Source organism: Plantibacter cousiniae (nom. nud.) (genome assembly GCF_977070315.1).
The window spans coordinates 1-57,671 of the sequence record NZ_CDRVEU010000013.1 but is presented as its reverse complement, the minus strand read 5'-3'; the positions used below and the strand labels follow the sequence as shown (position 1 = coordinate 57,671).

At 59.4% G+C, this 57,671-nt stretch carries 46 protein-coding genes (1 of these 46 running past the window's edge); 27 read left to right on the top strand and 19 right to left on the bottom strand.

Annotated features, from left to right (window positions below; all coding sequences use genetic code 11):
• The 3 genes from ACW55A_RS22400 to ACW55A_RS22390 form a co-directional block, all read right to left on the bottom strand.
• Positions 1 to 308, bottom strand: partial view of a nickel/cobalt efflux protein RcnA gene (locus ACW55A_RS22400; RefSeq protein ID WP_498811170.1) — the 5' end (the start) only. Its footprint begins 574 nt before the window's first position; 308 of the gene's 882 nt are visible here — the first part of the coding sequence; it begins with the start codon at positions 306 to 308; its stop codon lies off the left edge, out of view.
• 7 nt (positions 309 to 315) lie between these two features.
• Positions 316 to 609, bottom strand: coding sequence for a metal-sensing transcriptional repressor (locus ACW55A_RS22395; RefSeq protein WP_046719317.1), 294 nt, complete (start codon positions 607 to 609; stop codon positions 316 to 318).
• A gap of 113 nt (positions 610 to 722) precedes the next feature.
• Positions 723 to 1,835, bottom strand: coding sequence for an NADH:flavin oxidoreductase (locus ACW55A_RS22390; protein ID WP_455808998.1), 1,113 nt, complete (start codon positions 1,833 to 1,835; stop codon positions 723 to 725).
• A 139-nt stretch (positions 1,836 to 1,974) separates the two neighbouring features.
• Here ACW55A_RS22390 and ACW55A_RS22385 point away from each other — a divergent pair, with 139 nt between their 5' ends.
• The gene (locus ACW55A_RS22385; protein ID WP_248680770.1) at positions 1,975 to 2,859 is read left to right on the top strand and encodes a LysR family transcriptional regulator; all 885 of its coding nucleotides are present in this window, start codon (positions 1,975 to 1,977) and stop codon (positions 2,857 to 2,859) included.
• A 9-nt stretch (positions 2,860 to 2,868) separates the two neighbouring features.
• On the opposite strand, the gene ACW55A_RS22380 is transcribed toward ACW55A_RS22385, so the two are convergent.
• Together ACW55A_RS22380 and ACW55A_RS22375 are read right to left on the bottom strand one after the other, a co-directional pair.
• Positions 2,869 to 3,831: a GGDEF domain-containing response regulator gene (locus ACW55A_RS22380; protein WP_455808997.1), complete on the bottom strand. Its 963-nt coding sequence runs from the start codon at positions 3,829 to 3,831 to the stop codon at positions 2,869 to 2,871.
• 18 nt (positions 3,832 to 3,849) lie between these two features.
• The gene (locus tag ACW55A_RS22375) at positions 3,850 to 7,902 is read right to left on the bottom strand and encodes a CHASE domain-containing hybrid sensor histidine kinase/response regulator (protein WP_498811169.1); all 4,053 of its coding nucleotides are present in this window, start codon (positions 7,900 to 7,902) and stop codon (positions 3,850 to 3,852) included.
• Between the two features lie 508 nt (positions 7,903 to 8,410).
• Between ACW55A_RS22375 and ACW55A_RS22370 the strand changes: the two genes are divergently transcribed.
• From ACW55A_RS22370 to ACW55A_RS22335, 8 genes are all read left to right on the top strand, one after another.
• Positions 8,411 to 10,042, top strand: a complete 1,632-nt coding sequence (locus ACW55A_RS22370; RefSeq protein ID WP_498811168.1) for an ABC transporter substrate-binding protein — start codon at positions 8,411 to 8,413, stop codon at positions 10,040 to 10,042.
• Positions 10,039 to 10,989, top strand: a complete 951-nt coding sequence (locus ACW55A_RS22365) for an ABC transporter permease (RefSeq protein ID WP_003364415.1) — start codon at positions 10,039 to 10,041, stop codon at positions 10,987 to 10,989. Before ACW55A_RS22370 ends, ACW55A_RS22365 begins: the two co-directional genes overlap by 4 nt.
• Before the next feature lie 4 nt (positions 10,990 to 10,993).
• Positions 10,994 to 11,926, top strand: coding sequence for an ABC transporter permease (locus ACW55A_RS22360; protein WP_248685061.1), 933 nt, complete (start codon positions 10,994 to 10,996; stop codon positions 11,924 to 11,926).
• Entirely contained in the window at positions 11,923 to 13,566 is a 1,644-nt protein-coding gene (locus ACW55A_RS22355; RefSeq protein ID WP_498811167.1) for a dipeptide ABC transporter ATP-binding protein, read from the top strand. Before ACW55A_RS22360 ends, ACW55A_RS22355 begins: the two co-directional genes overlap by 4 nt.
• Before the next feature lie 243 nt (positions 13,567 to 13,809).
• The gene (gene ehuB, locus ACW55A_RS22350; RefSeq protein WP_455808993.1) at positions 13,810 to 14,682 is read left to right on the top strand and encodes an ectoine/hydroxyectoine ABC transporter substrate-binding protein EhuB; all 873 of its coding nucleotides are present in this window, start codon (positions 13,810 to 13,812) and stop codon (positions 14,680 to 14,682) included.
• A gap of 57 nt (positions 14,683 to 14,739) precedes the next feature.
• Positions 14,740 to 15,417: an ectoine/hydroxyectoine ABC transporter permease subunit EhuC gene (gene ehuC, locus ACW55A_RS22345; RefSeq protein WP_455808992.1), complete on the top strand. Its 678-nt coding sequence runs from the start codon at positions 14,740 to 14,742 to the stop codon at positions 15,415 to 15,417.
• Between the two features lie 3 nt (positions 15,418 to 15,420).
• Complete coding sequence (gene ehuD / locus ACW55A_RS22340; protein ID WP_455808991.1) at positions 15,421 to 16,071, top strand: ectoine/hydroxyectoine ABC transporter permease subunit EhuD; 651 nt, start codon at positions 15,421 to 15,423, stop codon at positions 16,069 to 16,071.
• Positions 16,064 to 16,861 (top strand): amino acid ABC transporter ATP-binding protein, encoded by a 798-nt coding sequence (locus ACW55A_RS22335; RefSeq protein WP_004413734.1) that lies wholly within the window; start codon positions 16,064 to 16,066, stop codon positions 16,859 to 16,861. The genes ehuD and ACW55A_RS22335 overlap by 8 nt, the downstream gene beginning before the upstream one ends.
• A 67-nt stretch (positions 16,862 to 16,928) precedes the next feature.
• On the opposite strand, the gene ACW55A_RS22330 is transcribed toward ACW55A_RS22335, so the two are convergent.
• Positions 16,929 to 18,857 (bottom strand): HAMP domain-containing methyl-accepting chemotaxis protein, encoded by a 1,929-nt coding sequence (locus ACW55A_RS22330; protein WP_498811166.1) that lies wholly within the window; start codon positions 18,855 to 18,857, stop codon positions 16,929 to 16,931.
• Between the two features lie 317 nt (positions 18,858 to 19,174).
• On the opposite strand from ACW55A_RS22330, the gene mexE reads away from it, so the two are divergent.
• From mexE to ACW55A_RS22305, 5 genes are all read left to right on the top strand, one after another.
• Complete coding sequence (mexE, locus tag ACW55A_RS22325) at positions 19,175 to 20,416, top strand: multidrug efflux RND transporter periplasmic adaptor subunit MexE (protein WP_498811165.1); 1,242 nt, start codon at positions 19,175 to 19,177, stop codon at positions 20,414 to 20,416.
• A 12-nt stretch (positions 20,417 to 20,428) separates the two neighbouring features.
• Positions 20,429 to 23,620, top strand: coding sequence for an efflux RND transporter permease subunit (locus ACW55A_RS22320; RefSeq protein ID WP_096128651.1), 3,192 nt, complete (start codon positions 20,429 to 20,431; stop codon positions 23,618 to 23,620).
• Positions 23,620 to 25,017 carry an efflux transporter outer membrane subunit gene (locus tag ACW55A_RS22315; RefSeq protein ID WP_498811164.1) on the top strand — a complete coding sequence of 466 codons (1,398 nt, stop codon included), beginning with the start codon at positions 23,620 to 23,622 and terminating at the stop codon, positions 25,015 to 25,017. Before ACW55A_RS22320 ends, ACW55A_RS22315 begins: the two co-directional genes overlap by 1 nt.
• A gap of 142 nt (positions 25,018 to 25,159) precedes the next feature.
• Complete coding sequence (locus ACW55A_RS22310; RefSeq protein ID WP_455808989.1) at positions 25,160 to 26,254, top strand: HEAT repeat domain-containing protein; 1,095 nt, start codon at positions 25,160 to 25,162, stop codon at positions 26,252 to 26,254.
• Between the two features lie 485 nt (positions 26,255 to 26,739).
• A complete protein-coding gene (locus ACW55A_RS22305) occupies positions 26,740 to 27,102 on the top strand; it encodes a histone-like nucleoid-structuring protein, MvaT/MvaU family (RefSeq protein WP_003364441.1) in 363 nt (120 codons plus the stop codon).
• 471 nt (positions 27,103 to 27,573) lie between these two features.
• Here ACW55A_RS22305 and ACW55A_RS22300 read toward each other — a convergent pair whose 3' ends face one another.
• Positions 27,574 to 28,131 carry a DUF4946 domain-containing protein gene (locus tag ACW55A_RS22300; protein ID WP_003364442.1) on the bottom strand — a complete coding sequence of 186 codons (558 nt, stop codon included), beginning with the start codon at positions 28,129 to 28,131 and terminating at the stop codon, positions 27,574 to 27,576.
• A 151-nt stretch (positions 28,132 to 28,282) separates the two neighbouring features.
• Here ACW55A_RS22300 and gloA point away from each other — a divergent pair, with 151 nt between their 5' ends.
• Complete coding sequence (gloA, locus tag ACW55A_RS22295; RefSeq protein WP_003364444.1) at positions 28,283 to 28,804, top strand: lactoylglutathione lyase; 522 nt, start codon at positions 28,283 to 28,285, stop codon at positions 28,802 to 28,804.
• Positions 28,805 to 28,897: 93 nt separating this feature from the next.
• Here gloA and ahpF read toward each other — a convergent pair whose 3' ends face one another.
• From ahpF to ACW55A_RS22280, 3 genes are all read right to left on the bottom strand, one after another.
• Positions 28,898 to 30,460 (bottom strand): alkyl hydroperoxide reductase subunit F, encoded by a 1,563-nt coding sequence (ahpF, locus tag ACW55A_RS22290; RefSeq protein ID WP_455808988.1) that lies wholly within the window; start codon positions 30,458 to 30,460, stop codon positions 28,898 to 28,900.
• 124 nt (positions 30,461 to 30,584) lie between these two features.
• Entirely contained in the window at positions 30,585 to 31,148 is a 564-nt protein-coding gene (gene ahpC, locus ACW55A_RS22285) for an alkyl hydroperoxide reductase subunit C (protein WP_002553298.1), read from the bottom strand.
• Positions 31,149 to 31,258: 110 nt separating this feature from the next.
• Entirely contained in the window at positions 31,259 to 32,218 is a 960-nt protein-coding gene (locus tag ACW55A_RS22280; RefSeq protein WP_498811163.1) for a site-specific integrase, read from the bottom strand.
• Positions 32,219 to 32,395: 177 nt separating this feature from the next.
• Between ACW55A_RS22280 and ACW55A_RS22275 the strand changes: the two genes are divergently transcribed.
• Entirely contained in the window at positions 32,396 to 33,406 is a 1,011-nt protein-coding gene (locus tag ACW55A_RS22275; protein ID WP_498811162.1) for a DNA-binding protein, read from the top strand.
• A gap of 10 nt (positions 33,407 to 33,416) precedes the next feature.
• Here ACW55A_RS22275 and ACW55A_RS22270 read toward each other — a convergent pair whose 3' ends face one another.
• The 3 genes from ACW55A_RS22270 to galU form a co-directional block, all read right to left on the bottom strand.
• Positions 33,417 to 34,718 carry a hybrid sensor histidine kinase/response regulator gene (locus ACW55A_RS22270; protein ID WP_498811161.1) on the bottom strand — a complete coding sequence of 434 codons (1,302 nt, stop codon included), beginning with the start codon at positions 34,716 to 34,718 and terminating at the stop codon, positions 33,417 to 33,419.
• A 65-nt stretch (positions 34,719 to 34,783) separates the two neighbouring features.
• The gene (gorA, locus tag ACW55A_RS22265; RefSeq protein WP_003364454.1) at positions 34,784 to 36,142 is read right to left on the bottom strand and encodes a glutathione-disulfide reductase; all 1,359 of its coding nucleotides are present in this window, start codon (positions 36,140 to 36,142) and stop codon (positions 34,784 to 34,786) included.
• Positions 36,143 to 36,244: 102 nt separating this feature from the next.
• Positions 36,245 to 37,084: a UTP--glucose-1-phosphate uridylyltransferase GalU gene (galU, locus tag ACW55A_RS22260; RefSeq protein WP_003364457.1), complete on the bottom strand. Its 840-nt coding sequence runs from the start codon at positions 37,082 to 37,084 to the stop codon at positions 36,245 to 36,247.
• A gap of 284 nt (positions 37,085 to 37,368) precedes the next feature.
• Here galU and ACW55A_RS22255 point away from each other — a divergent pair, with 284 nt between their 5' ends.
• Positions 37,369 to 37,740 (top strand): hypothetical protein, encoded by a 372-nt coding sequence (locus tag ACW55A_RS22255; protein ID WP_498811160.1) that lies wholly within the window; start codon positions 37,369 to 37,371, stop codon positions 37,738 to 37,740.
• 55 nt (positions 37,741 to 37,795) lie between these two features.
• Here ACW55A_RS22255 and ACW55A_RS22250 read toward each other — a convergent pair whose 3' ends face one another.
• Entirely contained in the window at positions 37,796 to 38,149 is a 354-nt protein-coding gene (locus ACW55A_RS22250) for a hypothetical protein (protein ID WP_003411257.1), read from the bottom strand.
• A 167-nt stretch (positions 38,150 to 38,316) separates the two neighbouring features.
• Here ACW55A_RS22250 and ACW55A_RS22245 point away from each other — a divergent pair, with 167 nt between their 5' ends.
• The 3 genes from ACW55A_RS22245 to alkB are packed head-to-tail and all read left to right on the top strand — an operon-like array spanning position 38,317 to position 39,530.
• Entirely contained in the window at positions 38,317 to 38,622 is a 306-nt protein-coding gene (locus ACW55A_RS22245) for a DUF1883 domain-containing protein (protein ID WP_003364463.1), read from the top strand.
• 14 nt (positions 38,623 to 38,636) lie between these two features.
• Positions 38,637 to 38,819, top strand: a complete 183-nt coding sequence (locus ACW55A_RS22240) for a hypothetical protein (RefSeq protein WP_455808985.1) — start codon at positions 38,637 to 38,639, stop codon at positions 38,817 to 38,819.
• A gap of 24 nt (positions 38,820 to 38,843) precedes the next feature.
• On the top strand, positions 38,844 to 39,530 hold the full coding sequence (gene alkB / locus ACW55A_RS22235) for a DNA oxidative demethylase AlkB (RefSeq protein WP_498811159.1): 687 nt from the start codon (positions 38,844 to 38,846) through the stop codon (positions 39,528 to 39,530).
• Here the strand turns inward: alkB and ACW55A_RS22230 are convergent, their stop codons facing one another.
• From ACW55A_RS22230 to gnd, 4 genes are read right to left on the bottom strand one after another with little or no spacing between them, the layout of a single operon-like run.
• Positions 39,531 to 41,348 (bottom strand): glycoside hydrolase family 15 protein, encoded by a 1,818-nt coding sequence (locus ACW55A_RS22230; RefSeq protein ID WP_455808983.1) that lies wholly within the window; start codon positions 41,346 to 41,348, stop codon positions 39,531 to 39,533.
• Positions 41,349 to 41,398: 50 nt separating this feature from the next.
• Positions 41,399 to 42,208 (bottom strand): HAD family hydrolase, encoded by an 810-nt coding sequence (locus tag ACW55A_RS22225; RefSeq protein WP_498811158.1) that lies wholly within the window; start codon positions 42,206 to 42,208, stop codon positions 41,399 to 41,401.
• On the bottom strand, positions 42,201 to 43,733 hold the full coding sequence (gene zwf / locus ACW55A_RS22220; RefSeq protein WP_498811157.1) for a glucose-6-phosphate dehydrogenase: 1,533 nt from the start codon (positions 43,731 to 43,733) through the stop codon (positions 42,201 to 42,203). The genes ACW55A_RS22225 and zwf overlap by 8 nt, the downstream gene beginning before the upstream one ends.
• Positions 43,733 to 44,758 (bottom strand): phosphogluconate dehydrogenase (NAD(+)-dependent, decarboxylating), encoded by a 1,026-nt coding sequence (gnd, locus tag ACW55A_RS22215; RefSeq protein ID WP_072366055.1) that lies wholly within the window; start codon positions 44,756 to 44,758, stop codon positions 43,733 to 43,735. Before gnd ends, zwf begins: the two co-directional genes overlap by 1 nt.
• Before the next feature lie 263 nt (positions 44,759 to 45,021).
• Between gnd and ACW55A_RS22210 the strand changes: the two genes are divergently transcribed.
• Positions 45,022 to 45,195, top strand: coding sequence for a DUF6026 family protein (locus tag ACW55A_RS22210; RefSeq protein WP_003364475.1), 174 nt, complete (start codon positions 45,022 to 45,024; stop codon positions 45,193 to 45,195).
• A gap of 161 nt (positions 45,196 to 45,356) precedes the next feature.
• Here the strand turns inward: ACW55A_RS22210 and ACW55A_RS22205 are convergent, their stop codons facing one another.
• The gene (locus ACW55A_RS22205; RefSeq protein ID WP_455808979.1) at positions 45,357 to 45,848 is read right to left on the bottom strand and encodes a GNAT family N-acetyltransferase; all 492 of its coding nucleotides are present in this window, start codon (positions 45,846 to 45,848) and stop codon (positions 45,357 to 45,359) included.
• 616 nt (positions 45,849 to 46,464) lie between these two features.
• On the opposite strand from ACW55A_RS22205, the gene glgA reads away from it, so the two are divergent.
• From glgA to glgX, 6 genes are all read left to right on the top strand, one after another.
• Entirely contained in the window at positions 46,465 to 48,063 is a 1,599-nt protein-coding gene (glgA, locus tag ACW55A_RS22200) for a glycogen synthase GlgA (RefSeq protein ID WP_498811156.1), read from the top strand.
• Between the two features lie 16 nt (positions 48,064 to 48,079).
• The gene (gene treZ, locus ACW55A_RS22195; RefSeq protein WP_004413771.1) at positions 48,080 to 49,894 is read left to right on the top strand and encodes a malto-oligosyltrehalose trehalohydrolase; all 1,815 of its coding nucleotides are present in this window, start codon (positions 48,080 to 48,082) and stop codon (positions 49,892 to 49,894) included.
• Positions 49,884 to 51,962, top strand: a complete 2,079-nt coding sequence (gene malQ, locus ACW55A_RS22190; protein WP_046719303.1) for a 4-alpha-glucanotransferase — start codon at positions 49,884 to 49,886, stop codon at positions 51,960 to 51,962. Before treZ ends, malQ begins: the two co-directional genes overlap by 11 nt.
• Positions 51,959 to 54,742, top strand: coding sequence for a malto-oligosyltrehalose synthase (locus ACW55A_RS22185; RefSeq protein WP_248670656.1), 2,784 nt, complete (start codon positions 51,959 to 51,961; stop codon positions 54,740 to 54,742). The genes malQ and ACW55A_RS22185 overlap by 4 nt, the downstream gene beginning before the upstream one ends.
• Positions 54,743 to 54,759: 17 nt before the next feature.
• Positions 54,760 to 55,161, top strand: a complete 402-nt coding sequence (locus ACW55A_RS22180; RefSeq protein ID WP_455808977.1) for a DUF2934 domain-containing protein — start codon at positions 54,760 to 54,762, stop codon at positions 55,159 to 55,161.
• Positions 55,162 to 55,317: 156 nt separating this feature from the next.
• Positions 55,318 to 57,501, top strand: a complete 2,184-nt coding sequence (gene glgX, locus ACW55A_RS22175; RefSeq protein WP_498811155.1) for a glycogen debranching protein GlgX — start codon at positions 55,318 to 55,320, stop codon at positions 57,499 to 57,501.
• The last annotated feature ends 170 nt before the right edge of the window (positions 57,502 to 57,671 follow it).

Sequence of the window (57,671 nt, the reverse complement as noted above, 5' to 3'; positions counted from 1 at the left end):
ATGGCGATGATCACGGCAGACGACGCGAGCTGAAAGTAAGGCTCCGTGGTTTCAGCGTCCAGCCCCTGCCCCAGATACATGCCGCCGATGGCCACCAGCCAGACAACGGCGGTGTGCGAAACGGTGGCGGCGACACCGAGCATCACGGCCTGTTTAACAGAGCCACGAATGGCCACAATGAACGCCGCCATCATGGTTTTCGAATGCCCGGGCTCCAGCCCGTGCAACGCGCCCAGCAAAATGGCACTGGGGAAATACAGCCAGGCATGCGAACCACCTTGCTGCAACAGCTCGACAAAATTCGGCATGCGAGACCTAAAGGTATTTGGTGATTTGCTTGAAGGCTTCCAGCGGTGCCCGCTCGCCCCTGGCGAGTGAACCGAGCGTGTCTTCGAGGCAGTGATCGATATGATCCTGAATCAACGTGCGCTTGGCCTGGCACACCGCTTTCTCGACCGCGTGCAGTTGCTGGGCGATGTCCACGCACTCGCGCCCTTCTTCGATCATGGTGATGATGCTGCGCAAATGGCCGTCGGCCCGTTTCAGGCGCTTGATAACAGCTATGTGGGACTGGTGCGTATGGCCGTGGGGGTGGTCGTGTTCACTCATGGCTTGAGCTCTGGCCTGGACAATTCAGACCGGCACTCTATCCCCCCAGGGAGGATAGAGTCAAAGGTAATGCAGGATTGGAACCGGAAGCGAGCCCACCTATGAAAACCTGTTCAATTCATCCCGTTGAATGCCAGCTCGCTGTCCTTGATGTTGGCAATCGGCCCGAGAATGGCTGGATCGAAGTCGCGGAGTGGCGCGCCCTGACGCAACAACTCTGGCAGGTCCGGATTGGCCAGCGCCCCCTTGCCCACTGCGATGATGTCCGCACCTTGGCGAAGCACCTGGTCGGCTTTTTGCGGATCGTGCAGGCCGCCATTGGCGATCAGCGCAACGCCTGGCGCGTAGCGTCGGGCCAGTTCGACCAGGCTGGCTTTACCCTGGGCAAAGGCCGGCTGCCATGCTTCGTGTTCGGTTACATGGATGTAATCGACGCCGGCATCGGCCAGCGTAGCGAAAATGACTTCGGCATCGCGTTCGCCCCCCGCCCATTTGTGCTGAAAGTCGTTGACCTTGCCTTGTGAAAGACGCACGCCCACCGGTGCCTGCCCGGCGACCTTTTTCACTGCGGCGATGACCTCAAGCGTCAGCCGCAGACGCTGTACGACCTCACCGCCCCATTGATCGGTGCGTTGATTGCTGTAATCGGTCAGAAACTGATCGAGCAGGTAGCCGTTCGCCCCATGTATCTCGACACCGTCAAAGCCTGCAGTGCCAATCGCCAGTTGCGCCGCGTGGGCGAACCCGTCAATGGCCTCGGCAATGTCCTTGTCACTCATCGCTTGCGGGATCCGGTAGCTGCCCGCGCCGTAATAGAACGCCATCTGTTCGCCCTTGGGACGAGTGGCCGAAGGACCCGCCGACTCGCTGACGAAGCGATTGGCCTGGCTGAGCGCGCCGGCGTGCATGAGTTGCGCAATCATGACACTGCCATGCCGGTGCACAGCATCGGTCGTAGCACGCCAGGCCTGAGCCTGCTCGTCATCGGTGAGCCCGGGCTGGAAGCGGTAGCCTTGGGAAAAACGGCGATCGGTGTAGTTACCTTCGGTGACGATCAGGCCGAAACCACCCTTGGCGAATCGCTCGTAATAGCGCGTCATGGCTTGCGTTGCACTGCCCTGCTCGTCCGCGCTCACGCGTGTCATGGGCGCCACCGCAAACCTGTTCTTCAGTTTCAGATGACCGATATCGAACGGAGCTGTAACGTGTTTGTTTGTCTCGCTCATACTTCAAATCCTCACTGTGCAGACCGGCTACGAATTGCCCGCTGTCATTGACAGAACCTGCAGCAACGGTAAGGGGTGGCGCAGCCCATTGGAACCCGGCCGTGCAGATAAGGCGCTTTAACGAAAATGGATAGAATCCGTGCAAATATCTGACATAGAGGTGTTCGCCGCCATTGCTTCCAGCAGGAGCCTGTCGGAAGCGGCGCGTCGACTCGGGTTGTCGCCGATGGCAATCTCCAGGCGTCTGGCTGCGCTGGAAAACGACCTGGGCGTCAGGCTGGTTCACCGCACCACCCGCTCGGTATCCCTGACGCCGGAGGGCGAAGTGTTTCTGCCCCACGCCAAAACCATGCTGCACACCAGCGAAACCGCCCGCGCCACGCTGAAGGGCGATACCGGTAAGGCCAGTGGCGTGTTGCGGGTGACAGCACCCAGCGTGTTTGGTCAGACTGTCATCATGCCGCTGCTGCCGGTATTGATGCAGGAGAACCCGGCACTGAGTGTCGACCTGACACTGTCGGACAGCATCGTGGACATCGCCGGGTTAGGCATCGATGTCGCCATTCGGATCGCCACGATACGTGACTCCTCGCTGGTGGCCAGATCGCTGGCGCCCAACCCACGGGTCGTGTGTGCAAGCCCCGACTACCTGATGCGGCGCGGCCAGCCATCGGTACTCGACGAGCTCCGCCAACACCCATGCATAACCTTGCATGCGATGCCTTACTGGACGTTCATCAGAGAGGGCGAGCCGGTGGCCATTCGCGCTCAGGGTACGTTCTCGGCCAACAGCGTCGAAGCGGTGCGCACGGCGTGCAAACAGGGCCTGGGGCTGGCCATGCTGACCTATTGGGACGTTCAGCAGGAAATCCGTGCAGGCAGCCTTCTGCAGATACACTTCGAAGACGTCACCCCCGAGCAACTGTCGGTGACGGCCGTATTGCCGACCCGCCAGCGCGTACCTCACCGGGTACGCCTGTTCGTCGACCGCCTTGAAGCAGAGCTCAAGAAAAATACGGTTTGAAGCAAGGTGTCAGTGCCATGGTGCAACCTGTATCGGCTCAAACCGGCTGCAGTTTCGTCCTTCATGCTTGGCCCGGTACAAGGCCCGGTCGGCTTCCGCCAGCAATGCTGCTGCAATCGGGTCAGGCGCAGTACCGGCCGCCACGTCCGGGCGCGGGATGGGCAGCGCGCCAGCCTCCAGACTTGCCACCCCCACCGACACTGTCACCCGGCCCAGGTCGCTGGTTTCATGGGGCCTGGCAAGGCCATGAATGTGCTCCACGATTTCCTCCGCCAGCCGGCAGGCACCCTCTGCGCCGGTATCCGGCAATAGCACGGCGAACTCCTCGCCCCCATAACGGGCCACCAGATCGGTAGACCTGTGCACGCAATGTTTCACGGCATGGGCAATGGCAATCAGGCACTCATCGCCTTGCAAATGGCCATAGTGATCGTTGTAGCGCTTGAAGAAATCGATATCGAGCAACAGCAGCGAAAATGCCCCCTGATTGCGCCGCACGCGCAGCCATTCACGCTCGATGCTCTCGTCGAGAAAACGCCGGTTGGCCAGCCCCGTCAGCCCATCGGTCTGGGCCAGCAGGTTGAGCTGGTCCATCGCCATTTTCAGGCGCAGGTGGGTCTTTACGCGCGCCGTGACGATCAACGGCTGAATGGGTTTGCCGATGAAATCCACCGCACCCAGCGCCAGTCCGGCTTCCTCGATGCGGGTTTCGGTGTGGCTGGTGATGAAGATGACCGGGACGTCTTCCAGCAGTTGATCGGCCTTTAGCGTCTCGCAGACCTCAAACCCGCTCATTCCAGGCATCTCGGCGTCGAGAAGGATAAGGTCCGGACGCATGTCCCGGACCATCTTCAGGGCCTGGGCGCCCCCCGTGGCAAAACGAATCTGTCCCAGGCCATTGAGAACTTTGCTCAGCACACGAATGGCGGAAATATCATCATCGACAATCAGCAGGCTAGGTACAGGTTGCATGATGGATGAAGCTCCTTTTTATAAGTCGGCACGTTCGAGCAGGTGCAGTGCCTGTTCGAACTCGAGTCCTTCAATGGTTTGCCAGAGCTGTTCGACCAGTGCCTGTCCGGCCAGCTCCTGGAGCGCGGCAGCAGCCAGCGGAAACTGGTCCAGCGCGGCTATATCACGGTTTTCAAGCAATTCACGCAAGGTCGATAACGCCTGTCGGGAGGCATCGGGATCCGTATCGATACGTGGGGCCGGCGTCCTTTCCTCAAGTACCGGCGTGCGGTCTTGCAAAGCACGGAAAGCGGCGCTCACACCCCGCAGAGCCGGCTCAGGGTCCGTACCGTGGCGCAGCAGGGCTTCCGCCTGCCCGGCATGCAGCCCTACTTGCCTAGCGCCGAGCAGCAGCGCAGCACCGCGCAGCTTGTGCAGGTCAGCCATCGTTTGATCGGGGCTCTGTCGCGCCCGTGCCAGAAGGCTCTCGCTCTCGCCGAACGCGGCAAATTCATTGAAAAAGCGCCGCAGGGACGAGAGAAACAAGGGCACATCATTGCCTAGCCGAGCGGCGACCTCCTGGGTGTCGATACCTTCGATCACCGGCCATGCAGAGCCTGTCGGGGCTTCCTGCAGCAAGGTGCCGACCGCCAGCGGAGCGCCTCGAACACGCTCGACGGCACGACGTACCGCCCGGATCAGGGCGGCGGGGTCCAGAGGCTTGGTGAGGAAGTCATCCATACCCGCGAGCTCGGCCTGTCGCCGCTCCTCTGCCAGGGCGCCTGCGGTCAACGCCAGCACGGGCAAGCGTGTCAGGCCCAGTTCATTGCGCAAGCGCCGCGTGGCCTCATAACCATCCATTTCCGGCATCTGCACATCCATCAGCACGGCATCGAAGACATCTGGCGTCTGACGCAGTCGTTCAAGGGCCAGCAGACCATTGCTGCAGGTCTGAACCACAGCGCCCTGTTGCTGCAACAACAGGCTGGCGACCTCCAGATTGATCTCGCTGTCGTCCACCAGCAGCAGGTGCAATCCACTCAGCCAGAGCGTCATGGAGGTATCCATTCGCGTGGCCTGAATGACCCTTTCGGTGCTGCCCTGGTACTTGGCGATACAGGCATTGATCGCGTTGAACAAGGCCGAGCTGTCCAGCGGCTTGAGCAATACCTTGTCGACCAGAGGGAGCAGTTCTTCCCGGATCCCGGACGGGCTCACCAGAATGACCGGAAGCGGCGTCGTCTCGATCAGTTGTTGCACCTGCTCAACCTGCGGCTGCTGCCAGTCCACCAACAACACATCCGGCAATGGCGCGTTGACGTGATTACGCTCTTGCAAGGCCACGTGCAGCGCCTGTTCGTCGGTCAGGCTTGCCACTCGCCAGCCCAGGCCGCGACATAACCGTTGCAGCGCCGTGGACGACTGCACGTCGTCGCTGAGCAGCATGACCTCCAGACTGCTTCCCGGGCCGGACGGCTCCAGATCGCTCTGGCTGCTCTGAAACGGCAACTCCACCCAAAACTCGCTGCCGGTGCCGAGCTCGCTCTCCACCCCTATCCGGCCGCCCATCTGCTCGGCCAGCCCGCGCACCACCGACAAACCCAGTCCGGTGCCGCCAAAACGCCGCGTGGTAGACGCATCCGCCTGTGTGAACGGCGCAAACAGCTGGCCGAGTACATTGGCCGGTATGCCACAGCCCGTGTCCTGCACAGAGAAGCGCAACCAGCAGGTATCGGCGTGATCGTCTTCACGACTCACTGTCACATCGACTCCGCCGACTGTGGTGAACTTGAGCGCATTGCCGACCAGATTCATGAGGATCTGGTTGACCCGCAATGCGTCTCCTATCAACTGGCCAGGCAGCGATGCCACGACGCTGACAGAAAAACGCAGGCCTTTCTCCTGCGCCTGGGGCGTGAACAGCTCGCCCAGTTCGTCGAGCAGTTGTCGAGGGCTGAAGGGGTTATGTTCCAGCCGCATCTCTCCCGCCTCGATCTTGGCGATGTCGAGGATATCGTTGATGATCCCCAACAAGGTCCGGCCCGCAATCTGCAGCTTGGTCAGCAACTGGCGTTGCTGGTCGTTCAAGGCGGTGTTGTGCAGCAGGTGGGAGATGCCGATCACGGCGTTCATGGGCGTGCGAATTTCATGGCTCATGTTGGCCAGGAACAGACTTTTGGCCGCATTGGCAGCTTCGGCGCTGGACTTGGCCGCGTGCAATTCGGCGCTATGGTGCAGCCGTTCGGTGATGTCCTGAGCGATACCCAGATGACCGATGAGTTCTCCATCGGCGGTACGGATCGGGGTGATGATCATCAGCACAGGGACCGTCGTGCCATCCTTGCGTACGTAGGTCCATTGTCGGGTTTCCGAACCTTCGAGGGATGCCTTGTAGCAAAAGACGTCAATGCCTTCGATCGGGGTGCCGTATTCACGACTCAGCTCAGCGGAGCGTGCGGCCACTTCTTCAGGAAGATGAAACACGCCTGGACCGTTGCCGCTGACCATTTCCGCATTGCTGTAGCCCAGCAGCAATTCGGCGCCCCGATTGAACACAAAGATCTGCCCCTGCATATCGGTAGCGATGATCGAAACCTCCGAAGAGGCGTCCAGCACCCCCTGCAGCAAACCCGCCACTCTGGACAGCTCTGCAGTGCGCTCGCTGACCTGTTGCTCAAGCTGTGCGTTGAACTCCATGAGGTAGCGTTCGACGCGCTTGCGGTCGGTGATGTCGTGCATCATTTTCGCCGCGCCGAGTATGGTGCCGTCCGTCTCGCGGATGAAGCTGCAGGTAATGGTCACATCGATCAGTTGACCGTTCTTGTGCAGACGCCGGGTTTCCAGCGTCGGGCCTCGCTCACCGCGGGCCACCCTTTCCAACAACTGTTCGTCTTCATGAACCAGATCTGGCGGAACCAGCAGTGGCGCCAATGGACAGCCCAGCACTTCGTGCTCGTCATACCCGAACATCTGTTCGGCAGCCCGGTTCCAGGTGATGATCCGACCGTCCAGGGCTTCACCGATGATCGCGTCGCTGGAGTTTTCGACGATAGTGGCCAGCCTGGCCTGACCGGCAACCACCTGCTGTTTGCGCTGACGGGACAACAGTAGAGTGCCAACCAGCACCGTCAACATCAGGCTGACCAATGTGCCGATGATGAACACCCTGCCCGCCGGAACCGGATCGAGTGCCTCGGCAAATGCCGGGTGAGCGCCTACCTCCATGCGCCACACGCGGCCATAGATGTCTCGTTCGAAAGCATAGGTCTGCAAGACCTCCTGCTCATGACCGCTTTCCGGAGTCTGGTAGATCAGATGCTGGCCTTCATTGACGTCATAAAGCTTCAAGTGCACTCTGTGGTTGAGAGGGTCCAGATTGCTCATCACCTCACGCATGGCCAACGGCGCATAGGTCCAGCCGATCAGGGATGTTTCGCGCTGGGCGATATCGGTCGGGGTTTCAGGGGTGCTGTAAACCGGTAACAGGAACAGGAAAGCACGCAAGTGGTCATCATTGTCCTGCAGCAGGGTAATGGGCGCCGACAGGGTGGCAGCGCCACTGCGCATGGCCTGAAGGGCTGCATCGCGACGATGCTCCTCGGAGGCGATGTCCAGCCCCAGTGCCTGGACGTTGCGGGCCAGCGGGTCGATGAATTGAATGATGAAACGGTCTCCCTGCTGGGCACCCAGCCGACCAAGACTGAAGTCCGGCCTGCCATCTGCCCTGACACGCCTCACGAATTCGGCCTCATCGCTGGCCGCGACACGACGGATGAAGCCGAACCCGCGCGCGCCAGGGTATTCCTTCTCGATATCGCGCCCTTTGCTGTAGCGGCTCATCTGGCTGCTGTTGATATGCTCGAGGTCCAGCATATGAACGGCACCGCGCAGGCCTCGAAGACGGTACTCGTACACCCTGAGTCGTGCCTGCAAGTTATCGCCGATGCCCTCTCCGGCCTCCTTGAGCGCCTGTTCTATGCGCGTATCGATCGATCTGCGCTGTTCATGGCTGGCAATAAAGCTGACGCTGAGCCCGGCCAGCAGAACCACAGCCATCCAGCCAACGAGCCACGTGAGAGAGCTTTTCTTCATCAATCAGACACTCGTTTTCAATCCTGAATACTGTGAGGTGACCAGAGGACACCGTCCGCCTGCCCTGGCGTGTCTCTGCGACCTCAAGCGTAGATTGTCTTCGACCAAGCGCCAGTGACGTCGCCATCGCTGCATGGTTTATCGCGTGCAAGTGGTCGCAGGGCATTTGCCAGCAGCCACCTGCAACTTCGGGCGTCGGTCTGGCCGATGAAAGGGACGATTTTGATCGGACTCAGTGACGACGACCAAAAGTCTGGTTTTTGACAAAGCGCTGTTTGCCAAGAACATAAAGCCTTAAAAAATACTAAATAAGCATAATAAAAAATAAATTAATCACAAAAACCTATATTAGCTTAGAAGAAAAAAGACTTTTACAGTGCATGACCATAAGAATACGGTCTTAAGAAATCAGTGCTGAAGCACTGTGCTCGACTTGAAGAGGACCTTCCATGCGCCGTACACAGCCTTCGACTTTTTCGACTGGACTCGCCCCCCGGAGCGCAGTGCGATGACTGGGCGCATGTTCCTCCCGCGACTGCTGTTCGCCGCCTTCACAGCCATTACCCTGCTCGGCTGCTCACCCTCCGGCCCGGACGGCCAGGCAGCCAAAACCCTCAAAGTGGCGTTCTTCAGAGACAACACCACGCTGGTCAGCCTTGACCCCTTTCAGGTGTACTGGCTGGAGCATCGGGTGGTGCTGCGCAATATTGCCGAGTCCCTGACCGATCAGGACCCGCAGACCGGCAAGATCATTCCCTGGCTGGCAGAACGCTGGGAAGTCAGTGACAACGCGCTGGAATATACCTTTCACTTGCGCAAGGACGTGACCTTCAGCAACGGCACACGTTTCGACGCTCAAGCGGTGAAGACGGCCTACGACGCGGACAAGTCGTTCGCCGCACAACTGCCAGCCACCTTCGGCGCCACTTACCTCAAAGGCTACGACCACGCCGAGGTACTGGACGACTTCACCATCAAACTGGTGCTGGCCCAACCCAACGCGGGCTTCCTGCAAGCCACCTCTACCACCAATCTCGCCATTCTTGCTCCAGAGTCCTACGCACTCAGCGTCAAGGAGCGTTCGTTGGGCGCGATCATTGGCACCGGGCCATTCGTGCTGGAGCGCTACACGCCTGAAAGCGGTTTGCGCCTGATCAAACGCAAGGGCTATGCCTGGCCATCGGCCAATGCGCAGAACAAGGGCGAGGCGCATCTGGATGCGGTCGAGGTCAGCTACGTGCCGGAAGAAAGCGTCCGTAACGGCCAGTTCGTTCAGGGGCAGGTCGATATCCTCTGGCCGCGCAATCCGTTCTCCGAGGTGGACCTCAACCTGTTCAAGTCCAGGGGCGCGACCATTCAGAGCCGTTCGCTGCCAGGACCTGCGCTGAACCTGTACCCCAACACGCGTGGCAATCGCATTCTTGCCGACCGCAACGTGCGCCTGGCCCTGCAAAAGGCAATCGACCGCAAGACCTACGCAGCCACCGTTTACAACCCGCAATTCCCGGTGGTCTCCGGCATCTACGACGTCACCACGCCGTTTTATAAAAGCCAGGCCGACAAACTGACCTACGACCCTCAAGGTGCAGAGCGCCTGCTCGACGCTGCGGGCTGGCAGAAAAACGCCGACGGCTATCGTTATAAGGAAGGCAAGCGCCTGAAGCTGGCCTACAACCTGTCCCCCGCCGAAACCGCTGGTGATGTGCTGATTCAGGATCAACTGCGCAAGGTGGGTATCGAGCTCAAGCTTAACGTGGTGACCACCGCCGAGTGGGCTGCGGCCAATGCGGCAGGCAATTATGACCTGACGTCCACCTACATGACCCGCGCCGACCCGATCATTCTGCAGACCATCATCGACCCGCGCAGTGCCAACAGCTCGACGCTGGCGACCAACCTTTACGCGCCGGAAACGCTGCCCAAGGCCCTTGAGCTGTTCGACGCAGGACTGACCGCCACGCAAAGCGAACAGCGCGCCAAGGCTTATGGCGAGTTGCAGGACCTGCTGGTCGACGAGGGCTCGGCGATCCCGGTTTACGAGCGCGTCTGGCAAGCCGCCACGGCGAAAAACGTACGCAATTTCCACTGGACGGCGGAAGGCTTTGCGCTGTTCAACGACATCGAGTTGGCAACGCCATGAGTCGCTATATCCTCAGTCGGATCGCGCAAGCGCTACTGGTACTTTGGGGTGCCTACAGCGTCACCTATTTCATTCTTTACCTGCTTCCCGGCGACAGCCTGTCGATCATGCTCAGCGCCTCGGGTGTCGAAATCGACTCCCTGTCCGCGCAGGACCTCGCCAAGGCCAAGCTCTATTACGGACTGGACCGCGGCATCTTCGAGCAATACGTCGATTTGCTGTGGGGAGCGTTACATGGCGACTTCGGCAATTCGCTGACGCTCAACCGCCCGGTTTCGGAATTACTGATCGAGCGTCTGCCACAAACCCTGAGCCTTGCGGGGCTGGCCATTGTTCTGTCACTGATCGGCGGGACAGGTCTGGCGTATCTCACCGCCTACGTACGCTGGCAGCCCTTGAAAGTCGCCTTGTCACGCCTGCCGTCGCTGGGCTTCTCGGTGCCGGTCTTCTGGATGGGCCTGCTGTTCATTCAACTGTTCGCGTTCACTCTTGGCTGGTTCCCGGCGACCGGCAATCAGGGATTCTCCAGCCTTATATTGCCCGCCGTCACGCTGGCGATCCCCAGCGCCGCGGTGTACGCCCAGGTCCTGCAACGTGGCTTTCAGGGCGTCTGGAAAGAGCCCTACATCATCACCGCTTATGCCAAGGGCCTGACCCGCGCGCAGGTTCAGGCCCGCCATGCGTTCAAGAATGCTGCCCTGCCGCTGCTCACACTGATCGGCCTGCAGGTCGGCAACACAGTGTCCGGCGCAGTGCTGGTGGAAACCATTTTCGCCCGCTCCGGGGTCGGTCGACTTGCCCAGGAAGCCGTTTTGCGCCAGGACATCCCGGTGGTTCTGGCCATCGTTGCGGTCTCTGCAGCTGCGTTCGTCGTGGTCAATCTGATCGTTGACCTGCTGTACCCCGCGCTGGATCCGCGCATCGCCCACACGCCAAAGGTCTCCTGACGCCATGACTATCTTCGACAACCGCCTTGCGCGCCTGACCCGCCTTGTTGATCCCAGTCAAAACCTTCCCGGCAAAAACGCACCTGCCGCGCAGTGGCAGCGACGCAGCAGCCTGAGTCGCGCCGTGGAGGCCGCCAGGCCCCTGCTGCGCCGCCCGGGGTTTCTGCTCGCTGTGGCAATGGTCGCCTTTGCGTTGCTGGCGGCGCTGGCACCCAACCTGCTGAGCAGCTACGCACCTTACGCCACCTCGCCCAGCGACAAGCTCACCGCGCCAAACGCAGCGCACTGGTTCGGTACCGACGAACTGGGTCGTGATCTCTACACCCGCGTGGTACACGGGTCGAGCCTTTCGGTACAGGCCGCATTGCTGGCGGTGGGCATCGCCATGGCCGGTGGCCTGAGCCTGGGGGTGATTTCCGGTTTCGCAGGCGGGCGCATCGATGCAGTGATCATGCGTCTGATCGATGTATTGCTGGCCCTGCCCGGCTTGCTACTGGCGCTGGCGATTGTCACCGCCATCGGGTTCGGCACCCTTCCGGTGGCCATTGCGGTCGGTGTGGGGATCATCCCCGGATTCGCGCGCACCACCCGCGCCGAAGTATTGCGCGTCAAGACCCTGCCTTACGTCGAGGCCGCGCGGCTGGGCGGTGCAAGCTGGACGCGAACCCTGCTGCGCCACATCCTGCCGAACGCTTGGGGCCCGGTGGCGGTGCTGGCAACTTTGGACTTCGGCGCGGCGATTCTGGCGACTGCCGGGCTGAGTTTTCTGGGTTTCGGCGCCGAACCACCGGCCGCCGAGTGGGGCACGCTGATTGCCAACGGCCGCCATTTTCTGATGACTGCACCTTGGGTGTCGCTGTTGCCGGGCCTGTTCGTGGTCGGCGTGGTCTTCAGCTTCAACCACATTGCCCGCACTCTGGAAGAGACTCAACGATGACCGATACCGCTCAACTGATCGACATTCGTCATCTGAGTGTCGCCTACCGCTTCGACGGCCAGGTCAACCAGGCCGTGCGCAACGTATCCTTTCAGGTCGCCCGAGGTGAAACCGTAGCGATTGTCGGCGAATCCGGCTCCGGCAAGTCGACGATGGCCAACGCCATACTCGGCCTGTTGCCGGACAATGCCGCCATTACCGGCGGCGAGCTGCACGTCGATGGACACGATCTTGGCCATGCCGGCGAACGCGAGAAACGGCGAATTCGCGGCAGCACCATCGGCCTGGTGCCGCAGGACCCGATGGTCGGCCTCAACCCTACCCTGCGCATCGGCCGACAAATCGCCGAAGCACTGATTCAGGCCCACGGCCGGCGTTACCCGGCAGTGGATGCCGATGTGCTGGAGTTGCTGCAGCAGGTCGGTCTGGACAGGCCGGTATTGCGCGCCCGCCAGTATCCGCACGAACTGTCCGGTGGCATGCGTCAGCGCGTGCTGATCGCCATCGCGTTGGCAGGCAATCCTCGCCTGATCATCGCCGACGAGCCCACCAGCGCGCTGGACGTGACGGTACAACGCAAGATCCTTGATCATCTGCAACGTCTGGTGGCCGAGCGTGGTATTTCCCTGGTGATCATCACCCACGATCTGGGCGTGGCGGCCGACCGGGCCGATCGAGTGCTGGTGATGAACAAGGGCGAACTGGTCGAACAAGGTCCTCCGCAACAGATACTCATCGCGCCTCGCCATGCCTATACCCGCGCACTGATCGCCGCAGCACCGGCTTTCGGCCAGCGCAAGAGCCCGGCAACAGTGCGACCGGTCGCGAGCAGCGACACACCTCTGCTGACCCTGAGCAACATCGGCAAAACCTATCGCCTGCCCTACGTGAAAGGCGAAGACGCCGACTTTCAGGCGCTGCAAGACGTCAACTTCAAGGTGTATCCCGGCGAGACCCTGGCCATCGTCGGCGAGTCCGGCTCTGGTAAAAGTACTGTGTTGCGCATCGCACTGGGTCTGGAAAAACCCACCCACGGACGAGTGCAGCTGGACGGCCAGGATGTCACCGACCTGGGCTGGCGCGAATTCAGACCGCTGCGGCGGCGTATCCAGTTAGTGCAGCAAAACCCGTTCGCGGCCCTTGACCCACGCTTCACGTTATTCGAAAGCATCGTCGAACCCCTGGTCTCGTTCGGCCTGCTCAAAGGCCGCGAACTGGAGCAGGCCGCACGCCGGTTGATAGAGCGAGTGCAGTTGCCCGTGGCCTATCTGGACCGCCTGCCCCGCGAGCTTTCCGGTGGCCAGCGTCAGCGGATTGCCATTGCCAGAGCGCTGGCCCTGCAGCCCGATCTGCTGCTGCTCGATGAGCCGGTTTCGGCACTGGACGTGTCGGTGCAGGCGCAGATTCTCGACTTGCTGGTCGAGCTGCAAGCCGAATCGGGCATCGCCTACGTGCTGGTGTCCCACGACCTTGTAGTGGTCGCCAGCGTTGCCCATCAGGTACTGGTGCTCAAGCATGGCAAGACCGTCGAGCAGGGTCTGGCCGAGGATGTTTTTGCCAAGCCTGAAGCGGCTTACACCCAGGAGTTGATTGCCGCGATACCTGGCCGGCGTCTGGAGTTACAAACAGGGACGCACTGACAAATACCTGGGCTTGCATCAATGGGTCGCACGACGTTTGAAACCCATGGCCTCGGCGACTGCGTATATGCATATTCCTTATCGATATTTAAATTATCTTTTTAATAGCTATAGAGTTTCGCCTTATGCACCAAACGTTGCCGAAGCAGGATGCAGGCAAGACCAGGCTACCTTGCGCACCTGACTCGCATGTTCAGGCCGCATCAGCAACAAGCCTCCATCCCCCTACTTCGAGCACCCGCAATGAAAGGCATCAACCCCCTGTCGTTCCCAGCCCTGATGGGTTCAGCGCTGCTGCTGAATGCCGTCGTTTCATTCCCTGCCCTGGCCGGACTGCTGGAAAAAGGCCGCACTGACGGCCTGACCGCTGGCATCGCCAATGAACAGCCCTATGCCTACATCGGCACCGATGGCAAAGCCACCGGGGCCAACGTCGAGATACTGCGGGCGATTCTCGAACCGCTGGGCATCAAGCAGATCGAGACGCCTATCACTGACTTCGGTTCGCTGGTGCCGGGTCTGGCAGCAGGTCGTTTCGACTTGATCGGTGCAGGCCTGTTCATCAATCCGAATCGCTGCAAGGTCATCGCGTTCTCCAACCCGGTGACGCGATCCGGCGGTGCGTTCATTGTCAAAACCGGCAACCCGCTGAACCTGCACAGCCTCAAGGACGTCGCCAGCAACGCCAAGGTGCGCCTGGCCACTCAACCTGGCAGCAATCAGGTTCAGGAAGCCAAAGACAGCGGTATCGCCAACGGCAACGTGGTGTTGTTCGACAAGGACATCGAGGCATTGGCCGCCTTGCAGGCGGGTCGCGTGGACGTGGTGTATTTCCCGGACGCCGAAGTCATCAGTCTGATCAAGAAAGCCAACAGTCCGGACATCGAGCGCGCCTTGCCTTTCGAGCAGATTCCGGACGCCAGTGGCAAACCGGGCTGGAATTACCACGCCTACGGCCTGCCAAAAAACGATCCGGCCTTCGAACAGGCCTTCAACGAACAACTGGCCAAACTCCGGGCGTCGGGCGAGCTGCTGAAAATCCTGCAGAAGTACGGCTATACCGAAAACGAACTGGCTGACCCGGCCATCACCGCAGTCCAACGCTGCAACCCATGATCTGCCCCGCCCCGCAAGGGCGCGCAGTAAACGGCCCTGACCCACACGAGTACGGCCATGCCTGTTGATGCTGCAACACTGGAAACCGCAGGTTTCATTGCCAGACAACTGGCCCACGGCGCCTGGATCACCCTGCAGATCACCGTGCTTGCCGAACTGCTGGTACTGGTGCTCTCGCTTGTAATCGCCCTGATGCGCCTGTCGCCATTCCGGGCGTTACGCTGGTTCGCCACGGTGTATGTCGAGGTGCTGCGTGGCATCTCGGCATTGGTGCTGCTGTTTTACCTGTTCTTCATTCTGCCGCTGTTCGGCATCCGCCTGTCCCCCATGAACACCGGCGTGCTGGGGCTGGGCCTGACGTTTTCGGCGTATGGCGCGGAAATCATTCGTTCGGCACTGATCAACGTCAGCCAGGGTCAACGTGACGCTGTGCTTGCGCTGGACTTCGGGCCGATAAGCGCGTTTCGGCGAATCATTCTGCCGCAGGCCCTGCCGTTCATGATCCCGCCGATGGGTAATCAATTGGTCGAGCTGCTGAAAACCACGTCACTGGTCTCACTCATCACCCTCACCGACCTGACCTTTACCGGCAGTCAATTGATCACCACGCTGGGCCAGCAAACGCTGATCTGGAGCATCGTGCTGGTGTGCTATTTCGTGATGGCCTGGCCATTGAGCTGGCTGGTCAAGCGTTATGAGCAGCACGCCACCGCGTGGCGCACGGCCAGGGGATGAACGATGGAGTTTGATATCACATTCGCCTGGTCGATTCTGCCGGAGCTGTTTCAGGGCTTGCTGGTGACCGTGCAGGTCGTGGTGCTGGGGTTCCTGCTCGCGGTTTTGCTCGGTCTGATACTGGCCCTGACACTGCGCTCGCAGATAACCATCGTGCATCGCCTGAGCAAAGGCTACTTGAGCTTTTTCCGTAATACGCCGTTGATGGTCCAGTTGTATGTGCTGTTCTTCGCGCTGCCGCTGGCGGGCATCACCTTCCCGGCGATTACCACCGGTGTGATAGGTCTTGGCTGCTATTACGCGGCCTATATCGCCGAAGCGTATCGCGGTGCCATTGACGACATCCCGGCCGGACAGTGGGAAGCCGCACGCGCCCTTGACTTCAATCGTGGCGACACCTGGCGGCGCATCATCCTGCCGCAGGCGTTGAAACCCATGCTGCCGGTGCTCGGCAATTACCTGATCGGCATGTTCAAGGAAACACCGCTTCTGGCGGTGATCACCATCCCTGAACTGTTTCAGGCTGCCAAGCAGGTCGCCGGCATGACCTATCGTTACAACGAACCGTACACGGTGATGGCGCTGATGTTTCTGGCGATCAGTGTGCCGACCTCATTGCTGTTCAAATACCTGGAAAGGCGCAGCCATGTCTGATCTCGCACACACCGCAACCCCACCCGTCACCACTGCGCAGATACAGCTGAAACACGTGGTCAAGGACTTCGGCCGCAACCGGATCATCGACCATCTGGACCTGAGCATTCCTCAAGGTCAGAAAGTCGCCTTGATCGGCCCCAGTGGCTCGGGTAAATCAACGGTATTGCGCCTCATCAAGGGGCTGGAAAACTATCAGCAAGGCAGCATAGAAGTCGCAGGCGAAGCAGTGCCCGCGCGCACATCCGGATGGCACTGGCCTGGCGCACGCAAGGCTCCTGTGGAACATCGGGTAGGCATGGTGTTCCAGCAGTTCAATCTGTTCCCACACCTCACCGTGCAGGAAAATGTCACCGAAGCACCACTAAGGGTACTCAGACTGCCTCGCGAAGAGGCCCTTGAACGCGCGCATCAATACCTCGGGCTGGTCGGGCTTGCTCACAAGGCCGATGCCTATCCGAGCCAGCTTTCCGGTGGTCAGCAACAACGTGTAGCGATTGCCAGAGCACTGGCCATGCGCCCGCAGGTCATGTTGTTCGATGAAGTCACGTCAGCGCTCGACCCTGAGCTGGTCGGCGAGGTACTGGCGGTAATTCGCTCGATTGCCCACGAGTTTCAGATGACCATGTTACTGGTGACCCACGAGATGAAATTCGCTCAGGACATCGCTGACCGGGTGCTGTTCATGGAGGGCGGGCGCATCGTGGCGGACGGCACCCCGAGCGAAATTCTGCTGAATCCGCAAAACGAGCGGACTCGAAGGTTTCTGCAGAGGGTGGAGCAGCGCTGATTGCCAGCGCCGCTCTTTTTACAGGATGAGACTTTTGGGCCTCGCGACTTTTTGAAAGTGGCGACAATCAGATCCGGAAACGCGCAACCATGTCCTGCAGGTTGCTGCCCAGGCGCGCCAGCTCCACGGTAGACGCTGCGCTTTGTTCGGTGGCCGTAGCCGACTGGTCGGCGATGTCCCGTACGCTGATGACACTGCGATTGATTTCGTCGGTGACGGCGCTCTGCTCTTCAGCGGCAGCAGAAATCTGTTGGCTCATCTGTTCGATGGTCACAATCGAATGAGTGATTTCAAGCAACGATTCTTCGGCCTGCCGCGCCAGCGCCACGGTGCCTTCGGTACGTTGACGGCTGGCATTCATCAGATCCGATGCCGCGCCGGTGCCATCCTGCAAGGACTTTATCAGCGCCTCGATTTCAGTCGTGGATGACTGTGTACGCTGAGCCAGCGAGCGCACCTCATCGGCCACCACGGCAAAGCCGCGCCCCTGCTCACCCGCACGTGCGGCTTCGATCGCCGCGTTGAGGGCCAACAGGTTGGTTTGTTCCGCGACCGCCTTGATCACATCAATGACACCGCCGATCTTGTCACTGTCCTGAATCAGGCGCTGCATGGCCTCGCCCAGTTGCCCCACTTCACCGGCAAGCTGGCTGATTTCACGCGTGGCGTTTTGCACCACACTGCTGCCGTGGGTTGCGCGGTCACTGGCCTGTCTGGCGGCCTGCGATGCATCTTCAGTGTTCTGCGCCACTTCCTGAACGGTGGACGCCATTTGGTTCATGGCGGTCGCCACCTGGTCGACTTCCAGTTTCTGCTGAGTAACGCCCGCGCTGGTCTGTTCGCTGACGGCTGAAAGCTCCTCGGCCGCCGTGGCGATCTGTGTCACACCATTGCTGATACCGCCAATCAGGGTACGCAGCGATACGGTCATGTGTTGCATGGTGTTTTGCAGCAGGCCCAGCTCATCCTGGCGAGTGGTGCTAAGGTCATTGGTCAAATCGCCGTCGGCAATTCGACGCGCAGCGATCACCGTGGAATCGAGCGGACGGGTAATCTGACGGGTAATCAGAATCGCCGCGAAGATGCCCAGCAGCAATACGATCACCGCCACCGTGAGCAACTGGGTTACGGCGCTGTCTTTTTCTTTATTGGCACTGACTACCTGGCCCGCCATCAGCTTTTCGGTACTGGTGACGATGTCCATTGACTGCTGGCGAAGGCTGTCGCGAATCTGATCGTTCTGTTGCATCAGTTGCGAGATGGAGACCATCAACGACTTGTACTGTTGCAGCGCCGCGAGCGCCTCATCCACCGCCGGGCCGGCCTTGTTCGGCAATTGGTTGCGCGCACTGCTCACCTGAGCGATCAGTGAGTCGGCAGCATCGAAGGTGATCTGCCTGTTTTCAGCGGTCGGGATACTGATATAACGGCGGAACACCAGGCGAAAATTGGTCATGCCATTGCGCAGGTCGCCAGCAATCTTTACCTGGTCGATACCGCTTTGATCCAGCGAGCGGGAAACGTCGTCCAAGGTCTTTTGCAGGAGTGTCTCAAAGCTTCCGCTCACTTGTTCGGAAATGGTGATCAGCGGCTGCATGGCCTGATCAATTTGCCGATTGTTATCGACCAATTGACTGAACGTTTGCCTCAAGCCACCCGCCTGATCGCGAATACCTCTGAGGATATCGGCGTTGGCCGGAACGGTCAGAATCTTCAGGCCTTCCTCGATGGTCTTGCCCAGATTGTCCAGGGCGGCCGCGTAGCCCTGCGAATTACTCGCGTCAGGCTTGGCGGTATAGGCCTGCGCAGCGATCCTGAGGCTCAGCGCATCGGCCTTCACCTCAGAAACCCTGGCTGCCTTGCCCAGCCGCTCGATCAGCAGGTTGGTGCTGAGGTAACCGATCGCGGTGACCGTCAGCACACCCAGCAGTATCAGACCGAAGCCTACACTCAGCTTTTTGCTGACCTTCAAATTGTCCAGCCATGTCGACTTCATCAAACTTTTCCCCGGGATTTATCGTAATAACCAAGGATCGACTGTTCGCTGGACAACTTGATAGCCGCGGCGATTGCAAAGATTGATCGAAGAGATAGCAATATGCTATGAGCTTTTTTGGCTCGCCATAAGGGGAGCATTCTCAGCCCCGAATGCCTGGCCGCCATCCACCCTGCGGGTCACCCGGCTGCAGGTTTTCGAAGACCTATGGGTACTCATCATTGCCAGTGATAGTAACCTTCGGTTTATTCGATTCGTTAATAACACCCCGTGCGCAACAGAATCCGCCCCATTCTTCACTATTGGCGGAACTTCCCATGCACCAGACAATCAGCCATCTGCGCTACCCTCTCACCGCCCTCGCCTTGATCGTCATCAGTGCCTGCGGCCGTGCGCCGGAAGCCACCAGTGCGCCTGGCGCAGCCAAAGTCAGTGTGGCCAAGGTACTGGAACAGCCAGTCAACGAGTGGGATGAATTTACCGGTCGTCTCGAAGCACCTGAAACGGTCGAAGTGCGCCCAAGGGTCTCCGGTCAGATCGACCAGGTAGCCTTCACCGACGGCTCGCTGGTCAAGAAAGGCGACCTGCTGTTCCAGATCGACCCTCGCCCCTTCCAGTCGGAAGTCCGCCGCCTCGAAGCCCAGTTGCAACAGGCCCGCGCAGTCGCTTCGCGCAGTGACAGCGAAGCCCAGCGTGGCGAGCGTCTGCGCAGCAACAACGCGATTTCCGCCGAGCTGGCCGAATCGCGTACCACCTCGGCGCAGGAAGCCAAGGCCGGTGTCGCGGCCATTCAGGCGCAACTGGACCTGGCTAGACTGAACCTCAGTTTCACCCGCGTCACCGCACCGATTTCAGGCCGCGTAAGTCGTGCCGAAATCACTTCCGACAACATTGTCACCGCCGATGTCACCGCCCTGACCAGCGTGGTTTCCACCGACAAGGTCTACGCCTACTTCGACGCAGACGAGCGCGTGTTCCTCAAGTACACCGAACTGGCTCGCAAAGGCCAGCGCGGTCAGAGCACGCCGGTGTATCTGGGGCTGTCCAACGAACCCGGCAACCCGCATCTGGGCCAGATGAACTTTGTCGACAATCAGGTCAACCCGAGGACCGGCACCATTCGTGGCCGCGCCGTGTTCGATAACGCCGACGGTGCGTTCACTCCCGGCCTGTATGCGCGCCTGAAACTGGTGGGCAGCGGCACTTACTCGGCCGTGCTGATCAATGACGAAGCAGTGGGCACCGACCTGGGCAAGAAGTTTGTGCTGGTCATGGACAAGGACAACAAGCCTGCCTACCGGGCTGTCGAGCTGGGGCCGAAAATCGAAGGCCTGCGCATTGTGCGCAATGGCCTGGGCAAGGATGACACCATCGTCGTCAAAGGCTTGCAGCGCGTACGTCCCGGCCAGCCTGTAGACCCTGAAGTCACTCCGATGGCCAGCGCCGATACCCTCGCCGCACTGCTCAAACAACGCCAGGCCCTTGAAGCCAGCAACCTGCCACAAGTGGCGCCCAAAGCGGCCGTCAAAATCGCCAGCGCTGCCGCGCCGCGCGGCTAAGGGACTCGTCCGATGAACTTCTCCAAATTCTTTATTTCACGGCCGATCTTCGCCGCAGTGTTGTCGCTGCTGATCCTGATCGCCGGTGCCATCTCGCTGTTCCAGCTGCCGATCAGTGAATACCCGGAAGTCGTGCCGCCAACCGTGGTGGTACGCGCCAACTTCCCCGGCGCCAACCCCAAGGTGATCGGCGAAACCGTGGCCTCGCCACTGGAACAGGCAATTACCGGTGTCGAAGGCATGCTCTATATGTCTTCGCAGGCCACTGCCGATGGCAAGCTCACCCTCACCATCACCTTCGCACTGGGTACTGACCTGGACAATGCGCAGGTGCAGGTGCAGAACCGCGTGACCCGCAGCGAGCCGAAGCTGCCTGAAGAAGTGACACGCATCGGCATCACCGTGGACAAGGCCTCCCCCGACCTGACCATGGTTGTGCACCTGACCTCGCCGGACAAACGCTACGACATGCTGTACCTGTCCAACTACGCCGTGCTCAACATCAAGGATGAGCTGGCGCGACTGGGCGGCGTCGGTGATGTGCAGCTGTTCGGCATGGGCGATTATTCGCTGCGGGTCTGGCTCGACCCGAACAAGACCGCCTCACGCAACCTGACCGCCACTGATGTGGTCAATGCGATTCGCGAACAGAACCGTCAGGTAGCCGCTGGCCAGCTGGGCTCCCCGCCCTCACCGAATGCCACCAGCTTTCAGATGTCGATCAACACCCAGGGCCGCCTGGTCAGTGAGGAAGAGTTCGAAAACGTGGTCGTGCGCGCCGGTGCCGATGGCGAAATCACTCGCCTCAAGGACATCGCACGCATCGAACTGGGCTCCAGCCAGTATGCGCTGCGCTCGTTGCTCAATAATCAGCCTGCGGTAGCGATCCCGATCTTCCAGCGTCCCGGCTCCAACGCCATCGACATCTCCAACGATGTACGGGCACGAATGGCCGAGCTCAAGCAAAGCTTCCCGGAAGGCATGGACTACAGCATCGTCTATGACCCGACGATCTTCGTCCGTGGTTCCATCGAGGCGGTAATTCACACGCTGTTCGAAGCACTGATACTGGTCGTGCTGGTGGTGATCCTGTTCCTGCAGACCTGGCGCGCATCGATCATTCCGCTGGTGGCCGTACCGGTCTCGCTGATCGGCACCTTTGCGGTCATGCACATGTTCGGTTTCTCGCTGAACGCGCTGTCCTTGTTCGGTTTGGTACTGGCGATCGGTATCGTGGTCGACGATGCCATCGTGGTGGTGGAGAACGTCGAACGGAACATCGAGCTGGGCCTGGAACCGGTCGCTGCCACGCACAAGGCCATGGCTGAAGTAACAGGGCCGATCATCGCGACGGCGCTGGTGCTGTGCGCCGTGTTCGTGCCTGCGGCATTCATCTCCGGACTCAGCGGTCAGTTCTATAAGCAGTTCGCGCTGACCATCGCCATTTCGACGGTCATTTCCGCCTTCAACTCGCTGACTCTGTCGCCTGCACTGGCGGCGGTATTGCTCAAAGGTCATGACGCGCCCAGGGATCGCTTCTCGCGCTTCCTCGACAGAATGCTCGGCAGCTGGCTGTTCCGCCCGTTCAACCGCTTTTTCGAAAAAGCCAGCCACGGCTATGTCGGCACCGTTGCCAGGGTCATTCGCAGCAGCGGCATTGCCTTGCTGGTTTACGCGGGCCTGATGGTTTTGACCTGGATGGGCTTTGCCAGCACACCGACCGGTTTCGTCCCGAGCCAGGACAAGCAATACCTGGTCGCATTTGCCCAGTTGCCGGACGCCGCGAGCCTGGACCGCACCGAGGATGTCATCAAACGCATGTCGGAGCTGGCCCTCAAGCAGCCTGGCGTGCAGGACGCCATTGCCTTCCCGGGTCTGTCGATCAACGGCTTCACCAACAGCCCGAATAACGGCGTGGTGTTCGTGACCCTCAAGCCGTTCGACGAGCGCAAGGACCCGAGCCTCTCGGCCAACGCGATTGCCGGCGCGCTGAACGGTCAGTTCGCCTCGATTCAGGAAGCCTACATGGCGATCTTCCCGCCACCACCGGTACAAGGCCTGGGCACCATCGGCGGCTTCCGTCTGCAGATCGAGGACCGTGGCAACCTGGGCTATGACGAGCTGTACAAGGAAACCCAGAACATCATCGCCAAAAGCCGCAGCGTGCCGGAACTGGCCGGGCTGTTTACCAGCTACACGGTGAACGTACCGCAAGTCGATGCCGCGATTGACCGCGAGAAGGCCAAGACCCACGGCGTGGCAGTCAGCGATATTTTCGACACCCTGCAGGTGTATCTGGGGTCGCTGTATGCCAACGACTTCAACCGGTTCGGCCGCACCTATCAGGTCAATGTCCAGGCTGAGCAGCAGTTCCGCCAGGATGCCGACCAGATCGGTCAGCTCAAGGTGCGCAATAACCTGGGCGAGATGATCCCGCTGGCGACCTTCGTCAAGGTCAGCGACACCGCCGGCCCCGACCGCGTCATGCACTACAACGGCTTCATCACTGCTGAAATCAACGGTGCAGCAGCACCAGGCTACAGCTCTGGCCAGGCTCAGGCGGCGGTCGAAAAACTGCTTCGCGAGGAACTGCCCACCGGCATGATCTACGAATGGACCGACCTGACCTATCAGCAGATCCTTTCGGGCAATACCGCGCTGTTCGTGTTCCCGCTCTGTGTGTTGCTGGCGTTTCTGGTACTGGCGGCTCAATACGAAAGCTGGAGCCTGCCGCTGGCGGTGATCCTGATCGTACCGATGACCCTGCTCTCGGCGATTGCCGGGGTGATGATCGCCGGCAGCGACAACAATATCTTCACGCAGATCGGCCTGATCGTACTGGTAGGCCTGGCGTGCAAGAACGCGATTCTGATCGTCGAGTTCGCCAAGGACAAACAGGCCGAAGGGATGAGCCCGCTGGACGCGGTACTGGAAGCATGCCGCCTGCGTCTGCGTCCGATCCTGATGACCTCGTTCGCCTTCATTATGGGGGTCGTGCCTCTGGTGCTGTCCAGCGGCGCGGGTGCCGAGATGCGCCATGCCATGGGTGTCGCGGTGTTCTCCGGGATGCTGGGGGTCACTTTCTTCGGCCTGCTGCTGACGCCGGTGTTCTACGTGCTTATCCGTAATTACGTCGAACGCCAGGAGGCCCGCAAGGCCGCCAGAGCAAACAGCCAGCAAAACCTGCCTGCGGAGATGCATTGATGAGCGCCTACAAAGTCTTCATCCCGAGCCTGCTGGTCATGGCGCTGGCGGCCTGCGCCGTGGGCCCGGACTACCAGGCACCGGTCACGGCGCCAGCCAAACTGGCGTCCGCCGCCCAGGGCAACTATGACCGCAGCAAAGTGGACAGGGTGTGGTGGCAGCAGTTCGAGGATCCGACCCTCAATAAACTGGTGGCCAGGTCACTGGACGGCAACCGCGATCTGCGCGTCGCCTTCGCCCGCCTCAAGTCGGCGCGAGCCATACGCGATGACGTCGCCAACGATGTGATGCCCGTGGTGACCAGTCGCGCCAGCAGTGACATCGGCAAGGGTCAGCAACCCGGCATCACCGAGCGCCGGGTCAACAGCGAGCGCTACGACCTGGGCCTGGACATGGCGTGGGAAGTGGACCTGTTCGGGCGTATTCAGCGCCAACTGGAAGCCAGCGATGCCGATCAGGATGCTGCAGAGGCCAACCTCTATCAGCTTCAGGTCACGCTGATTGCCGAGGTGGTCGACGCCTACGGTCAACTGCGCGGCGCACAACTGCGTGAAGCCATTGCCCGCGACAACCTGAAAAACCAGCAGAGTTCTCAGGACGTGACTACGCAATTGCGTGATGCGGGCGTGGGCAACGAGCTGGATGTGGTACGTGCAGAGGCACGACTGGCTGCCGTCGAGGCAACCGTTCCACAGTTGCAGGCCGAGCAGGCTCGCCAACGCAATCGTATCGCCACGTTACTGGGCGAGCGCCCGGAAAACCTCAGCGTCGACTTGAGCCCGAGCAAGCTGCCTGCCATCGCCAAGGCCTTGCCGATCGGCGACCCGACGCAAGTGCTGCGCAATCGGCCGGACATCCGTGCAGCCGAGCGACAACTCGCTGCCTCGACCGCACGTATCGGCGTCGCGACTGCCGACCTGTTCCCGAGGGTCAGTCTGAGCGGTTTTCTGGGCTTTACCGCTGGGCGCGGCTCGCAGATCGGTTCGTCAGCGGCCAGAGCCTGGTCGCTGGGGCCGAGCATCACCTGGGCGGCCTTCGATCTGGGCAGTGTCCGGGCGCAGATTCGCAGTGCCGACGCCGACGCCGAGGGCGCACTGGCCAACTACGAGCAGCAGGTACTGCTTGCTCTGGAGGAGTCGGAGAACGCGTTCAGCGATTACGACAAACGCCAGCAGCGGCTGGTCTCGCTGATGCGCCAGAGCGATGCGAGTCGCTCGGCGGCCAGGCTGGCCTCGGTGCAATATCGAGAAGGCACGGCGGACTTCCTGGTCCTGCTGGATGCCGAGCGCGAACGTCTGGCAGCCGAGGATGCTCAGGCGCAGGCAGAAATCGAGCTGTACCGTGGCATCGTGGCCATTTACAAGGCACTGGGTGGCGGCTGGCACCCTCAGGCCTGAACCTGAAAAACCGGTAAAAAAGCCCCGCGCCCGATCAGGCCGCGGGGCTTTTTTTGCCTGAAATCCGGCTGCATCATGATTGCCGTTTGACAGCTGCCAGCCACTCCCCGAAGCTGCAACCCGTCAAGCATTGGAAATCGATATGCCCAGACTTTCTACCATGGGGTTATCGCCTCAACCCACTTCTCGACGTCGCTGGCTGATCGGCGCAGCGGCTGCAGCGCTGCTGATGCTTTCGCTGGTTTTCTGGTGGTGGCGCACGCCCGTCCAGACCGCGCCGGCCAGGCTGAGTCATACCTATGCCCAGGCGCTGGAACAGGCACACGACGGTAAACCGGGTGCCGCGCGCGTGCTGTATCAACAACTGGGACGGACTGACCTGTCTGACACGCAACGCATCAGCCTGCTCGCCGAACTGAGCGACTATCCCAGCCCCCAGGCCCTCAAGTTGCTTGATGCGGCCTTGAGTAACCCGTCCGCGCAAGTGCGCGAAGCGGCCATCGATGTCAGTGTCAGGCTGGTCTCCAACAGTCAGCGCAGTCTGTTGCTCGGCCCCCTGCTGGATGACGCCGAACAATCCGTCAGGTTTCGCGCCACCAGCGCCCTGCTTGGCCTCTCACCTGATGAGCTGGGCCTGTACTTTGCCGTTCTGCAGCAAAGTGCCGAGGCGTTTCAGGAGTCACTCAAGAGCCAGCCGCAAAGCGCACAAAACCAGCTGCAACTGGCCAGGCTGTATCTGCAGACCGGCGACCTGGAACCCGCGCTCGCGGCGCTACAGCGCGCCACCGCGCTGGACCCGGGCAATATCGAAGCAGCGCTGGCGCATATCGAATTACTGGACCGCAAGGGCCAGGCCGAGCAGGCGCGCATCCTTTTCGCGCAACTGCTTGAGCATAACCCTGGCTCGTCCCTGCTCCAGCATGCCCTCGGCATGTGGCTGCTGAACCACGGCCAGGCTGAATTCGCCGTGCTCAGCCTGGCCAAGGCCACGGAACTGGCGCCCGATAACAACGACTATCGCTATGACCTGGCGGTTGCCCTGCACTCGTTGAACGAGCTTGAAGCGGCACAGCGGCAGTTGACTCAGATCGTTCAAAACCAGCCCGCCAATCGCAAGGCCAGAGTGCTGCTGATCCAGTACTGGAAAGAGAACGGTCAGCTGCAGAACGTGCAGATTCTGCTGGCCGAGCTCGAACAGCAGAACCCGGATGACCCTGTGCTGCAACAGGGACTGTAGGGTCAGAAACGCAACGCCGAGACAGGCCAAAGGCTATCTTTGCATGGTCTACACGCCTTTCAGTCCGCGGCGTTCGCACTGCTCTGCCATTTCCTCATCCGATAGTCCTATTGCCTGTCGGATATTTCTCTTTTTAAGCTATCCACTCTCTCATGACACGTTTTCCATCCGTGGCTAATATCGGAAATAACTTACACTGCCCCTCCGCGTACAACACGGACATCATCCCCTATATCCAACATCGTCTCCCCGCTTCATTTAACGAATTTGAAAAAGGCTATTTTCTAACTGAAAAAAAAAGTGCATCATTTGCGGGCGACTGAGTTATAAATACCCTCTATCTGCGCAATGACAAGCCGCGAAGGCCAAGTTTCAGCATAGAAACCGCAGGTATCGGGCACCCTCGAGTGAGCGAATCGGTCATCAGTTTTGTCTCATCGCTTTATAGGGCTGACAACAGCCATTACATTGTTGGAGTATATTAATTGTCCAGACTTGCCGAGTTTCGAGCAGCAGAGAAAGCCCTTCAGGAACAGCTTGCACAGCTGGAATCGTTGAAGAATGACGCCGGATTGAAAAAGGAGATCGAATTCGAGCAAAAGCTCCAGGACCTGATGGGCACCTACGGCAAAAGCCTGCGTGACATCATTGCAATCCTTGACCCTGCAAGCGCTACCTCGCTGGTCGCACCCGCAGGTCCAAAGCGTCGCCGCGCACGTGTGGTCAAGGTTTACCAGAATCCGCACACGGGTGAGCTGATTGAAACCAAGGGCGGCAACCATCGCGGCCTCAAGGCGTGGAAAGAGCAATACGGTGTAGACACTGTTGATTCATGGCTTCGTGCCTGATTGCAAGTTGTCACTTGAAGCCCTGCACGTGCAGGGCTTTTTTGTCTGCGCCGCTGCATATGATCACCTGCGCACTGCAGCTTTTTGCCCGGACGCACACACAGTTCCTTTCGTTGGACACCGGGAATTCATATACATGATTGAGTGAACTGCCCGGTACATATACTTCAGGGCACCGGGAAAATACCGCGAGAATAATGACGCCAATAAATCTGGATTATGCGATTCAGCACACAGTTACAAACCTGAACAGTTCCTGAAGTGTGTAGAGTAATTATTCAGTTTGGCGGTGTAATGAGATACATCCTTATTTGTTTCTCAATGATTCGGCGCGTCGAAGAGCACCACATTCGCAGCACAGCGGAGCTTCACACTTTTTTCACATGCACTCTCGGATGATGAAGACCGCTAAAGGAATAGCGCCCCATGCCCGCCTCGGCGGGCTTCTGTTTGCCTGCGAAAAGGCAGAGTTCACTGCGTATCGTCCAGGCGCAGACTCTCGCGAATACGCAGTGCCTCATCCTTGTTGCTCGCATAGCCGTCTGCCGATCCCGCATAGGACAACGACCAGGCCAGCTCCTTGCTGGCGGCCGCGACCAGTGTCTGGGTCAGCACGTGCACACCATTCTGAGTAATGGTGCAGGTGGTTTCGAGTGCGGGCACGACGCTGAGTCGACTTTCACGGACATGCGTGCAAGCGCTCTGCAATCCGCTCCGGGCAAAATTGACCTGAATCGACTTGCGCATTTCCAGCAGAACGCCCTGGACATTGACTTCATGCCCTGGCGTCAGGCGCGTCTGGGTGAGTTCCATGACCATCAGCGGATTTCCACTTTGATCGTTTTTCACCGCGCGCTGTCTGACTTGCACGGAAGGTTGAACGGGCTCGCCCGACTCGGTCGGTATCGACTCGACCTCCCAGCCTGCGGGCCAGACGATCATTGCATCGGCGGCATGCACCTGTGCAGTGCCCAACAGCAGGAACAGGCACAGGCTTGGCACGGAGCGTCGGTAGTGCGAAAGGATCATGATCGGGTCGCCAGAACGGTTGACCGGAAATTCTGAGCCTGTTGTCGGCATCGAGCAAGGCCGACGCGACGTTATCCGAGCCGGGTTTGGCACTGCGCGCCCTGCCCCGTATCATTTGGCATTATTTGTACATTCTGTTGGAGACACATTGATGAGCTTGCACGAACTCAACACACTACCGGGCGTCACAGCCGATCCTGAAGCGGCCACCCGGCAGTTTGTGTTCAATCACACCATGCTGCGCGTCAAGGACATTACCAAATCGCTTGATTTCTACACCCGCGTACTGGGCTTCAGCCTGGTCGAGAAGCGTGATTTCCCGGAAGCCGAATTCAGCCTGTACTTCCTGGCGCTGGTCGACAAGGCACAGATCCCGGAAGACGACGCCGCCCGCAACGAATGGATGAAGTCGATCCCCGGCATTCTGGAGCTGACCCATAACCACGGTACCGAAAGCGATGCCACAGCGTCTTACCATAACGGCAACAGCGACCCGCGCGGCTTTGGCCATATCTGCGTGTCGGTGCCGGATGTGAAAGTCGCCTGCGAGCGTTTTGAAAGCCTGGGCGTCGACTTTCAGAAGCGCTTGTCCGATGGCCGCATGAACAGCCTGGCCTTTATCAAGGACCCGGACGGCTACTGGGTAGAAATCATCCAGCCAACGCCGCTCTGAGACTGCCAGCGATCGCTTCGGCAAGGGGCGATCCGCGTAGAAAGCAAAAAGCCCCGTGATCGCCCACGGGGCTTTTCGTTTACCGCTCTCCGATCAGGCCGGGGCGGAGGTACGGATCAGGTGGTCAAAGGCGCTCAGGGAGGCCTTGGCACCTTCGCCCAGGGCGATGATGATCTGCTTGTACGGTGCAACCGTCACGTCACCAGCAGCGAAGATGCCTGGCACCGAGGTTTCACCGCGAGGATCGACCACGATCTCACCGCGCGGCGACAACTCGATGGCACCTTTGAGCCACTCACTGTTGGGCAGCAGGCCGATCTGCACGAAGATACCTTCGAGCGGTACGTTGATCTCTTCGCCTGTGGTGCGGTTCTTGTAGCGCAGGCCGTTGACCTTCTGCTCATCACCTGTCACTTCAGTGGTTTGCGCACTGGTGATCACGGTCACGTTCGGCAGACTGTGCAATTTGCGCTGCAGCACCGCGTCGGCACGCAATTGCACGTCGAACTCCAGTAGAGTCACGTGAGACACGATACCTGCGAGGTCGATTGCAGCCTCGACACCCGAGTTACCGCCACCGATGACAGCGACGCGCTTGCCTTTGAACAAAGGACCGTCACAGTGCGGGCAATAAGCCACACCCTTGTTACGGTACTGCTGCTCACCCGGCACGTTCATCTCCCTCCAGCGTGCGCCAGTGGCAAGGATCAGCGTCTTGGCCTTGAGGCTGGCACCGCTGGCAAACTTCACTTCGTGCAACTCGCCGGCTGCGCCAGGAATCAGCTTGTCGGCACGCTGCAGGTTCATGATGTCGACTTCGTACTGCTTGACGTGCTCTTCAAGCGCCACGGCCAGCTTCGGCCCCTCGGTATGTTGTACCGAGATGAAGTTCTCGATGGCCATGGTGTCGAGCACCTGACCGCCGAAACGCTCGGCAGCAACACCGGTGCGGATGCCTTTACGCGCAGCATAGACTGCCGCGGCCGAGCCAGCCGGGCCACCGCCGACGACCAGCACATCGAAAGCCTGCTTGGCGTTGAGTTTTTCCGCCTGACGCGCACCGGCGCCGGTGTCGATCTTGGCCAGAATCTCTTCCAGGCCCATGCGGCCCTGCCCGAACAACTCACCGTTCAGATAGATGCTGGGCACCGACATGATCTTGCGATCGGTGACTTCTTCCTGGAACAGCGCACCGTCGATAGCGACGTGCTTGATACCAGGGTTCAGCACTGCCATCAGGTTCAGGGCCTGGACGACGTCCGGACAGTTCTGGCAGGACTGCGAGAAATAGGTTTCGAAATGGAATTCGCCCTGAAGTGCGCGAACCTGTTCGATGGTTTCCGCACTGACCTTGGGTGGATAGCCGCCGACTTGCAGCAGCGCCAGGACCAGCGAGGTGAATTCGTGACCCATGGGGATACCGGCAAAACGCAGGCTGATATCGTGGCCAGGGCTGTTCAGCGAGAACGACGGCGTACGTGCGTCGGTGCCGCTGTCATTCAGGGTGACGTCCTTGGAAACACTGATCACATCATTGAGCAGTGCAAGCATTTCCTGAGACTTCGCGCCGTCATCAAGGGACGCGACGATCTCGATGGGGCGAGTAACCCGCTCCAGATAGGATTTCAACTGGGCTTTAAGATTGGCGTCCAACATGTGGCGGCTTCCTGTTTACAAAGGGTAGAAATAACAACGCCCAGGCGATTACCGCCCGGGCGTTTTTTGGGGCGATGCGGTTTACTTGCTCAAGAGCTCAACGCCCCCAGCCGATTCATGCGCCTCAGATCTTGCCAACCAGGTCCAGGGACGGAGCCAGAGTAGCTTCGCCTTCTTTCCACTTGGCTGGGCAGACTTCGCCCGGGTGAGCGGCAACGTACTGAGCAGCCTTGATCTTGCGCAGCAGCTCGGAAGCGTCACGACCAACGCCACCGTCGTTCAGTTCGACGATTTTGATCTGACCTTCAGGGTTGATCACGAAAGTACCGCGATCCGCCAGACCGGCTTCTTCGATCAGCACATCAAAGTTGCGGGAGATGGTCAGGGTCGGGTCACCGATCATGGTGTACTGGATCTTGCCGATCGCTGGCGAAGTGTTGTGCCATGCAGCGTGGGCGAAGTGGGTGTCAGTCGAAACGCTGTAGATTTCAACGCCCAGCTTCTTGAACTCTTCGTAGTTGTCAGCCAGGTCTTCCAGCTCGGTCGGGCATACGAAGGTGAAGTCGGCCGGGTAGAAGAATACGACAGACCACTTGCCTTTGAAGTCAGCGTCCGAGACGTCAACGAAAGCGCCGTTCTTGAATGCGGTAGCCTTGAACGGTTTTACTTGGCTGTTGATGATAGGCATCGGTATATCTCCTGATGGGTTGGATGGGTTGTGAATTCGATGGAGTGAAGCTTACGCATGATCGATGACAATCGCTCATTGGCAAACCTGATGTCACTGATTGCTTTTCACTATGAAGGCAGCTTATCGATAGAAGAAACCTTCGGACCGCTCCCCGCCTCCGATGGGCTCAGGAACGGAGCGGCATCAATGTAGCGCATCGCCGACTTGATGTCCCTCCAGCCTACATAGGACATCAGTGACTTGAGGTCCCAGCCGTTGCTGTGCGCCCAGCTTGCAAAACCGCGACGCAATGAGTGGCTGGTGTAGCGCTCGGCGGCGATGCCTGCACGCTGGAGCGCCTGACGCAGCAACGGGATGATGCTGTTGGCGTGCAACTCCTCCTCTTTAAGGTTACCCCAGCGGTCCACTGCCCGAAAGACTGGACCGGGTACCAGCGCGGCACAGTTGATCCACTCTATATAGGCCTGAACCGGGCAAAGCCTCTGCAAGGCCGGGGTCTGATAGGTGCGGCCCAGATTTTCTCGATCGCCTTTGCTCCGCGGCAAATACAGGCTGATTCCCGAGTTGGCGATGGCCTTGACGTCCTGTACTTGCAGGCGGCATAGCTCGTCACTACGAAACCCGCGCCAGAACCCCAGCAGGATCAGCGCCGAATCGCGTCGGCCGCGCAACAGCCGTGGCTGATCGTGTTGTGCGCTTGCTTCGCGTATTTCGACCTCCAGCCAGGCGATGACTTTTTCCAGATCCTGCAACTGCAAGGGCTCGGCCTGCTTTTCCTGTGCGGGGTGCAGCGCACGAATGCCCTTGATGACCTTGCGCACCATCGGTGCCTTGGTCGGATCGACAAAACCCTGGCTGACGTGCCACTGGGCCAGCGCTGACAAACGCAGCTTCAAGGTGTTCACCGACAGCGTCCCGGCATGGCTGGCCAGGTAACGCGCCACGCTTTCGCTGGTCGCCGGCAGAAACCCGCCCCACGTCACCTCGAAATGCTCGATGGCAGCCCGATAGCTGCGGCGCGTGTTGTCGCGGGTCGCAGCCTCGATGTAGCGATCAACGTTATTCATGGCTCAAACCTGCTCGGGTGTACCGGTAAGGGCGCCGTAAAGGGAGCTGAAGACGCCTGACACGGGATAATACGCCAATATCCCGTGTTAATTAATTCAAAAAATGGCTAATTATTTCAAAACATATAGTATGTAATTACAGAGTACATACCACAGTATGAAATCGTAGGAGACAGCATGGCCCGTGGCGGTGTAAACAAGGCGTTAGTGCAGAAAGCGAGAGCATCCCTGCTGTCCCGAGGCGAAAACCCCAGCATCGACGCGGTACGTATCGAAATGGGCAATACCGGCTCGAAAACCACTATCCACCGCTATCTGAAGGAGCTTGAATCCACGCAAGCCCCAGCGCCGGATATCAATGAGGAATTGAGCGATCTGGTCGCGCATCTCGCCCAAAGGCTTCAGGAACAGGCGCAAGAGCGTATTGATCAGGCGCGCGATGAATATCAGGCCGAGCGCGACACCCTGCAGCGGCAACTTGCGGGCACTCAAGAGCAGATCAGCCAGCTGGAAAAACACGCACAGCAGCGTGAACAGGCGCTGGAACAGCAGGCCGCCGCCCTGCTCCACACGCAAGGCACACTGCAGGATGTGCAGACAGAACACGCCCGATTGCTTCAGGCCAATCAGGACATGGAGGCACGCCTGCGCGACAAGGACGGGCAGATCCATTCGCTTGAAGAAAAACACCAGCACGCCCGCGAGGCGCTGGAGCACTATCGCAACTCGATCAGGGAACAACGCGAGCAGGAGCAGCGACGCCACGAAACCCAGGTTCAGCAGCTGCAAATGGAACTGCGACAGGCACAGCAAGGCCTTGCCATGCACCAGGAAAACATCACACAGCTCAATCGAGATAACGAAAGGTTGCTGGCTGAAAATCGCAACACCCTGCGCGAACTGCACAGCCAGACCGACCAGCTGAAGCAGGCCAACACGCAGAATGCCGCCTTCGCCGAACAACAGCACCACACCCGCACCCAATGCGCGCTACTGGAAGAAAGATTACGCAGCGCGCAGGACGAAAACGCCGCACTTAAACAAGGCATGACCGATGCGCAGCAACAGAGCCGCATGCTGGAACTGCTGCTGACCAAGAAGGAAGCGGCACTGGAGAACCTGCAGACAAGGCTCGATCAGCCGGACAAACCCAAAGCCACCAGAAAGAAACCATCAGACAAAGCCTGATTAGCAAGCTTCAGGCCAGCGCTATCTCGCCGCATGGCAGATGCAAATCAACCCGGGTGCCCTGACCTTCGGCGCTTTCTATATGCACGTGTCCGCCGGCTTGCCGGGTAAAGCCGTAGACCATCGACAAACCCAGGCCGGTTCCCTGGCCTACCGGTTTGGTGGTGAAAAACGGATCGAACACCTGATCGATAACATCCCGAGCAATGCCACAGCCGTTATCTTCAACACTAAGCTGTACGTAGTCGCCAGGCAGCAGACCGTCTTTTTGCGTCTCCAGCGTTAACGCGCGGCTGCGCACGCACAGCCTCCCTCCGACAGGTACGGCATCGCGCGCGTTGATGACCAGATTCAACAAGGCATTTTCCAACTGATGCTCATCGGTGCGCACCGCGCTCAACCCCTCCTCCAGCTCGATCTCCAGGTGCGCATGAGCGCCGACCGTCCCCCGCAACAACTCTTCCATGGAGCGGACCATGCAATTGACATCCACCACGGTGACGTTAAGCGACTGCCGACGGGCAAATGTCAGCAGCCTGCGGGTCAGTGCAGCAGCACGGTTTGCAGAACTCGCTGCGGCATCCAGGTAGCGATCGACCTCACTGACACGCCCGGCAGCCACACGCAGCCTGATCATGTCCAGTGCGCCAATCACGCCGGAAAGTACATTGTTGAAGTCATGGGCGATACCACCAGTCAACTGACCGATAGCATCCATCTTCTGCGCATGGCGCAAGACCTCTTCAGCCATCGCCCGCTCGGCAATTTCAGCCTGCAACAGCTCATTTGCAGCTTCCAGCTCACGCGTGCGCTCGGCGACGCGCAACTCCAGACTTTCGTTGAGTTCGCGCAACGCCTCTTCTGCATTGACCTGAGCGGTGATGTCGGTGTGAGTACCCAGCCAGTGGGTAATGTGCCCCCTTGCGTCGCGCAACGGCAGCGCACGCGAAAGGAACCAGTTGAAAGCGCCGCCCTTGCCACATATCGGAAATATATCTTCCCAGATCGAGCCAGTGGAAAAGCAGTATTGCAGACGCGCCATCACGCGCTCGCGATGTTCGGGGTGCAGAACCGAGCGCCACCCCAGGGCAGTCATGGCCTCGAGCGAAGCACCGGTGTACGCATGCCAACGCTCGTTGTACCAATGGATTTGCCCGCGGGGGCTGGCAGTCCAGGCCAGTTGACTCATGTTGTCAGCCAATGCCCTGAACTGACGCTCGCTTTCACGCAAGGCATCAATGTGCTGCGCGACTTCGCGGTCCTGCTCGGCAGAATGCAATGGCATTCTGGCCGGTGGCTGCTCTCTATTCACGTCGGGATCCATCCTCTCAAAACCCTTACCCCGGAGTTCTTCCTGAACTCCGGGCGTTGCGTGACTTAACGTTTGACAGGCGTCCGCATGGTAACGAACTCTTCTGCCGCGGTCGGGTGTACCCCGATAGTATCGTCGAATACCTGCTTGGTCGCGCCAGCCTTGATGGCAATGGCCAGGCTCTGGACGATTTCGCCAGCATCCGGCCCGACCATATGGCAGCCCAGCACACGATCGGTTTTGGCATCGACGACCAGCTTCATCAATGTGCGCTCCTGATCATCGGTCAGGGTCAGCTTCATCGGCCTGAAACGACTCTCGAAAATCTGCACATCGTGACCGGCCTTGATTGCATCCTCTTCGGTCAGACCGACCGTACCGATGTTCGGCAGACTGAAAACCGCCGTCGGGATGTGATTGTAGTCTACCGGGCGATACTGCTCGGGCTTGAACAGTCGGCGCGCGACCGCCATGCCTTCAGCCAGAGCGACCGGTGTCAGTTGCACACCCCCGATGACATCGCCGATGGCCAGGATAGAAGGCTCGCTGCTCTGGTAATTGTCATCGACCTTGATATAGCCGTGCTCGTCCAGCTTGACGTCGACACTGTCCAGACCGAGGTTATCGAGCATTGGGCGGCGCCCTGTTGCGTAGAACACGCAATCGGTCTCGAGCGTGCCGCCACCCTTCATGGACAACAGCAGACTGCCGTCGGCCTGCTTGTCGATACGCTCGATATCGCTGTTGAAGCGAATCGTCATGTGGCGCTTGAGCAACTCTTCGTGAAGATGGGTGCGAACACCGCCATCAAAGCCACGCAAGAACAACTCGCGGCGATAGACCAGCGTGGTGTCGGCGCCGAGCCCGTTGAAAATCGAGGCGAACTCCACCGCGATGTAGCCGCCACCCACAACGACGACCCGCTTGGGTAGCGTTTTGAGATAGAACGCCTCGTTGGAGGTGATCGCGTGCTCGCGCCCTGGTACGTCAGGCACCTGGGGCCAGCCGCCGGTGGCAATCAGAATGCGCTCGGCACTGTAGGTCTGACCGTTGATTTCGACCTGCTGCGGGCCGGTCAATTTCGCATGCCCTTCAAGCAGCGTCACGCCGCTGTCGACCAGCAACTTGCGATAGATGCCATTAAGGCGGTTGATCTCACGATCCTTGTTGGCGATCAGCGTGGCCCAATCGAACTGGGCCTCACCCAGCGACCAGCCGAAGCCCTTGGCATGGTCGAAATCCTCGGAAAAATGCGCCCCGTACACCAATAGCTTTTTGGGTACGCATCCTACGTTGACACAGGTTCCGCCCAGATAGCGGCTCTCGGCCACAGCGACCTTTGCGCCGAACCCGGCAGCGAAACGCGCCGCCCTGACGCCGCCCGAGCCGGCGCCAATTACAAACAGATCAAAATCAAAGGCCATCGATATCTCCTTGGCAGAGGCACAGCATAGCCGCTTGGCGGCCAGTCAGAAATGACAAAGCCACCCGAAGGTGGCTTTGTCCCGGGCGTCATCAATCAGAAATCAATGCGCTTTGCCGGTTTTGTAGAAATGCTCGAAGCAGAAGTTGGTCGCCTGGATGTAGCCTTCCGCACCACCGCAGTCAAAACGCTCACCCTTGAACTTGTAAGCGAGTACGTTGCCTTCGGCAGCCTGCTTCATCAAGGCGTCGGTGATCTGAATCTCACCACCCTTGCCCGGCTCGGTCTGTTCGATTTTCTCGAAAATGTCCGGAGTCAGGATGTAGCGGCCGATGATCGCCAGGTTGGACGGCGCATCTTCAGGCTTAGGCTTTTCAACCATGTTGGTCACGCGGAACAGGCCCGGCTTGATCTCTTCACCCGCGATCACGCCGTACTTGTTGGTTTCCTGCGGATCGACTTCCTGAATGGCGATGATCGAGCAGCCATAATGCTTGTGCAGTTTGACCATCTGCGCCAGCACGCCGTCACCCTCAGGGTTGACGCACAGGTCGTCCGCGAGAACCACGGCGAAAGCTTCGTTGCCGATCAGTGGGCGACCGCTCAGGATGGCATGGCCCAAACCTTTCATTTCGGTCTGACGGGTGTACGAGAAGCTGCACTCGTCGATCAGCTTGCGAATACCAACGAGGTACTTTTCCTTGTCAGTGCCCTTGATCTGGTGCTCAAGCTCATAGCTGATGTCGAAGTGGTCTTCAAGAGCGCGCTTGCCACGACCGGTCACGATGGAAATTTCGGTCAGGCCTGCAGCGAGGGCTTCCTCAACACCGTATTGGATCAGTGGCTTGTTGACCACCGGCAGCATTTCCTTGGGCATGGCCTTGGTCGCTGGTAGGAAGCGAGTACCGTAACCGGCTGCTGGGAACAAGCATTTCTTGATCATAAAAGTCCTTGGTAAGGGCTGTTGGTGTTAACGGCGCAGTCTAATGATGAGGCAGGCACCTTACAATGCCCCGCCTTTGGCCGTCCGATGCCATGATAGAGGAATACTCGTACAGATAGTTCCGCACTTTCTGGATATTGCCTTTACATAAAAGCAGCTCAAGGCACCGTCAAACTGCCCTCAAGGCCTGCGCGGCCGGACCTCAACACCGTTTCTCGACGACTGCGGACTTTACGCCCGGCTTCGCCAACGGCAAGCGGCGACAAGTGGGAGGCAGGCAGTTTATGATGCAAAACATGGCGGAACGATGGCACCCGTTATCAGTCCAACGCTCGCATTTGTTAATTCCCTGGCCTTATCTCGAAGCGAAAAACATGATCAGAATTTTGTCCATTATTGCTGTGCTGGGCCTCACCGGCTGCGCAACCGCCTCCAATACCTACCTGAAAAACGGCAAACAGGGCTTGAGCATCGACTGCTCCGGCGAGGCGATGTCCTGGGCAAGCTGCTACGAAAAGGCGGATGCTTCCTGTGCAGGCACAGGTTATGAAATTGTCGGCACAGATGGCACCCCGCAACCTGCCGAAAGCGACAAGACGCTGGGCGTGGACGTTGGCAACTACAAAAGCCGCAGCGTGCTGGTGGTCTGCAAGTAATCAGGTCTGCCGCCCTGTCCACCGCGGACAGGGCCAGCTGACCCGGCCTGACTGATCAGCCTGAAATGCACGCTTCGGCAGCGTTCTGCACATCCCTGAAACGAATGGGCACGTTGGAAAGTCGTTCGTAGACCTTGATCGTACTACCGCCCGAGCGGCTTTCGATATCCACTACTGCCGCGGGTGACTTGCTGAGTTTCTGCGCGACGATGACCCGCAGGCCGTCATGCCGAGGCTCGATCAGAGGCGGCTTGCGACTGCTGCTGATCTTGCCAGCGAAGCAATCGGCGTATTCCTGAGGATTTTTGCCCGACATCACGTTCATGGTGGGGGGTGTATGCTCAATGTCGTTCACTGTGGCACAGCCAGTCATTGCCAGGGCCAGGACTACTACAGCAGCCAGTTTCATACAAAGCCTCCAAATAAAGGTCCTACGACAAGCCCCAGCGCAATTAAATCCCGGCTGAGGCATTTTTTCCCGGAAACACGGCAAATTAATGCTCACCGACGTCAAATTGCGGGCGTCGCATGCTATCGTTTTGATTTTTCAGAAAAACCCCCATTTCGGAGCCCGTCATGAAATTCGTACACCAGCGTGAGCATCTCAACGAGGACGACCTTGTCGTCATCGAGTGCTCTCAGACCTGCAATATTCGCCTGATGAACGATGCGAATTTTCGCAGCTTTAAAAATGGTGGTCGGCACACCTATCATGGCGGCGCGTTCGACAGATTTCCGGCCAAGATCGCCGCGCCAAGCACCGGTTTCTGGAACATCACCATCGATACTGCAGGCCGCAAGGCAGACACCAACGCCGGACGCAAACTGCCTTTCACTCACAAGATCAAGATCGTCCGGCGCTCGACCTCTCGCCTGGGATGATGCAAGGAGTCACTGTGAACAATCCAGCCCCGCGTACGACCAAATTCGCTGTCAGCTACAAGCTCAATGGCGAACGCCGCTTCGAATTCGCCCAATTGCAATCGGCGTCCACCGAGGAAGCCGAAGCCGCCTTGAAGAAAATGCACGGCGGGAGCGACGACCTTATTACCGACGTCAAGGTCAGCAAGGCTCTCTGATACTCACCGGAGCTCGATCCGATCATGCAACGCAAAGGTGACACTCCCGCCACGCTGGACCTGTTCGCAGACCAGACGGCCCAGCCTCGCAGCGATGAGCGGATCGGGCCTGGGTCGTGGCTGTTCAGAGGCTTTGCGCTGACCGGCATGCCGCAACTGTTGGCCGCCCTTGAGGAAACGCTGGGCCTTTCGCCGTTCCGGCACATGCAGACCCCCAGCGGTCTGAGCATGTCTGCAGCGCTGAGCAGTTGCGGAAAACTGGGCTGGATAACCGACCGTCATGGTTATCGATACACGGCAACCGACCCGCAAACAGGACAGGCCTGGCCGGCGATGCCGGACGCCTTCATGCACCTGGCGCAGGACGCCGCACTCGCAGCCGGCTATGCCGGGTTCGTGCCTGACGCCTGTCTGATCAACCGCTATATCCCGGGCGCCAGGATGTCCTTGCATCAGGACCGAAACGAACACGACCATCGCAGGCCAGTGGTGTCGGTATCACTGGGCATACCGGCCATCTTTCAGTTCGGCGGCCTGCTGCGCAGCGACAAGACTCAACGCATCTCCCTGTTTCATGGCGACGTGGTGGTCTGGGGCGGCGAGGACAGATTGCGCTTTCACGGCATTCTGCCCATCAAGCAGGCAGAACATCCTCAATTGGGTGAGCAACGGATCAACCTGACCTTTCGCAAGGCCGGCCGCGACAGCTGATCAGGCCTCTTCGAGCACGCCGGACGTCCGGGCCAGCGCCGGGCATACCGCCCGGTGCAGGTTAAGTGCTGTATTGATGATGCCGATGTGGCTGAACGCCTGCGGGAAATTGCCCAGCATGCGCCCGCCCTTCGGATCGTACTGTTCGGCCAGCAGACCAACGTCATTGCACAGACCCACCAACCGTTCGAACAGCCGCGCGGCATCATCAGCCCGGCCCAGCAAGACGTAGGCATCGGCCAGCCAGAACGAACAGACCAGAAACGTCCCTTCCCGACCGGCAACGCCATCGACACTGCGCTCGTTGTCATAGCGCAGCAGCAGACCATCCTGCATCAGCGTACGCTCGATCTGCGCGACAGTACCGATAACTCGCGGGTCTTCAGGCGCAAGAAAACCGGTCAGCACAATCTGCAGCAGACTGGCGTCCACTTCTGTCGAGCCATAGGTCTGTACGAAGCTGCCAAGCTCGGCATCGAAACCGTGGCGACAGACATCGGCATGGATTTCGTCCGCCACTTTCCGGTAGTGCACTGCCAGCGCACGATCCTCATCGCTTTCGGCAGCCTGGGCGATCTGCGTGGCGTTACGGTCAAAGGCCACCCAGGCCATGACTTTCGAGTGCGTGAAGTGCCGCGGCTCGGAACGTATCTCCCAGATGCCCGCATCCGGCAAGTGCCAGATCTTCTCCAGATACGGCATGACCACCTTGGAAATCGCCACGCTGCGCGGGTGCTGCGCCATACCGCCGCGCAGCGCCTGAATCATGGCGTCGGCCACTTCGCCGTAGACGTCCAACTGAACCTGCGTCGCCGCACCATTGCCGACGCGCACCGGCAGTGAGTTCTCATAGCCACCCAGCCAGGACAGCTCGTACTCCTGCAAACGCCGCTCGCCGCCTACGCCGTACATGATCTGGATCTGTTCCGGGTTACCGGCAACCGAGCGCAACAGCCAGTCCCGCCAGGCCTGAGCCTCCTCGAAATAACCCAGATTCATGAATGCCAGAAGGGTCATGGTGGCGTCGCGCAGCCAGCAATAGCGGTAATCCCAATTGCGCTCGCCACCCAACTGTTCGGGCAGTGAGGTGGTCACGGCGGCAACGATGCCGCCGGTGGGCGCGTAGGTCATGGCTTTCAGCGTAATCAGCGAGCGCTTTACCTGAGCCGTCCACGGCCCGACGTCAGGGCAGCGATCAGAAAACTCGCGCCAGTAGGCAGCGGTGCTTTCCAGAGCCCGGTCGGCATCGATCTGCTCGAGCAAGGGTGCAAAGGATGCCTGATAGGCCAGCGTGAAGACCTTGCGCTCGCCTTCATCGACGTGAAAACAGCTGGCGGTGTGATGATCCTGAGGATGCAGTGCCACAGGGCTGCGCAAAACCAGCATTTCCGGCCCGGCCACTGCCGTCAGCGTATGAGCATCCTTTCGCTCGACCCAGGGCACACTGCTACCGTAATCGAAACGGATGGCGAGGTCTACAGCGAACTCGACCCGACCGGACAGCCCGACCACCATGCGCACCACGTGGCCGGAGGTCTTCATGGGCATGAAATCGATCAGCATGGCGCGACCGTCACGGGTTTCGAAAACGGTTTCGAGAATCAGCGTGCCGTCTCGGTAACGGCGCTCGACGGCGATAACCTCGGCGGTCGGCGCGATCTTCCAGCGGCCATGCTCATCGCTCCCCAATAGAGCGGCGAAACAGGCCGTCGAGTCGAAGCGGGGGAAACACAACCAGTCCAGCGAACCATCACGGGCGACCAGCGCCGCCGTCTCGCAGTTGCCCAGCAATGCGTAGTCTTCGATCAGTGCAGCCATCCAGAAATGCCCGTCGTGATGATGATTCGTTAACGTGGGTAAACAGCTGATCAGGCGTTCAGGATGTAACGCTCGATGGCGTTGGCCACTCCGTCCTGCTCATTGCTATCAGTAACATGATCAGCCTGTCCCTTGACTGTCTGCTCGCCCTGCCCCATGGCAATCGACAAGCCTGCCTTGTGGAACATCGCCACGTCGTTACCGCCGTCGCCTATGGCCGCCGTACGCGACAGGTCGACGCCCAGATAGTCCGCCAGCGCGACCAGAGCAGAACCCTTGTTGGCCTCCAGCGCGGTGACATCCAGGTAGTATTTTTGCGAGCGAGCCGCCAGCGCGAGTCCTTCGATCTGCGGATTGAGCTGCGCCTCAAGGGTCTTGAGCAACTCGAAATCACCGCTGGCCGCGACGATCTTGTCGACGCGATCCAGATACGGCTCGAAACTCTCGACCTGAACATAGTCATAGCCCAGCGCATCGAGCTCATGATCGACGTAATCGGCGTCGGGATCGAGCAGCAGCCACTGATCATCGGCAAATACCCAGATGGCAACGTTCTGCCCGGCAAACAACTCCAGACAGATGCGAACGGCGCGCGGGTCAATGCGATGAGCCACCAACAGGCTGCCATCGGGATGAGTGATGGTGCCGCCATTGAATGCCACGGTGGGCAAATCCACACCCAGGGCATCGATCACCTGGCGCATGGCCCTGGGCGGGCGACTGCTGGCCAGCGTGAAGTGAACGCCGGCATCACGCAGGCGCTTGATGGCGTCGATATTGGCTTGGCTAAGGCTGTGATCACGGCGCAGTAACGTGCCGTCGATGTCGGACAACAGGAACTGTACGGGCAGTTCAGACATTCAATTCTCTCCATTCCCGACCATCACGACTCAGCAACTCTTCGCCCGCTTGCGGACCATCCTTGCCAGCTTCGTAAAGCTGCACTTGCGGCTGCGCGGCCCAGGCGTCGAGGAACGGCTGCACTGCACGCCAGCCGTTCTCGATGTTGTCGGCCCGCTGGAAGAGCGTCTGATCACCGGTCAGGCAGTCATAAATGAGGGTTTCGTACCCGGTGGAGGGCTGCATCTCGAAGAAATCCTTGTAGGCGAAGCCCAGCGCGATATCTTCCATTTTCAGTTCCGGGCCAGGACGCTTGGCAAACAGGTCGAACCACATGCCTTCGTTGGGCTGGATCTGGATCCGCAAGTAGTTGGGCTTGAGCCGGTCGACTTCGGTATCGCGGAACTGCGCGTACGGAGCAGGCTTGAAGCAGATGGCGATCTCAGTGCTGCGAGCGCTCATGCGCTTTCCGGTGCGCAGGTAGAAAGGCACGCCCACCCAGCGCCAGTTGTCGACCATGACCTTGAGCGCAACGTAGGTCTCGGTGTTGCTGTCCGGCTCCACGCGATCTTCCTGGCGATAACCGACGACCTGCTTGTCGCCCATCACGCCCTTCGCATACTGGCCACGCACCGAATTGGCCAGGGCTTCCTCCTGGCTCCAGGGCCGGATTGCACCGACCACCTTGGCCTTCTCGCCGCGAACGGCATCGGCACCGAAAGCGGCAGGCGGCTCCATCGCAACCATCGCCAGCAGCTGGAACAGGTGGTTGGGCACCATGTCGCGCAAGGCACCGGTGTGTTCGTAAAAGCTGCCGCGGGTTTCGACGCCTACGGTTTCCGCAGCCGTGATCTGGACATGGTCGATGTAGTGATTGTTCCAGAACGACTCGAACAGGCCATTGGAGAAACGGCTGACCAGAATGTTCTGCACCGTCTCCTTGCCCAGGTAATGGTCGATCCGGTAAATCTGCTTCTCGCTCATGACCTTGAGCAGGCAGCCATTGAGCTCGACCGCACTGGCCAGATCGGAGCCGAAGGGCTTTTCGATCACGACGCGACGAAACCCGTTTTCGGTTTCCTGCAGCAAACCTGACGAACCCAGCCGCTGGGCAACCTCACTGAAAAACCGCGGCGCAGTGGCCAGATAGAACACCGCATTCGCGGTGCCAGTGCTCTCGATCTTGCTGGCGATGTCCTGATAAGTGGAATCGTCGAGGAAGTCGCCCTGCACATAACTGATGCGCTCGGCCAGCTTGCTCCACAGCGCCGGGTCGAGGGGATCCTTGCCACCGCAAGCAACCTTGCCGGCGGCTTCATCCCGAATAAAGTTCTCGAGCTTTTTCGCAAAGTCGGCATCGCTGATCGCATTGTGATCGACGCCGACGATATGCAGCCCTTCATCCACCAGACCGTCGCGTGACAGGTTGTAAAGCGCCGGCATCAACAGGCGCTTGACCAGGTCTCCATGTGCACCGAACAGAAACAGGGTCGTGGGTGGGGCTACCTCGGTTTTTTGCTCGGCACTGCCACGCGACAGGCCCATTACTTGGGTTCCTTGTGGCCACCGAATCCAAAGCGCATGGCGGACAGCATCTTGTCCGCGTACGAACTTGTCTGGCGAGAACGGAAACGCGCAAACAGGGCGCTGGAAAGAACAGGAACCGGAACCGCCTGCTCGATGGCCGCCTCGATGGTCCAGCGACCTTCGCCGCTGTCGGCAACCGAACCGGAGAAAGCATCCAGGTGCGGGTCGGTAGCCAGGGCATCGGCAGTCAGGTCCAGCAGCCAGGACGACACCACACTGCCACGACGCCAGACTTCGGCAATGTCGGCCGTGTTGAGGTCGAAACGCTGTTCAGGCGGCAGGTGTTCGGAATTTTTCTGTTTGAGAAGATCGAAGCCTTCGGCGAAGGCCTGCATCATTCCGTACTCGATGCCGTTGTGGATCATCTTCACGAAATGCCCGGAACCCGCAGGGCCGGAGTGGATATAGCCACGTTCGGCACGGTCGTCGGTCGATTTGCGGTCACGAGTGCGCTCGATCGAGCCAAGGCCCGGAGCCAGTGTCGCGAACAGCGGATCGAGGCGCTCGACAACGGCGGCCTCGCCTCCGATCATCATGCAGTAGCCACGCTCAAGCCCCCAGACGCCACCTGACGTACCGACATCGACGTAATGCAGGCCCTTTTCAGTGAGCTCCTGAGCGCGCCGGATATCGTCCTTGTAGAAAGTATTACCGCCGTCGATGATCACGTCATCGGCGTCAAGCAACTCGCTGAGGGTCTGAATGGTGTCTTCGGTGGGCGCACCTGCCGGGAGCATTACCCAGACAGCACGGGGCTTGGCGAGCGTGCTGACCAGTTCCTTCAGATCTGCGACCGCAGTCGAACCGTCATTGGCCAGGGCGTTGCGCGATGCTTCATCACGGTCGTACACCACAGTCGTGTGACCATTCAGCATCAGACGGCGTGCAATGTTGCCGCCCATGCGGCCCAGTCCAATAATCCCAAGTTGCATGAAGGTGCTCCTTAAATCGTAAAAAGGTGCCTCGCTTGCCGTCCAGCGCATCGACAGGTTACGAGCATGCTGATTAGTCAAGCGAGGCGGAACGTCGGTTCCCTTGCGAGAAGATGAAGACGCGAGCGCCCTCCTGTGGTGCATTTTGTCGCGATTAAGAGACATTCGCGACAATTAAAAATAAAAAAGTTCCAAAATCATGCAAAAGAAATCAAAATCGGTGCCGATAGAGAGGGTAAGCAGCGGCGGTCAGGGATTGAAAGTCATTGCCACGGGCCTCTCTGAGGTTGAATCCGCCATTTGCGAGGTGAGCAATGGGCACTGTACTACCAGCACTTGCACCACAAACCCTGTATGTCACTATCCGTCGTGACGAACTGCGCACATTAAAAGAAGAGCGCGAGCAGTTGCAGAAAAAAGTGGCTCATTTGAGCTCGATGCTGCAGCAATCGCAGTTATCCGCCCCCGTCAAGATGCTTCAGGCCTGACCGTAACTGTATCATCCTTCAAAACGTCTCAGGGCAAGCCCGATAACTCGGCTTGCCCACCTGACCTGCCCTCCTGTCGATCCCCGCAACCAGCTCCACTCTCCGGGCAGCGCATGTCTACACCAGCGCCATCAGGAAAAGAACCCTGGCGAATCGGCTCTCTATAGGGTTTTTTGCCAGAACATCGCGCTCCCCATTTCAGGGCTCAACTGATAGTTGTCAAAACCAAGCTTTCTGTAAGCCCCCTGCGCAATCTCGTTGCCTTCCAGTACCTCTAGCGTCAGCTTGCAGCAGCCACGCTGGCGTGCAATCTCCTCGACCTTGAGCAGCATTTTCTGGCTGATACCGAGGCCTCGATATTGCGAGATCACTGCGACGTCATGAATATTGACCAACGGACGACAGGCAAAGGTTGAAAACCCCTCGAAGCAGTTGACCAGCCCCACCGGCTCTCCCGAGATAAACGCCAGCACACTGAACGCGTACGGACGCTTCGCGAGTTCGATTGCCAATTGCTGGCGGGTGTCGTTCGACAGAGGCCGCCCCGTCCCCAAGGCATCCATTGAATACTCATTCAAAACGAACCCGATTGCATCCGCGTGCACAGGATTGGTGTAACTCGCTTGCAGTACCAGTACCTCGGGGGCTTCCATTTCCATCCTCGTCAATTCAATCAGAGTGATTCAGTTAAATCAGTCATAGGGTAAATGCCTCAGGCCAACGTCAAGGTCGGGGCTTGTGGCCCGATTCTATCCTGCCCTGCTTCAAAATGTTCCGGCGCAGATGTAAGGATTTTCTCGTCGTGCCCGCAGATTGACCGCTACACGCACCCGGAAAAGGCGCTACGCACCGTTGCTGCTCATTACGACCTGACAGCATTGGGATTTAGTGATGAAAACCAAACGCCTGGACGGGATTGTCCAACGATCCGACGACCGGTAATGAGCCCTACGGACGCCGAAAACAGCGGTAAAAAAGCGCAGCGACCGCCCGGCTGCTACCTGCAGCGTGCCATCACGTGCGGCGTCGAAGCCTGTTCCAGACATTCGCAAATAAAAAAGTCGAAACTTCTCCAAAACGGCCGGGTCAGCTGATTAGAGCATCTATGCTATTGGCTGACATCCGGTAATGGCGACATCACACCGCTTTGTCACTATGCATGGTCCAAACGGGTATCGATCTTGCGTAGTGCACGTATGTGTACCCGGCCATAGGAAATGGCCAATAAAAATCAAGTGATGCACCAAGACTGTTTTAAGGGGAAAATTGATGATTAGCGCCGCTGTGAAAACCCAGAAGGGAGAGAGTTTTAACCAGCCTGTCGGCGAGCTGACTCATCTGCCGGTGTTCTCTACCAAGAGCGTTCCTGTGCTGCAACTGCCAACGTCGACTGTTCAGCCTCAGCCGACCATGTCTCAAGTCAACAGACGCAAAGTGTTGTTCGTGACCTCCGAGCTGGCCGATCTGGTGAAAACCGGTGGCCTGGGCGATGTGTCTGCCGCACTGCCGCGAGCCATGCGCCACCTGCACGACGTGCGAGTGCTGATTCCAGGTTATCCGCAGGTCATCAACAGCGGTAATCCGATCCATATCATCAGCCAGCTGGGCGGGCATGCAGCGCTGCCGCCTTGCAAGGTGGGTCGCATGGACATGAAAGATGGCCTGGTGATCTACGTGCTGATCTGCCCGGAGCTTTACGAGCGCGAAGGCACCCCTTATGCCGACAGCACCGGTCGTGACTGGTCCGATAACCATATTCGCTTCGCCCGTCTGGGCCTGGCAGCTGCCGAGTTCGCCGCTGGCGAAGTCAAGAGCCAGTGGTGCCCCGAGCTGGTTCATGCCCACGACTGGCCAGCCGGTCTGGCGCCTGCTTACATCCGCTGGCGCGGGCAGTCCACGCCAAGCATCTTCACTATTCACAACCTCGCCTATCAAGGGACCGTGAGTACGACGTCAAGCCGTGAGCTGGGCATTCCGGACTCCGCCATTACCCCTGAAGGCATGGAGTTTTACGGCCAGCTGTCTTTCATCAAGGCTGGAATGGCCTTTGCCAGCCACATCACGACCGTCAGCGCCACCTACGCTCGGGAAATCACTACTCCGGAGTTTGGTTGCGGCCTGGAAGGCTTCCTGCAAAGCAAGGCCAACAAGGGTCAGCTTAGCGGTATCCCCAACGGTATCGACGAAAGTTGGGATGCGGCCACCGACGAACACCTGATCTGCCACTTTGCGCCCAACGAATGGATGCGCAAGGAAATCAACGCTGACTACGTTCGTGAGCTGTTCGAACTGGACGCCTCGACCGGGCCGCTGTACGCAGTGGTGTCACGCCTTGTGTATCAGAAAGGTCTGGACCTGACGATCGGCGTCGCCGAACACATCGTCAACAATGGCGGGCAGATCGCAATCATCGGCCGCGGTGAACCCGAGGAAGAAGAGGCCATGCGTGAACTGGCGGCACGCTTCCCTGGGCGTATCGGCGTGCGCATAGGCTTCAACGAAACCGACGCGCGACGCATGTTCGCCGGCAGCGATTTCCTGCTGATGCCGTCCCGCTATGAGCCTTGCGGGCTGAGCCAGATGTACGCGCAACGCTTCGGCTCTCTGCCTGTCGCACGCAATACCGGTGGCCTGGCCGATACGATTGAAGATGGTGTCACTGGTTTCCTCTTCAACGAATCGACAGTCGAAAGCTACACCAAGGCCCTGGATCGTACTTTTCAGGTCTTTGCTCATCCCGAACTGCTTAACGCCATGCGCTGCCGTGCAATGGCGGCTCCCTTCAACTGGCATCAGGCGGTAGAGCCCTACGCAGATCTCTATCGCGATCTGTTGAAGAAAAACGTGAGTATTTCCAGCAACTACTAGGTTAAGGATTTAATGGATGCCCCTGCGTACAGACGATAACTGGCGCCACGGCGCCGTTTTGTTGGACCCTGAACACACCCGGTTTGCCCTCTGGGCACCGGATGCCTCCTTCGTAAATGTCGAACTGCAGGATGGCCAGTCATTGGCCATGCTGCCTCAGTCCGACGGCTGGTTCGTCCTTGAGGCCCGCTGCAAGGCGGGTACTCGCTACCGCTTCAGGATCGACCATGAACTGGACGTTCCTGACCCCGCCTCCCGCGCACAGCTCGATGACGTTCACTCTGAAAGCCTTGTAGTCGACCCTGACGCTTATTCATGGCAAAACACTGCATGGAACGGACGTCCGTGGCATGAAGCGGTGATCTATGAACTGCACGTGGGCGCCATGGGCGGCTACGCTGGCGTGGAAAAGCACCTGCCGCGACTCGCCAAACTGGGTGTTACTGCGATCGAACTGATGCCGCTTGCGCAGTTCCCCGGTGATCGCAACTGGGGCTACGATGGCGTTCTTCATTATGCTCCGCAATCCTCCTACGGCACGCCTGAACAGCTCAAGCAACTGATCGACACCGCTCACGGTCTTGGCCTGATGGTGATTCTGGACGTGGTGTACAACCACTTCGGCCCGGACGGCAACTACCTGGGCAGTTACGCCAAGGAGTTTTTCCGCAGCGACCTGCACACCCCATGGGGCGATGCGATCGACTTCAGGCGCCCGCAGGTGCGCGACTTTTTCGTCGATAACGCCCTGATGTGGCTGCTCGAGTATCGCTTCGACGGCCTGCGCATGGACGCCGTGCACGCCATTCGCGACAAGACCTTCCTGCCGGAGTTTGCGGAGCGGGTTCGCGGGCGCATTGAACCGGGCAGGCACGTGTGGCTGAACCTTGAGAACGAGTTCAACCAGGCCAGTCTTCTGGAAAAAGGCTTCGATGCACAATGGGACGACGACGGGCACAACACCCTCCACGTGCTGTTGACCGGTGAAACCGACGCCTACTATTCCGACTTTGCCAAAGAGCCGACGCAGAAGCTTGCGCGCCTGCTCAGCGAGGGGTTTGTCTACCAAGGCGAACCGACGCGTCATGGGCACACGCGAGGCGAGCCCAGCGCGCATCTGCCGCCGTCGGCCTTTGTGCTGTTTCTGCAGAACCACGATCAGATCGGCAACCGCGCACTCGGTGAACGCCTCCCGCAGCTCTGCGCGCCTGCTGCATTGAAGGCCGCCACCGCCCTGCTGCTGCTTTCACCGATGATCCCGTTGATGTTCATGGGCGATGAATGGGCGGCCAGCGAACCGTTTCTGTTCTTCACCAGCCACCACGGCGAACTGGCCGATGCGGTACGTGAAGGACGTCGCAAGGAGTTCGCTGATTTCGCCGCGTTTGCCGACCCGGAAAAGCGCGAGCACATCCCTGATCCCAATGACATCAAGACGTTCGAAGCGTCGCGCCCGGCGTTTTCCGCGGTCGATCTCGACACCGACATAGGCCTTGATCATCGCAGCTGGCTGGAGTTCTACACGCAGTTGCTGGCCTTGCGGCACAAGGAAATCATGCCGCGCCTGCAGGGTGCACGCTTCCTGAAGACCGATATTCTTGGTGACAAAGCGGTCAGTGCGCGCTGGACGCTGGGTGATGGCAGCGAACTGCGCATTGATCTCAATCTCAGCGAGCACGCGGTCGACGCACCGCCGCAAACGGGTGCCCGCGAGATATTCTCCAGTGCCGAAAAATCGTCCGAACTTTCCCCACGCGGCATCCTCAATGCTTACACGGCCATTGTCAGCCTGAAAGCAAGCGATGTTCTGGAGGAACAGGATGAACAATGAGCAATTGGAGAGGCTTGCAACCGAGGCAGGATTGTCGGTTCACTGGGTCGATGCCAACGCTCGACCGCAGACCGTCAGCCCTGATGTGCTGCGCAAGGTATTGGAGGCGCTGGGCTATCCGGCTGAAAACGGCGAGGCTATCGATGCCAGCCTGCTGCGCCTGCAAAAGGCCAGTCACGGCACCACTGCCCCGCCACTGCTGACGGTCGATGTGGAAAGCAACCTGGACCTGTCGCAATGGTTTGCTCCACAAACGCCGTTTACGCTTCACCTCGAAGACGGCTCTTCACTGGATGCCAGACTGACCTCCAGTGCAGAGCTTCCGGCACTTGCCCCGCCTGGCTACCAACAGCTGGAAATTGCCGGCCAGCACCTGACCATCGCGGTCGCACCGAAAACCTGCTTCAGCATGGCAATGGCGACCGACACCTCGAAGCCGCACGGCTGGGGACTGACCGCTCAGCTCTACAGCTTGCGCCGTGAAGGTGATGGCGGTTTTGGTGACACCGAGGCACTGGAGAAGGTCTTGCGCTCTGCCGGGGAACGAGGTGCCGACGCGTTGGGCATCAGCCCGATCCACGCCATGTTCGCCAACGACCCTCACCGTTACAGCCCTTATTCACCTTCCAGCAGGCTGTTTCTCAACAGCCTGTATGCGTCGCCGGGTGCGATTCTCGGCGAAAGTGCGTGGCGTCAGGCAATCGAAGACGCGCGTGTCGGCGACGAGATGAAGCGTCTTGAAACACAGACGCTGATCGACTGGCCAGCTGCGGCCAACGCCAAATGGAAAGCGCTTCACGCGCTTTATGAGGGCTTCAGTGCGGGTGATCACCCACTGCACGAAGACTTCAACAGCTTCCGCCACAGCGGTGGTGAAGCGCTGGAAAATCACTGCCGCTTCGAAGCGCTGTGTGCCGAGTCCGAAACACTGAACATCGGTAACAACTGGCATGAATGGCCGGAACAGTTCAAGGACCCTCGCGGTGAAGCCGTCGCAGAATTTGCCAAAAGCCATAGCGAGCAAATCAGCTTTCATGCGTTCGCCCAATGGCTCATAGCCCGTGGTCTGGAGCGCGCGCAGGTGGCAGCACGCAGCAGCGGCATGCGCGTCGGCCTGATTGCCGATCTGGCCGTGGGTGCCGATGGCGCCGGAAGCCAGGCCTGGAGCCGCCAGGACGAGCTGCTGTCAGCCCTGACCGTCGGCGCACCACCCGACATTCTCAACCGTGCTGGCCAAAGCTGGGGGATTTCCGCGTTTTCACCGGACGGCCTCAAGCGCAACGGTTTTCGTGCGTTCATCGAGATGCTGCGGGCCAACTTCGCCCATGCCGGCGGCTTGCGTATCGACCATGTCATGGGCTTGCAGCGCCTATGGGTCATCCCGCAGGGGGCGCCTCCGAGTGAAGGCGCGTACCTTAATTTCCCGCTGGACGACATGCTTCGCCTGCTGAGTCTGGAATCCTGGCGGCACAAGGCGATCGTGCTGGGTGAAGACCTCGGTACGGTACCTGAGGGCCTGAGCGAAAAACTCAGTGCCAGGGCGATTCTTGGCATGCGCGTACTGCTGTTCGAACAAAACAACGGTCAGTTCAAGCCGATTCTCGACTGGTCGGATCAAGCGCTGGCGACCACCAGTACCCACGACCTGCCTACCCTCGCAGGCTGGCTCAGCGAGCTGGATATCGAATGGAATGCCCGCCTCGGCCACATTGACGAGCAGCATGAATCGCAGTGGCGCGAAGAGCGCACACGGGAATATGAAAGCCTGCGGCGTGCCTTGAGCCAAAACATCGACAGTATGCCCTCCGGTACTGAAGACCCGGCCCAGATCATCGACGCGAGCATCAGCTACCTTGGCCATACACGTGCGCCATTGGTCTTGCTGCCGATAGAAGACGCCCTGGGTGTCGAAGAGCAGGCCAACCTGCCCGGCACCATTGACAGTCACCCCAACTGGCGCAGACGTCTTCCCGGCGATGCGGCCTCTCTGCTTGATAACCCGAATGCTGCTCGACGACTGGAATTGCTTTCCCGATCCCGGCTGCAGGCTACGGAGCGTGATCAATGACCCGTCCATTACAGCCTTTGCGCGCCACCCAGCGCCTGCAATTCCACAAGGATTTTACCCTCGACGACGCTGTGCCACTGGTGCCCTACTTCGCCAGCCTGGGTATCAGCCACGTCTACGCGTCACCGCTGCTCAAAGCCCGTGCCGGCTCGATGCACGGCTACGATGTCGTTGATCCCACGGTCATCAACCCGGAACTGGGCGGCGAGCCTGCCCTGCTGCGCCTGGTCGAGACCCTTCGCGAGCACGGCATGGGGCTGATTCTCGACATCGTGTCCAATCATATGGCGGTCGGCGGTGCCGACAACCCATGGTGGCTGGACCTGCTCGAATGGGGCCGTCGCAGCCCATATGCAGAGTTCTTCGACATCCAGTGGAATTCGCCGGACCCGCTGCTGGAAGGCCAGCTGTTGCTGCCATTCCTGAGCAGCGATTACGGCACGGTATTGCAGGCCGGTGAAATTCCGCTGCGCTTCGATGCCGAGCATGGCTCGTTTTACATCGAGCACTATCAGCATCACTTTCCGATCTGCCCACTGACTTACGACTCATTGTTGCAGGCCGTGGATCACCCGCAACTCAAGGAAATGGCCCAGCGTTTCACCGCTCTGGCGCAGTTCCCGCAAGCTTATGAGCGCGCGCGCCAGGCCAGGACCGAGTTGGCCGAACTGGCCAAGGACCCGCAGGTACTCAAGGGTATTGAGCAGATTCTCGCGCATTTCGATTCGAGCAAGCCGGAAGGCTTCCAGCGCCTGCACCGGTTGCTGGAGCGTCAGCACTACCGTCTGGCCAGCTGGCGCACCGCTGGCGATGACATCAACTGGCGGCGTTTCTTCGACATCAACGAGCTGGGCGGCCTGCGTGTCGAGCGGCCACAGGTGTTCGAGGCGACCCATGGCAAGATATTCCAGCTGATTGCCGACGGCCTGGTCGACGGGCTGCGTATCGACCACATCGATGGTCTGGCGGACCCGCGCGGCTACGGTCGCAAGCTGCACCGCCGGGTTAAGAGCTTGCTCAAGCTGCGTCCCGAGCATGCGCAGATCGATCATCTGCCGATCTTCGTCGAGAAAATTCTCGGCCCCGACGAGCCGCTGCGTGAAGACTGGAGCGTTGACGGCACGACGGGTTACGAGTTCATGAATCAGGTGTCATTGCTGCAACACGACCCCAAGGGCGAAGAGCCTCTGGGTGAGCTGTGGAGCCGCCTGACCGAGCGTACCGCCGACTTCGATCAGGAAGTGCTGGTGGCCCGGGATCTGGTCCTGCACGGCACACTGGCGGGCGATTTCGAGAACGTTGCCCAATCGTTGTTGCAGGTTGCTCGCAGCGACCTGATGAGTCGCGACCTGACCCTGGGTGCAATTCGCCGTGCCCTGCTCGCGCTGATCGTCAATTTCCCGATTTATCGTACCTACATCTCGGTATGCGGTCGTTCGGCGCAGGACGACAAGTATTTCCAGCAGGCAATGGAAGGCGCGCGTGCGACGCTGAACGAAGGCGACTGGCCAGTGCTGGATTACCTGGCACGCTGGCTCGGTGGCGAACCGTGGCGAAAACTGCCACGCGGCCCGCTGCGCAAGCTCTACAAGAATGCCTGCGTACGCTTCCAGCAACTGACCTCCCCGGTTGCCGCCAAGTCGGTCGAAGACACGTCGTTCTACCGCTCTGCCGTGCTGCTCTCGCGCAACGATGTGGGTTTTCATCCGCAGCACTTCAGTGCGCCGGTAGATGACTTCCATCAGGTCTGCCTGCAGCGTCTGGAGAAGTTTCCGGACAACCTGCTGACCACTGCAACACACGATCACAAGCGCGGTGAAGATACGCGTACACGTCTTGCCGTCCTGAGTGAGTGCGCCCCGTGGTACGCCGAACAGGTTGAGCGCTGGAGACAGCTGGCAATGCCGCTCAAGGGTGACGAGCCGACCATCAGTGCCGGCGACGAGCTGATGCTTTACCAAGCCTTGCTGGGCAGCTGGCCGCTGAGCCTGGAGGGTGAGGAAGCTCACCAGGAATACGCGAAACGCATGGTCCAGTGGCAAGAGAAAGCCCTGCGCGAAGCCAAGCTGCAAAGTAGCTGGAGTGCACCGAATCAGCCCTACGAAACCGCTTGCCGCGAATTTCTGGAGCGTTTGCTGCTGGCACCGGAAGCCTTGGCGTTGCGTCAATCCCTCAGTGCGACAGCCAACCGTATTGCCACCGCAGGCGCGCTCAACAGCCTGGCGCAAACCTTGCTACGCTTGAGCGTACCCGGTGTTCCCGATTTGTATCAGGGCACCGAGTTCTGGGATTTCAGCCTGGTGGACCCGGACAACCGTCGCCCGGTTGACTACGCTGCACGGAAACAGGCCCTGGCCGAAGACGCAAGCGTTGCCGAGCTGCTGACTGACTGGAAGGACGGACGCATCAAGCAGGCTCTGATCGCGAAGGTCTTGAACCTGCGCGCCGAACATCCGGTATTGTTCAGCGAGGGCAGTTATCAACCTCTGGAAATAAAGGGCAGTCACGCCGAGCAGGTGATGGCCTTTGCCCGGGAGACGCAAGGAGTGCGCGCTATCATCGTAGTACCACGCACATGCAGTGAACTATTGGGTACTGCGCAAACTCCATTGATTAATGCTGCCAATTGGGGCGACACGCGGATCATATTGCCGTTTGCCGACTCCGGTTCTGACTGGAAGGGACTCTTTTCTGACGTTGTCGTGACGAGTGATCGGGAAGTACCGCTCAGTGCAGCGCTTGAAAGATTTTCCGTCAATCTGCTTATTCAAACTATGTAATAGCTGGGAGTCTCAAGATGAGTGCCGACGAAAAAAGAATTCGCGACTTTGCTTACCAAATCTGGGAATCGGAGGGCAAACCCTCCGGTCACGACGAGCGCCACTGGGAAATGGCGCGCAAGCTGGCCGAAGCCGAAGCGCTGGCGCCGAACAAGTCCAGCGTACGCAAATCGACCAAGCCCAAGCTGCCTGAGGTAGACAGCGCCAAGGCGCCGGCTAAAGGCGCAGCCAAGCCCGCAGCGAAATCGGCGCCTGCGCCAAAGCCTGCCGGTGAAACCAAGCCCAAGCCTGCTCCCAAGGCGGCCGCCAAACCTGCACCCAAGGCCAAGCCCGCTGCAGCCGCTGCAACCGACGCCCCTGCCAAAGAGGCTCCTGCCAAGCCTGCTCCGAAGAAGCCGCGCAAGCCGTCGAATTCTTGAAACTCTTCTGGCCGCGCACCGGTCAGTTATTGCAGGTCTCGCTCTGACCAGAGATGAGGCCTGCTACACCCCCTTAGATTATCGTCAGTATCGGAGCCTGCGGCTTCGATAGCGGTCTTGGCCGCTCAGAAAATCATTCGACGTCAGGAAGTCATCATGAATATGAAGTCCACTACACCGGCAGAAGATAATTCGGCCCCGCTAGACAACCCTGGCAGTACCCCGTCTCGCATTCGTGAAGGACTTCCCTTTCCTCTCGGTGCAAGCTGGGATGGCCTGGGCGTCAACTTCGCCCTGTTCTCGGCCAACGCCACCAAGGTAGAACTGTGCCTGTTCGACTCCACCGGCGAAATCGAACTGGAACGCATCGAACTTCCGGAATACACCGACGAGATTTACCACGGCTATCTGCCGGACGCGCACCCGGGCCTGATCTACGGTTACCGCGTGTACGGTCCGTACGATCCGAAGAATGGTCATCGTTTCAACCATAACAAGCTGCTGATCGACCCGTACGCCAAGCAACTGGTTGGCGAACTGAAGTGGTCGGAAGCGCTGTTCGGTTACACCATCGGCCATCCTGACGGCGACCTGAGCTTCGACGAACGCGACAGCGCCCCTTTCGTACCGAAAAGCAAAGTGATCGACGAGGCCTACACCTGGGGCCGTGATCAGCGCGTTGGTACGCCTTGGGACAAAACGATTTTCTACGAAACCCACGTACGCGGCATCACCATGCGTCACCCTGAGGTGGCCGAAGAGCTGCGCGGCACGTTTGCCGGTCTGGGATCAGCACCGGTCGTCGAGCACATTCGCAAGCTGGGTGTGACCTCCGTCGAGCTGCTGCCGATCCATGCCTTCGTCAACGATCAGCATTTGCTGCAGAAAGGCATGACCAACTACTGGGGATACAACAGCATCGCGTTTTTCGCCCCGGACCCGCGTTATCTCGCGAGCGGCAAGATTGCCGAGTTCAAGGAGATGGTTGCGCACCTGCATCACGCGGGCCTCGAGGTCATCCTCGATGTGGTCTACAACCACACCGCCGAAGGCAACGAGATGGGTCCTACCCTGTCGATGCGCGGTATCGACAACGCCTCGTACTACCGGCTGATGCCTGACGACAAGCGCTATTACATCAACGACTCGGGCACCGGCAACACCCTCGACCTGAGCCACCCTTGCGTATTGCAAATGGTCACCGACTCCCTGCGTTACTGGGCTTCGGAAATGCACGTCGACGGTTTCCGCTTCGACCTGGCGACCATTCTGGGCCGCTACCACGACGGTTTCGACGAGCGCCACAGCTTCCTGGTCGCCTGCCGTCAGGACCCGGTGCTGCGTCAGGTCAAACTGGTCGCCGAGCCTTGGGATTGCGGTCCGGGCGGTTACCAGGTGGGCGGTTTCCCGCCAGGCTGGATGGAATGGAACGACAAGTTCCGCGACACCGTTCGTGCCTTCTGGAAAGGTGACGAAGGCCAACTGGCAGATTTCGCTGCGCGCATGACCGCCTCCGGCAACATGTTCAATCAGCGTGGCCGTCGTCCGCAGGCGTCCGTGAACTTCATCACCGCGCACGATGGTTTCACGCTGCATGACCTGGTGTCATATAACGACAAGCACAACGAAGCCAACGACGAAAACAACCAGGACGGCAGCAACAACAACCTGTCCTGGAACCATGGCGTCGAAGGTCCGACCGAAGATGCGGAAATCAACAGCCTGCGTCTGCGTCAGATGCGCAACTTCTTCGCCACCCTGCTGCTGGCACAAGGCACGCCGATGATCGTTGCGGGCGATGAATTCGCGCGTACCCAGCACGGCAACAACAATGCCTACTGCCAGGACAGCGAGATTGGCTGGATCAACTGGGATCTGGACGAAGATGGCGAAGCGCTGCTCAAGTTCGTCACCCGCGTGATCAAGCTGCGTCAGACCTACCCGATCCTGCGTCGCAGCCGCTTCCTGGTAGGCGACTACAACGAGGAAATCGGCGTCAAGGACGTGACCTGGCTCGCTCCGGATGGCAACGAGATGAGCGTCGAGCAGTGGCACGATGCCAATGGCCGGTGCCTGGGCATGCTGATGGATGGTCGTGCACAGGAAACCGGTATCCGTCGCGCGGGTGCCGACGCGACGCTGCTGCTGGTGGTCAACGCGCATCATGACGGTGTCAACTTCACCCTGCCGGAAGTGCCTGAAGGTACCCATTACGAGTGCCTGATCGACACCAATCAGGATGATGCCCGCAATAAGGAGCACTTTGCGTTCGGTTCGGAATACACCGTGACGCCGCGTTCGCTGTTGCTGTTCGAACTGAAGCGTGAAGACCAGCAATGATCGATGCCTTGAGTGAGTTTCTCGACTGGCGCAAGCACGGTTATGCCGATACGCGTGCGCTGGGCGAGTGCTTGCAGGCATTGGTCAACGAAGGTCTGGATCAGCTTCCCCTACCTGCCCGCGGTCAGACACTTGAGCGCTGGCGGGCGCGGGGGGGGGGGGGCGGGCCC

Coding starts and splice junctions, on each gene's coding strand:
- ACW55A_RS22395 (WP_046719317.1), bottom strand. CDS start 609: ATGAGTGAACACGACCACCCCCACGGCCATACGCACCAGTCCCACATA.
- ACW55A_RS22390 (WP_455808998.1), bottom strand. CDS start 1,835: ATGAGCGAGACAAACAAACACGTTACAGCTCCGTTCGATATCGGTCAT.
- ACW55A_RS22380 (WP_455808997.1), bottom strand. CDS start 3,831: ATGCAACCTGTACCTAGCCTGCTGATTGTCGATGATGATATTTCCGCC.
- ACW55A_RS22375 (WP_498811169.1), bottom strand. CDS start 7,902: ATGAAGAAAAGCTCTCTCACGTGGCTCGTTGGCTGGATGGCTGTGGTT.
- ACW55A_RS22370 (WP_498811168.1), top strand. CDS start 8,411: ATGACTGGGCGCATGTTCCTCCCGCGACTGCTGTTCGCCGCCTTCACA.
- ACW55A_RS22365 (WP_003364415.1), top strand. CDS start 10,039: ATGAGTCGCTATATCCTCAGTCGGATCGCGCAAGCGCTACTGGTACTT.
- ACW55A_RS22360 (WP_248685061.1), top strand. CDS start 10,994: ATGACTATCTTCGACAACCGCCTTGCGCGCCTGACCCGCCTTGTTGAT.
- ACW55A_RS22355 (WP_498811167.1), top strand. CDS start 11,923: ATGACCGATACCGCTCAACTGATCGACATTCGTCATCTGAGTGTCGCC.
- ehuB (WP_455808993.1), top strand. CDS start 13,810: ATGAAAGGCATCAACCCCCTGTCGTTCCCAGCCCTGATGGGTTCAGCG.
- ehuC (WP_455808992.1), top strand. CDS start 14,740: ATGCCTGTTGATGCTGCAACACTGGAAACCGCAGGTTTCATTGCCAGA.
- ehuD (WP_455808991.1), top strand. CDS start 15,421: ATGGAGTTTGATATCACATTCGCCTGGTCGATTCTGCCGGAGCTGTTT.
- ACW55A_RS22335 (WP_004413734.1), top strand. CDS start 16,064: ATGTCTGATCTCGCACACACCGCAACCCCACCCGTCACCACTGCGCAG.
- ACW55A_RS22330 (WP_498811166.1), bottom strand. CDS start 18,857: ATGAAGTCGACATGGCTGGACAATTTGAAGGTCAGCAAAAAGCTGAGT.
- mexE (WP_498811165.1), top strand. CDS start 19,175: ATGCACCAGACAATCAGCCATCTGCGCTACCCTCTCACCGCCCTCGCC.
- ACW55A_RS22320 (WP_096128651.1), top strand. CDS start 20,429: ATGAACTTCTCCAAATTCTTTATTTCACGGCCGATCTTCGCCGCAGTG.
- ACW55A_RS22315 (WP_498811164.1), top strand. CDS start 23,620: ATGAGCGCCTACAAAGTCTTCATCCCGAGCCTGCTGGTCATGGCGCTG.
- ACW55A_RS22310 (WP_455808989.1), top strand. CDS start 25,160: ATGCCCAGACTTTCTACCATGGGGTTATCGCCTCAACCCACTTCTCGA.
- ACW55A_RS22300 (WP_003364442.1), bottom strand. CDS start 28,131: ATGATCCTTTCGCACTACCGACGCTCCGTGCCAAGCCTGTGCCTGTTC.
- gloA (WP_003364444.1), top strand. CDS start 28,283: ATGAGCTTGCACGAACTCAACACACTACCGGGCGTCACAGCCGATCCT.
- ahpF (WP_455808988.1), bottom strand. CDS start 30,460: ATGTTGGACGCCAATCTTAAAGCCCAGTTGAAATCCTATCTGGAGCGG.
- ahpC (WP_002553298.1), bottom strand. CDS start 31,148: ATGCCTATCATCAACAGCCAAGTAAAACCGTTCAAGGCTACCGCATTC.
- ACW55A_RS22280 (WP_498811163.1), bottom strand. CDS start 32,218: ATGAATAACGTTGATCGCTACATCGAGGCTGCGACCCGCGACAACACG.
- ACW55A_RS22275 (WP_498811162.1), top strand. CDS start 32,396: ATGGCCCGTGGCGGTGTAAACAAGGCGTTAGTGCAGAAAGCGAGAGCA.
- gorA (WP_003364454.1), bottom strand. CDS start 36,142: ATGGCCTTTGATTTTGATCTGTTTGTAATTGGCGCCGGCTCGGGCGGC.
- galU (WP_003364457.1), bottom strand. CDS start 37,084: ATGATCAAGAAATGCTTGTTCCCAGCAGCCGGTTACGGTACTCGCTTC.
- ACW55A_RS22255 (WP_498811160.1), top strand. CDS start 37,369: ATGATGCAAAACATGGCGGAACGATGGCACCCGTTATCAGTCCAACGC.
- ACW55A_RS22250 (WP_003411257.1), bottom strand. CDS start 38,149: ATGAAACTGGCTGCTGTAGTAGTCCTGGCCCTGGCAATGACTGGCTGT.
- ACW55A_RS22245 (WP_003364463.1), top strand. CDS start 38,317: ATGAAATTCGTACACCAGCGTGAGCATCTCAACGAGGACGACCTTGTC.
- alkB (WP_498811159.1), top strand. CDS start 38,844: ATGCAACGCAAAGGTGACACTCCCGCCACGCTGGACCTGTTCGCAGAC.
- ACW55A_RS22230 (WP_455808983.1), bottom strand. CDS start 41,348: ATGGCTGCACTGATCGAAGACTACGCATTGCTGGGCAACTGCGAGACG.
- ACW55A_RS22225 (WP_498811158.1), bottom strand. CDS start 42,208: ATGTCTGAACTGCCCGTACAGTTCCTGTTGTCCGACATCGACGGCACG.
- zwf (WP_498811157.1), bottom strand. CDS start 43,733: ATGGGCCTGTCGCGTGGCAGTGCCGAGCAAAAAACCGAGGTAGCCCCA.
- gnd (WP_072366055.1), bottom strand. CDS start 44,758: ATGCGCTGGACGGCAAGCGAGGCACCTTTTTACGATTTAAGGAGCACC.
- ACW55A_RS22210 (WP_003364475.1), top strand. CDS start 45,022: ATGGGCACTGTACTACCAGCACTTGCACCACAAACCCTGTATGTCACT.
- ACW55A_RS22205 (WP_455808979.1), bottom strand. CDS start 45,848: ATGGAAGCCCCCGAGGTACTGGTACTGCAAGCGAGTTACACCAATCCT.
- glgA (WP_498811156.1), top strand. CDS start 46,465: ATGATTAGCGCCGCTGTGAAAACCCAGAAGGGAGAGAGTTTTAACCAG.
- treZ (WP_004413771.1), top strand. CDS start 48,080: ATGCCCCTGCGTACAGACGATAACTGGCGCCACGGCGCCGTTTTGTTG.
- malQ (WP_046719303.1), top strand. CDS start 49,884: ATGAACAATGAGCAATTGGAGAGGCTTGCAACCGAGGCAGGATTGTCG.
- ACW55A_RS22185 (WP_248670656.1), top strand. CDS start 51,959: ATGACCCGTCCATTACAGCCTTTGCGCGCCACCCAGCGCCTGCAATTC.
- ACW55A_RS22180 (WP_455808977.1), top strand. CDS start 54,760: ATGAGTGCCGACGAAAAAAGAATTCGCGACTTTGCTTACCAAATCTGG.
- glgX (WP_498811155.1), top strand. CDS start 55,318: ATGAATATGAAGTCCACTACACCGGCAGAAGATAATTCGGCCCCGCTA.